The 56,719-nt window shown below is 67.7% G+C and carries 52 protein-coding genes (2 of these 52 cut by a window edge); 23 read left to right on the forward strand and 29 right to left on the reverse strand.

What is annotated here, in order from left to right; translation table 11 throughout:
* The 7 genes from AC1DOP_RS09990 to AC1DOP_RS10020 form a co-directional block, all read left to right on the forward strand.
* A protein-coding gene (locus tag AC1DOP_RS09990; protein WP_477250888.1) for an alpha/beta hydrolase family protein crosses the window boundary here: on the forward strand, positions 1–1,225 show its 3' portion. 728 nt of this gene lie to the left of the window's left edge; the window shows 1,225 of its 1,953 coding nt (coding positions 729–1,953); the start codon falls outside the window, past its left edge; it ends in the stop codon at positions 1,223–1,225.
* 157 nt (positions 1,226–1,382) lie between these two features.
* Positions 1,383–2,630: an efflux RND transporter periplasmic adaptor subunit gene (locus tag AC1DOP_RS09995; protein ID WP_477250889.1), complete on the forward strand. Its 1,248-nt coding sequence runs from the start codon at positions 1,383–1,385 to the stop codon at positions 2,628–2,630.
* Positions 2,631–2,653: 23 nt separating this feature from the next.
* Positions 2,654–3,337, forward strand: coding sequence for an ABC transporter ATP-binding protein (locus AC1DOP_RS10000; RefSeq protein WP_442123751.1), 684 nt, complete (start codon positions 2,654–2,656; stop codon positions 3,335–3,337).
* Positions 3,327–4,586 carry an ABC transporter permease gene (locus tag AC1DOP_RS10005; protein ID WP_442123752.1) on the forward strand — a complete coding sequence of 420 codons (1,260 nt, stop codon included), beginning with the start codon at positions 3,327–3,329 and terminating at the stop codon, positions 4,584–4,586. The genes AC1DOP_RS10000 and AC1DOP_RS10005 overlap by 11 nt, the downstream gene beginning before the upstream one ends.
* Entirely contained in the window at positions 4,583–5,779 is a 1,197-nt protein-coding gene (locus tag AC1DOP_RS10010) for an ABC transporter permease (RefSeq protein ID WP_477250890.1), read from the forward strand. The genes AC1DOP_RS10005 and AC1DOP_RS10010 overlap by 4 nt, the downstream gene beginning before the upstream one ends.
* A gap of 19 nt (positions 5,780–5,798) precedes the next feature.
* Positions 5,799–7,202, forward strand: coding sequence for a sigma-54-dependent transcriptional regulator (locus tag AC1DOP_RS10015; RefSeq protein ID WP_442123754.1), 1,404 nt, complete (start codon positions 5,799–5,801; stop codon positions 7,200–7,202).
* Positions 7,199–8,614 carry a sensor histidine kinase gene (locus AC1DOP_RS10020; protein WP_442123755.1) on the forward strand — a complete coding sequence of 472 codons (1,416 nt, stop codon included), beginning with the start codon at positions 7,199–7,201 and terminating at the stop codon, positions 8,612–8,614. Before AC1DOP_RS10015 ends, AC1DOP_RS10020 begins: the two co-directional genes overlap by 4 nt.
* A gap of 46 nt (positions 8,615–8,660) precedes the next feature.
* Here the strand turns inward: AC1DOP_RS10020 and AC1DOP_RS10025 are convergent, their stop codons facing one another.
* Positions 8,661–10,817, reverse strand: coding sequence for a S46 family peptidase (locus AC1DOP_RS10025; protein WP_477250891.1), 2,157 nt, complete (start codon positions 10,815–10,817; stop codon positions 8,661–8,663).
* A 205-nt stretch (positions 10,818–11,022) separates the two neighbouring features.
* On the opposite strand from AC1DOP_RS10025, the gene AC1DOP_RS10030 reads away from it, so the two are divergent.
* Entirely contained in the window at positions 11,023–12,024 is a 1,002-nt protein-coding gene (locus AC1DOP_RS10030; protein WP_477250892.1) for a bile acid:sodium symporter family protein, read from the forward strand.
* On the opposite strand, the gene AC1DOP_RS10035 is transcribed toward AC1DOP_RS10030, so the two are convergent.
* The 11 genes from AC1DOP_RS10035 to AC1DOP_RS10085 form a co-directional block, all read right to left on the reverse strand.
* Positions 12,021–12,497, reverse strand: a complete 477-nt coding sequence (locus AC1DOP_RS10035; RefSeq protein ID WP_442123758.1) for a hypothetical protein — start codon at positions 12,495–12,497, stop codon at positions 12,021–12,023. The two genes, AC1DOP_RS10030 and AC1DOP_RS10035, sit on opposite strands and share 4 nt — an antisense overlap.
* A 199-nt stretch (positions 12,498–12,696) precedes the next feature.
* Entirely contained in the window at positions 12,697–14,169 is a 1,473-nt protein-coding gene (locus AC1DOP_RS10040; RefSeq protein ID WP_442123759.1) for an efflux transporter outer membrane subunit, read from the reverse strand.
* A gap of 8 nt (positions 14,170–14,177) precedes the next feature.
* Positions 14,178–17,492: an efflux RND transporter permease subunit gene (locus AC1DOP_RS10045; protein WP_477250893.1), complete on the reverse strand. Its 3,315-nt coding sequence runs from the start codon at positions 17,490–17,492 to the stop codon at positions 14,178–14,180.
* Complete coding sequence (locus AC1DOP_RS10050; RefSeq protein ID WP_442123761.1) at positions 17,489–20,704, reverse strand: efflux RND transporter permease subunit; 3,216 nt, start codon at positions 20,702–20,704, stop codon at positions 17,489–17,491. The genes AC1DOP_RS10045 and AC1DOP_RS10050 overlap by 4 nt, the downstream gene beginning before the upstream one ends.
* A gap of 139 nt (positions 20,705–20,843) precedes the next feature.
* On the reverse strand, positions 20,844–22,229 hold the full coding sequence (locus tag AC1DOP_RS10055; protein WP_477250894.1) for an efflux RND transporter periplasmic adaptor subunit: 1,386 nt from the start codon (positions 22,227–22,229) through the stop codon (positions 20,844–20,846).
* A 195-nt stretch (positions 22,230–22,424) separates the two neighbouring features.
* Complete coding sequence (gene sppA / locus AC1DOP_RS10060; protein ID WP_477250895.1) at positions 22,425–24,296, reverse strand: signal peptide peptidase SppA; 1,872 nt, start codon at positions 24,294–24,296, stop codon at positions 22,425–22,427.
* A gap of 21 nt (positions 24,297–24,317) precedes the next feature.
* A complete protein-coding gene (locus AC1DOP_RS10065; protein ID WP_477250896.1) occupies positions 24,318–25,787 on the reverse strand; it encodes a sodium:solute symporter in 1,470 nt (489 codons plus the stop codon).
* Positions 25,788–25,896: 109 nt separating this feature from the next.
* Positions 25,897–26,337: a hypothetical protein gene (locus tag AC1DOP_RS10070; protein WP_442121747.1), complete on the reverse strand. Its 441-nt coding sequence runs from the start codon at positions 26,335–26,337 to the stop codon at positions 25,897–25,899.
* Between the two features lie 91 nt (positions 26,338–26,428).
* Positions 26,429–28,000 carry an NYN domain-containing protein gene (locus AC1DOP_RS10075; RefSeq protein ID WP_477250898.1) on the reverse strand — a complete coding sequence of 524 codons (1,572 nt, stop codon included), beginning with the start codon at positions 27,998–28,000 and terminating at the stop codon, positions 26,429–26,431.
* 70 nt (positions 28,001–28,070) lie between these two features.
* Complete coding sequence (locus tag AC1DOP_RS10080; protein ID WP_442121749.1) at positions 28,071–28,655, reverse strand: cysteine dioxygenase family protein; 585 nt, start codon at positions 28,653–28,655, stop codon at positions 28,071–28,073.
* Positions 28,652–29,074, reverse strand: a complete 423-nt coding sequence (locus AC1DOP_RS10085) for a DUF1810 domain-containing protein (RefSeq protein WP_442121750.1) — start codon at positions 29,072–29,074, stop codon at positions 28,652–28,654. Before AC1DOP_RS10085 ends, AC1DOP_RS10080 begins: the two co-directional genes overlap by 4 nt.
* Before the next feature lie 43 nt (positions 29,075–29,117).
* Here AC1DOP_RS10085 and AC1DOP_RS10090 point away from each other — a divergent pair, with 43 nt between their 5' ends.
* The 9 genes from AC1DOP_RS10090 (at position 29,118) to AC1DOP_RS10130 (ending at position 38,517) form a co-directional block, all read left to right on the forward strand.
* Positions 29,118–29,327, forward strand: coding sequence for a DUF3820 family protein (locus AC1DOP_RS10090; RefSeq protein ID WP_477250901.1), 210 nt, complete (start codon positions 29,118–29,120; stop codon positions 29,325–29,327).
* A 102-nt stretch (positions 29,328–29,429) separates the two neighbouring features.
* Positions 29,430–30,131 (forward strand): pirin family protein, encoded by a 702-nt coding sequence (locus AC1DOP_RS10095; RefSeq protein WP_477250903.1) that lies wholly within the window; start codon positions 29,430–29,432, stop codon positions 30,129–30,131.
* A gap of 141 nt (positions 30,132–30,272) precedes the next feature.
* Positions 30,273–30,656, forward strand: coding sequence for a response regulator transcription factor (locus AC1DOP_RS10100; protein ID WP_442121753.1), 384 nt, complete (start codon positions 30,273–30,275; stop codon positions 30,654–30,656).
* A 26-nt stretch (positions 30,657–30,682) separates the two neighbouring features.
* A complete protein-coding gene (locus AC1DOP_RS10105; protein ID WP_442121754.1) occupies positions 30,683–31,807 on the forward strand; it encodes a HEAT repeat domain-containing protein in 1,125 nt (374 codons plus the stop codon).
* Positions 31,804–33,216, forward strand: a complete 1,413-nt coding sequence (locus tag AC1DOP_RS10110; protein ID WP_477250905.1) for a glycosyltransferase family 2 protein — start codon at positions 31,804–31,806, stop codon at positions 33,214–33,216. Before AC1DOP_RS10105 ends, AC1DOP_RS10110 begins: the two co-directional genes overlap by 4 nt.
* Positions 33,213–34,937 (forward strand): hypothetical protein, encoded by a 1,725-nt coding sequence (locus AC1DOP_RS10115; protein ID WP_477250907.1) that lies wholly within the window; start codon positions 33,213–33,215, stop codon positions 34,935–34,937. Before AC1DOP_RS10110 ends, AC1DOP_RS10115 begins: the two co-directional genes overlap by 4 nt.
* A gap of 136 nt (positions 34,938–35,073) precedes the next feature.
* Entirely contained in the window at positions 35,074–35,529 is a 456-nt protein-coding gene (locus tag AC1DOP_RS10120) for a nuclear transport factor 2 family protein (protein ID WP_442121757.1), read from the forward strand.
* Positions 35,530–35,537: 8 nt separating this feature from the next.
* Positions 35,538–36,188 carry a methylamine utilization protein gene (locus tag AC1DOP_RS10125; RefSeq protein WP_442121758.1) on the forward strand — a complete coding sequence of 217 codons (651 nt, stop codon included), beginning with the start codon at positions 35,538–35,540 and terminating at the stop codon, positions 36,186–36,188.
* A 19-nt stretch (positions 36,189–36,207) separates the two neighbouring features.
* Entirely contained in the window at positions 36,208–38,517 is a 2,310-nt protein-coding gene (locus AC1DOP_RS10130) for a putative bifunctional diguanylate cyclase/phosphodiesterase (protein ID WP_477250911.1), read from the forward strand.
* Positions 38,518–38,527: 10 nt separating this feature from the next.
* Here the strand turns inward: AC1DOP_RS10130 and AC1DOP_RS10135 are convergent, their stop codons facing one another.
* Positions 38,528–38,698: an ATP-dependent Clp protease proteolytic subunit gene (locus AC1DOP_RS10135; RefSeq protein ID WP_477250913.1), complete on the reverse strand. Its 171-nt coding sequence runs from the start codon at positions 38,696–38,698 to the stop codon at positions 38,528–38,530.
* Between AC1DOP_RS10135 and AC1DOP_RS10140 the strand changes: the two genes are divergently transcribed.
* Positions 38,652–39,302, forward strand: a complete 651-nt coding sequence (locus AC1DOP_RS10140; RefSeq protein WP_477250915.1) for an NUDIX hydrolase — start codon at positions 38,652–38,654, stop codon at positions 39,300–39,302. The genes AC1DOP_RS10135 and AC1DOP_RS10140 overlap by 47 nt on opposite strands.
* Here the strand turns inward: AC1DOP_RS10140 and AC1DOP_RS10145 are convergent.
* From AC1DOP_RS10145 to AC1DOP_RS10155, 3 genes are all read right to left on the reverse strand, one after another.
* Positions 39,279–39,854 (reverse strand): putative glycolipid-binding domain-containing protein, encoded by a 576-nt coding sequence (locus tag AC1DOP_RS10145; protein ID WP_477250917.1) that lies wholly within the window; start codon positions 39,852–39,854, stop codon positions 39,279–39,281. The genes AC1DOP_RS10140 and AC1DOP_RS10145 overlap by 24 nt on opposite strands.
* Complete coding sequence (locus AC1DOP_RS10150) at positions 39,841–39,981, reverse strand: hypothetical protein (protein ID WP_442121763.1); 141 nt, start codon at positions 39,979–39,981, stop codon at positions 39,841–39,843. Before AC1DOP_RS10150 ends, AC1DOP_RS10145 begins: the two co-directional genes overlap by 14 nt.
* A gap of 62 nt (positions 39,982–40,043) precedes the next feature.
* Positions 40,044–42,335: a sensor histidine kinase gene (locus AC1DOP_RS10155; RefSeq protein ID WP_477250920.1), complete on the reverse strand. Its 2,292-nt coding sequence runs from the start codon at positions 42,333–42,335 to the stop codon at positions 40,044–40,046.
* A 177-nt stretch (positions 42,336–42,512) separates the two neighbouring features.
* Between AC1DOP_RS10155 and ribA the strand changes: the two genes are divergently transcribed.
* From ribA to AC1DOP_RS10180, 5 genes are all read left to right on the forward strand, one after another.
* On the forward strand, positions 42,513–43,160 hold the full coding sequence (gene ribA, locus AC1DOP_RS10160) for a GTP cyclohydrolase II (protein ID WP_442121765.1): 648 nt from the start codon (positions 42,513–42,515) through the stop codon (positions 43,158–43,160).
* A 110-nt stretch (positions 43,161–43,270) separates the two neighbouring features.
* On the forward strand, positions 43,271–44,704 hold the full coding sequence (locus AC1DOP_RS10165; protein ID WP_442121766.1) for a S1 family peptidase: 1,434 nt from the start codon (positions 43,271–43,273) through the stop codon (positions 44,702–44,704).
* Positions 44,701–45,669 carry an FHA domain-containing protein gene (locus AC1DOP_RS10170; protein WP_477250923.1) on the forward strand — a complete coding sequence of 323 codons (969 nt, stop codon included), beginning with the start codon at positions 44,701–44,703 and terminating at the stop codon, positions 45,667–45,669. Before AC1DOP_RS10165 ends, AC1DOP_RS10170 begins: the two co-directional genes overlap by 4 nt.
* Before the next feature lie 52 nt (positions 45,670–45,721).
* The gene (locus AC1DOP_RS10175; RefSeq protein WP_442121768.1) at positions 45,722–46,777 is read left to right on the forward strand and encodes a sensor histidine kinase; all 1,056 of its coding nucleotides are present in this window, start codon (positions 45,722–45,724) and stop codon (positions 46,775–46,777) included.
* 7 nt (positions 46,778–46,784) lie between these two features.
* Positions 46,785–47,519, forward strand: a complete 735-nt coding sequence (locus AC1DOP_RS10180) for a LytR/AlgR family response regulator transcription factor (RefSeq protein WP_477250925.1) — start codon at positions 46,785–46,787, stop codon at positions 47,517–47,519.
* Positions 47,520–47,525: 6 nt separating this feature from the next.
* Here AC1DOP_RS10180 and AC1DOP_RS10185 read toward each other — a convergent pair whose 3' ends face one another.
* The 13 genes from AC1DOP_RS10185 to nuoN form a co-directional block, all read right to left on the reverse strand.
* Entirely contained in the window at positions 47,526–48,125 is a 600-nt protein-coding gene (locus tag AC1DOP_RS10185; RefSeq protein WP_442121770.1) for a phasin family protein, read from the reverse strand.
* Positions 48,126–48,279: 154 nt separating this feature from the next.
* On the reverse strand, positions 48,280–49,119 hold the full coding sequence (locus tag AC1DOP_RS10190; protein WP_442121968.1) for an ion transporter: 840 nt from the start codon (positions 49,117–49,119) through the stop codon (positions 48,280–48,282).
* An 83-nt stretch (positions 49,120–49,202) separates the two neighbouring features.
* Positions 49,203–49,637, reverse strand: a complete 435-nt coding sequence (locus AC1DOP_RS10195) for a VOC family protein (protein ID WP_477250928.1) — start codon at positions 49,635–49,637, stop codon at positions 49,203–49,205.
* Positions 49,627–50,181, reverse strand: a complete 555-nt coding sequence (locus AC1DOP_RS10200; RefSeq protein WP_442121771.1) for an NADPH-dependent FMN reductase — start codon at positions 50,179–50,181, stop codon at positions 49,627–49,629. Before AC1DOP_RS10200 ends, AC1DOP_RS10195 begins: the two co-directional genes overlap by 11 nt.
* A 384-nt stretch (positions 50,182–50,565) precedes the next feature.
* Positions 50,566–50,967 (reverse strand): tellurite resistance TerB family protein, encoded by a 402-nt coding sequence (locus tag AC1DOP_RS10205; RefSeq protein WP_442121773.1) that lies wholly within the window; start codon positions 50,965–50,967, stop codon positions 50,566–50,568.
* A 96-nt stretch (positions 50,968–51,063) separates the two neighbouring features.
* Positions 51,064–51,372 carry a hypothetical protein gene (locus AC1DOP_RS10210; RefSeq protein WP_442121774.1) on the reverse strand — a complete coding sequence of 103 codons (309 nt, stop codon included), beginning with the start codon at positions 51,370–51,372 and terminating at the stop codon, positions 51,064–51,066.
* A gap of 1 nt (position 51,373) precedes the next feature.
* Positions 51,374–52,615 carry an MFS transporter gene (locus tag AC1DOP_RS10215; protein ID WP_442121775.1) on the reverse strand — a complete coding sequence of 414 codons (1,242 nt, stop codon included), beginning with the start codon at positions 52,613–52,615 and terminating at the stop codon, positions 51,374–51,376.
* Positions 52,616–52,803: 188 nt separating this feature from the next.
* Positions 52,804–53,310: a 2-C-methyl-D-erythritol 2,4-cyclodiphosphate synthase gene (gene ispF, locus AC1DOP_RS10220; RefSeq protein WP_442121776.1), complete on the reverse strand. Its 507-nt coding sequence runs from the start codon at positions 53,308–53,310 to the stop codon at positions 52,804–52,806.
* Positions 53,311–53,315: 5 nt separating this feature from the next.
* Positions 53,316–54,020 carry a 2-C-methyl-D-erythritol 4-phosphate cytidylyltransferase gene (ispD, locus tag AC1DOP_RS10225; RefSeq protein ID WP_442121777.1) on the reverse strand — a complete coding sequence of 235 codons (705 nt, stop codon included), beginning with the start codon at positions 54,018–54,020 and terminating at the stop codon, positions 53,316–53,318.
* A complete protein-coding gene (locus tag AC1DOP_RS10230; protein WP_442121778.1) occupies positions 54,021–54,761 on the reverse strand; it encodes a hypothetical protein in 741 nt (246 codons plus the stop codon).
* A gap of 1 nt (position 54,762) precedes the next feature.
* Complete coding sequence (locus AC1DOP_RS10235) at positions 54,763–55,320, reverse strand: NUDIX domain-containing protein (protein WP_442121779.1); 558 nt, start codon at positions 55,318–55,320, stop codon at positions 54,763–54,765.
* A gap of 59 nt (positions 55,321–55,379) precedes the next feature.
* On the reverse strand, positions 55,380–55,700 hold the full coding sequence (locus AC1DOP_RS10240) for a DUF2818 family protein (RefSeq protein ID WP_442121780.1): 321 nt from the start codon (positions 55,698–55,700) through the stop codon (positions 55,380–55,382).
* 6 nt (positions 55,701–55,706) lie between these two features.
* Positions 55,707–56,719, reverse strand: the 3' portion of a protein-coding gene (nuoN, locus tag AC1DOP_RS10245) for an NADH-quinone oxidoreductase subunit NuoN (protein WP_442121781.1). 514 nt of this gene lie beyond the right edge of the window; the window shows 1,013 of its 1,527 coding nt (coding positions 515–1,527); its start codon lies beyond the right edge, outside the window; its stop codon occupies positions 55,707–55,709.

Consider the following 56,719-nt stretch of genomic DNA (forward strand, 5'->3'; position numbering starts at 1 on the left):
GCGGCGCTACGCTCCGATGGGCTTCAACGCCGACGACAGCGCCCTCTACGTCAGCTACTCGGCCGACGGCGGCCCGTATGAACTGATCCGCGAGCAGGTCGCCGACGGCAAACGGACGACGCTGTTCAAGGACGGGACCGGCAGCGTCACCAGCGTGATGTACGGCGCCAAGCTGGGCGAACCCTTCGGCGCCTCGACCTCGATCGGCCGGCCGCGCGCCGTCTACTTCGACGAGAACAGCGCGGAAGCCCGCCTGCACAGGGACTTGAGCGCCCAGTTCCCCGACCATCGGGTCAGCTTCGTCGATTTCAGCGACGACGGCACGGTCCTGCTGTTCGGCGTGTCGAGCGACCGCGACCCCGGCTCCTTCTATCTGCTCGACCGCAAGACCATGAAGGCCAGCCTGCTGTTCTCCTCCCTCGAGACCATCGACCCCGACAAGATGGCGCCGCGCCGCCCGATCAGCTTCCAGGCGCGCGACGGTCTCGAACTGCACGGCTACCTGACCATGCCGGCGCACGCGCAAGGAAGCAAGGTGCCGCTGGTGCTGATGCCGCACGGCGGCCCGTTCGGCATCGCCGACACCTGGCGCTACGATAACGACGCCCAGTTCCTGGCCAGCCGCGGCTATGCGGTCCTGCAGGTCAACTTCCGCGGCTCCGGCGGGCGCGGGGACGGATTCATGGAAGCCGGCTACCGCGAATGGAGCGGCAAGATCCAGGACGACCTGGTCGACGGCGTGCGCTGGGCGGTGGCGCAGGGCGAGGTCGACGGACGGCGCATGTGCGTGTACGGCGCCAGCTTCGGCGGCTATTCGGCACTGATGCTGGCGGCGCGCGAACCGGCGCTGTTCAAGTGCGCGGTCGGCTACATCGGCGTGTACGACCTGACCCTGCTGGCCAAGCCCGAGAACAACCGCAAGGACGCCTACCGCGCCGCCTACATCGGCAAGACCGTGGGCGCCGACAGGGCCGCGCTGGAGAAGGCGTCACCGGTGACGCTGGCGGCGAACATCACGGCGCCGGTGCTGCTGGTCCACGGCGGCAAGGACAAGCGGGCGCCGGTCGAACACGCGGAAGCGATGCGCGCGGCCCTCGTCAAGGCGGGTCATACGCCCGAGTGGTTCCTTGCTCCCAACGAAGGCCACGGCTTCTACGACACGAAGAACGTGACCGAGTTCTACCAGCGGCTCGAGACCTTCCTGGCCAAACATCTCGGCCAGTAGGCGCCCTTGCGACGCTCGCCACTGCCCGGATCCGGACACCCTTGCCCGCGCACGGGCAGGACCCGGCGCCTGATGGCGGCTTCCGCCCAGTGAAGCGGTGCTGGCACGATGCTTGCAATAAAGGATGCATCTTCACTCCTTCATCGCAAGCATCGTCATGGACCAAGCCATCGGCATCGATCTGCTCCGCCGCCGCCGCCACTTCCGGTTCGCTACCGGCCTCCTGCTGTGCGCCGGCTTCCTCGGCGCCGCCTGGGGCATCAACCGCGTCGTGCGGCCGGGCGTTTCCGCCGCCGACATCGTGGTGGCGGAGGTGCGGCCCGGCAGCGTCGACAACACCATCAACGCCGCCGGCGTGGTCATTCCCGTACACGAGGAGGTCGTGTCCAGCCCCGGCGCCAGCCGCATCGCCAAGGTCCACGCCAAGCCGGGCCAGCAGGTCAGGCAGGGCGAGCTGCTGCTGGAACTGGACGACCGCGAGATCCGCCTGGCGCTGGAAGCCCTGAAGGAGCAGCTGGCGCAGCAGGAAAACAGGGTCGTCGTGCTCAAGCTGGAGATGGACCAGAAGCTCAAGCAGACCAGGTCCGCCATCGAACTGCTGGAGATCGACCTCCAGTCCAGCCGCGCGCTGCGCGAACGCAACCGCAAGCTGCGCGAAAGCGGCCTGGTATCGGGCCAGGACCTGCTGACCTCGGAACTCAACGTGCAGCGCAACGAAGTCCAGCTGCGCCAGCAGCACGAGCTGATCGAGGACACCCGGCGCGCCACCGCCAGCGCCATCGCCGCCGCGAATCTGCAAAAGGAGATCCTGCAGAAGCAGATCGCCCGCCAGGACGGCCTGCTGCAGCAAACCAGGGTGACCGCGCCCTTCTCCGGCATGCTGACTTCGGTGGTCGAGGAAGAAGGCGCCAGCGTCGCCGCCGGCCAGCTGGTGGCGCGCGTGTCGGAGCTGAACAACTACCGCGTCGAAGCGTCCCTGTCCGACTTCCACGCCCGCCAGCTGGCCGCCGGCCAGCCTGTGCGCGTCGAGCAGAACGGCGAAATCCTGGCCGGCCGCGTGCACACCATCCTGCCCGAAATCCAGAACGGCACCATCAAGCTGCTGGTCGACCTCGAACAGCCGCACAACCCGCACCTGCGCAACAAGATGCGGGTCGACGTCAACGTCGTCACCGCCAGCCGCGCGAACGTGCTGGTGATCGACAACGGCGCCGCCTTCAACGGCAAGGGCCGCCAGCCGGCTTTTGCCGTGCACGAAGGCGCCGCCAGCAAGACCTGGATCGAGCTCGGCTCGAGCGACGGCAAGCTGGTCGAAGTCGTGAACGGCGCCCGTGCCGGCGACCGCTTCATCGTGTCCGACACCAGTACTTTCAAGGATCTGGACAGCATCCGCATTTCGAATTGACTGAGAAAACGAGGGGAACAACAATGATCAGACTGAACAAGGTCAGCAAGACCTACCGCACCGACAAGGTCGAAACCCTGGCCCTGAAAGACATCGACCTGCACGTCAGGGAAGGCGAATTCGTCGCCATGATGGGACCGAGCGGCTGCGGCAAGAGCACGCTGCTGAACATCATCGGCCTGCTCGACCGGCCCGGCAAGGGCAGCGTGGAAGTCGGCGGCACTTCGGTTGCCCGCTACGGCGACCGCCAGCTGGCCGGCATGCGCAACCGCACCTTCGGCTTCATCTTTCAGAGCTTCCACCTGATCCCGGACCTGCGCGTGATCGACAATGTCGAACTGCCTCTGCTCTACCGCAGCGGCAGCGGCAGCGAGCGGCGCCGGTTGGCGCGCGAGGCCCTCGAAAAGGTGGGCCTGGGTGCACGCATGGACCACTACCCGAACCAGCTGTCGGGCGGCCAGCAGCAGCGCGTGGCGATCGCGCGCGCCATCGTCGGCCAGCCGAAAGTGCTGCTGGCCGACGAACCGACCGGTAACCTGGACAGCAAGATGGGCGAGGAAGTCATGGACATCCTGCTCAAGCTGAACGCCGAGGGCACCACCGTGGTGATGGTCACCCACGACGAGCGCGAAGCGCGCCGCACCCACCGTATCGTGCGCCTGTTCGACGGCCAGCTGGTCACGCCGGAGCACCTCCATGCTGCGTAACTACCTGCTCACCGCCTGGAAGGTCTTCATGCGCCGCAAGCTGTTCACGGCGATCAACCTGGCCTGCATCGTGCTCACCCTGGTGGTGCTGATGGTGATCAGCGCCCTGCTGGAAACCACCTTCTGGCCGACCGGCGTCGAAGGGAAGAGCGAGCGCTTCCTGCAGATCTACACCATGCGCAGCATGAGCGCCGACCACAGCACCATCCGCACCGGCACGCTGGGCTTCAAGACCATCGACAAATACCTCAAGCCCATGCCGGGGGTCGAGCGGGTGTCCGCCTTCACCACGCCGGACGCGGTATCGGTCTACCAGGGCGACCGCGTCAGCGAGCTGCAGATGAGGCGCGTGGACGCCGACTACTGGAAGATCCTCGACTTCAAGGTGCTGGCGGGGCGCCTGCCGAACGAGGACGATGAAGCCGGCGGCCGCCTGGTGGCCGTGATCAACGCCTCGACCGCCCGCAGGCTGTTCGGCGGCGCGCCGCAACAAGCGGTCGGCCAGACCATCAGCGCAGGCGGCCAGCTGTTCCGCGTGATCGGCGTGGTCGACGATGTCATCCACTTCAATGCCTATGCCGACATGTGGGCGCCGCTCTCCACCTTCCCGTCGAGCGACTACCAGAACCAGCTCACCGGCTCCTTCGCCGCCATGCTGCTGGCCAGGGACAAGGCCGACCTGCCGCGTATCCAGCAGGAAGTCGCGCGCATCGCCAAGGGCTATGTGGCGGAAGACCCGAAGACCTTCGCCACCACGACCTTCTGGGCCGACAGCAAGCTCGACCTTTTCGCCCGCAACCTGCTCGGCGGCGAGATCAACCGGGACGAGGGCCAGGATTCCGGCGCCCGCAAGCTGCTGGCGTATATCGCCGGCGGCATGCTGGTGTTCATGCTGCTGCCGGCCCTGAACCTGGTCAACCTGAACATGGGGCGCATCCTCGAACGCAGCGCCGAGATCGGGGTACGCAAGGCCTTCGGCGCCACCAGCATGCAGCTGGCCGGACAGCTGGTGGTCGAGAACATCCTGCTGTGCCTGGCCGGCGGCCTGCTCGGCCTGGCCGCCACACAGGGGGTGCTGTGGTGGCTGGAGCAATCGCAGCTGATTCCCTACCTGCAGGTGAGCGTCAACCTGCCGGTGTTTGGTTGCGGCATGCTGCTGTCCTTCGTCTTCGGCCTGCTGTCCGGGCTGATCCCGGCCTGGAAGATGTCGCGTCTCGATCCCGTCCACGCCCTGAAAGGAGCCGCATGATGCTGCGCCACCTGTTGAAGCTGACCTGGAAGCGCAAATCCAGGAACCTGTTACTGAGCCTCGAAATCCTGCTCGCCTTCGCCATCGTGTTCGGCGTGGCCGCCTTCGCGCTACGCTACTGGCAGTTGTATCGCGAACCGATCGGCTTCGACGGCAGCGACACCTGGGCGGTCACGATCCGCACCGGCGAGGACACCGCGAAGATCCCGGCCGATACCTACGACACCCTGCGCCGCGGCCTGCAGGCGCTGCCGGAGGTGCGCACGGTCGGCTTCGCCGCCTACGCGCCGTACCGGATGTCGACCTGGCACACCTCCTTCAAGTCGCCGCAGACCGGCGCCGACGTCAACACCAACATCCTCGAGGCCGACGAGGGTTTCGCCGACGCGATCGGCATGAAGATGGTGCGCGGACGCTGGTTCGACGCCAGCGACAAAGGCGCGGCGGTACAGCCGGTGGTCATGGACCGGCGCATGGCGGCGGCCATGTTCCCCGGGAAGGATGCCCTGGGCCAGCAGCTGACCCATACCGAGAACAAGGTCGCGCAGACGCTGAAGGTGGTCGGCATCATCGACACCTACCGCAACAAGGGGCCGCTGATTGCGCCCGCCAACTTCATCATGACACGCTTCGCGCCGCAGGCCGGCACCTCGCGCCTGAACGTCATCATGCTGAAGGTGGCGCCCGGTACGCCGCGCGCCTTCGAGGCGAAGCTGAACCGCCAGCTCAAGCTGATCCGTAACGACTGGTCCTATGAGATCGCGCCGCTGACGGCGATGCGCGCCTCGCTGCTGAAGGAACACCTGGTGCCGCTGGCCGTCCTCAGCGTGATCGCCGCCTTCATGCTGACCATGGTGGCCTTCGGACTGTTCGGCGTACTGTGGCAGAACACCACGCGGCGCATCCCGGAGATCGGCCTGCGCCGCGCCATCGGCGCCCGCGCCGCCGACATCTACCGCCAGATCGTCGCCGAACAGCTGCTTGTCAGCTCTTTCGCGATGGTGCTCGGACTGGTGTTGCTGGTGCAGCTGCCGCTCACCGGGGCCATCGGCGAGAACCTGGACTGGCAAGTCTTCATCGGCGCCGCCGGGCTGTCGATGGCCGTGATCTATCTGCTATCCTTGCTCTGCTCGCTCTACCCGGGCTGGCGCGCCAGCCGCCTGAGTCCGACCGAAGCGCTGCACTACGAATAAAAAGGTTCGCATTAAAAATATGGAAGCAACACGCAAGCGGCGCATCCTGATCGTCGACGACGACAGCGCAGTCCAGGTCTCGCTGGCCCTGCTGCTCAAGCAGTCCGGCTTCGAGGCGGTCTGCGCCGACGGTCCGCAGCAGGCGCTGGAGCAGCTGCAGGCCGGCCCGGTCGACCCGCAGTTCGACCTGGTTTTACAGGACATGAACTTCTCCCTGCAGACCAGCGGCGAGGAAGGACTGGACCTGCTGGCCCGCATCAAGCAGCTGCAGCCGGCGCTGCCGGTGCTCCTGATGACGGCCTGGGGTTCGATTTCGCTGGCGGTGCGCGGCGTGAAGGCCGGCGCCGCCAACTTCTTCACCAAGCCCTGGGACAACGCCCAGCTGGTGGCGCTGGTCGAGGCCACGCTGGAGCTGGCAAGGCCGGCGCGTACGCCCGCCCTCACCCGCCGCGCGCTCGACGCGCAATGCGACTTTTCCGGCATCGTCGGCGAGCATCCGAAGCTGCTGAAGGTGCTGGAAACCATCGCCCAGGTGGCGCACACCCGCGCGCCGGTGCTGATCCTCGGCGAGAGCGGCACCGGCAAGGAGCTGATCGCCGACGCCATCCACCGCAACAGCCCGCGCGCCGCTCATCCCATCGTCAAGATCAATATGGGTGCGATCACGCCGACCTTGTTCGAGAGCGAGATGTTCGGCCATGTACGCGGGGCCTTCACCGATGCGCGCAGCGACCGCAAGGGCCACATCGCCAGCGCCGACAAGGGCACGCTCTTCCTCGACGAGATCGGCGAGCTGCAGCGCGGCGACCAGGTCAAGCTGCTGCGCGTGCTGCAGGACCAGCGCTACCAGGCGGTCGGCGCCAGCTCCACGACCCAGGCCGACCTGCGCGTGGTGTCGGCCACCAACCGCGAGCTGGCAGAGCTGGTGGCGAGCGGCGAATTCCGCGAAGACCTGTTCTACCGCCTGAACCTGATCACGATCCGCCTGCCGCCGCTGCGCGAGCGGCGCAGCGACATCCCGCTGCTGGCGCGCCACATCGCCGCCGGCGTCGCCGAGGGCTACGGCCTGGGCGAGGTCGTGCTGGCGCCCGGCGCGCTGGACTGGCTGTCGAACCAGCCCTGGCCGGGGAATATCCGCCAGCTCAAGCAGACCCTGGAGCGTGCCCTGCTCCTGGCCGGCAAGCAGCATCTCGGCCAGGCCGACTTCCTGGCCGCCAGCGCGGTCGACGAGGGCGTACCGGGGGCGCGCCTGGGCGTGGACGGGATGACGCTCGAGCAGGTGGAGCGTCACATGATCGAACAGGCGCTGCAGCAGCACGCGGGGAATATCTCGCGCATGGCCAAGGCGCTCGGCCTGTCGCGTACGGCCCTGTACCGCCGCCTCGAACGCCACGGCCTGGGCGCCGGCGTGCGCGAGGAATGAAGCTTCGAGCATTGAAGCTCCAGCCGCCCAGGCTCCAGACGCGGCTGGCCGTCTACCTCGCACTCCTGCACCTGGCGCTGGGGGGCTGCGCCGTCCTGCTGCTGCCTGAACGCCCGCTGCTGTTCGTCGGCGCCGAGCTGATGCTGGCGGCCAGCTTTGCGCTGGGCTGGTGGCTGATCCGCGGCGCTCTGGAACCGCTCGGCTACACGCGCCGCTTCCACGACCTGCTGCAGGACCAGCAATACGCCTCGCGGCTGGCGGCGCCCGGGGTGACGGAACTCGACGACCTGGTCGGCATGTTCAACGGCATGCTGACCGCGCTGCACCGCGAGCGCCTGGCGATCGGCGAGCAGCAGGGCTTCCTGGAACGGCTGCTGGAAGCCACGCCGAGCGCGGTGCTGGTGTTCGATTTCGACCATGCGATCAGCCTGGTGAACGCCAGCGCCACCGCCCTGCTGGGACTCGATGCGCCGCTCGGCAAGCCGCTGTCTGCCTGGACCGGCGATGACGCGGCCTTCGACCCGGCGCTCGACGAGCGCGGCCGCGCGCGCAGCCGCGACCTGGCGCGCCAGCTCGACGCCCTCGCCCTCGGCGACAGCCGCCTGCTGGTCGACACCGAGGGACGCCGCTATCGCGCCCAGCGCAGCCGCTTCTTCGACCGCGGCTTCGCACGCCACTTCCTGATCGTCGAGGAGCTGACCGCGGAACTCGAGGACTCCGAACGCGCCACCTATGCGCGCCTGATCCGCGTGCTGGCGCATGAGGTCAACAACACGGTGGCGGCCACCGGCTCGGTGCTCGACTCCCTGCTGACCTACCGCGGCCAGCTGGCGGAGCGCGACGCCGGCGACTTCGTGACCGCCATCGTCGCCGTCAAGCGCCGCAACGTCAGCTTGGGCGAATTCATCGACCGCTTCACGCGGGTGGTGAAAATGCCGGCGCCGGAGCCGCGCCCGACCCGCCTGCAGGACGTGGTCGACGACATCCTGTGGCTGAACCGGGAACAGTGCAATGCGCGCGGCATCCAGCTGGGCTGGAGCCGCTGCGATACGGTGGCGCCGATGCCGCTCGACGTGAACCTGATCGAACCGGCCCTGCTGAACATCGTCAAGAACGCGGTCGAAGCCATCGACGAGCGCAATGCGCGCGACGGTTCGAGCGGCGGCGCGATTCGTGTGGAACTGGAAGATCTGGGCGAGCGCGTTCGGCTGTCGGTGATCGACTCCGGCGGCCTGCTCGAGGACGGGCAGGCGCAGCGCCTGTTCACGCCCTTCTTCAGCACCAAGCGCGGAGGCCAGGGAATCGGCCTGATGTTCGTGCGGGAGGTGCTGCAGCGGCATGGGGCCGGTTGTGCGCTGGCGCCCGCGGGGGCGGGTGAGACGCGCTTCGATATCTGGTTTCCGGCTGCCTGAAAACATCGTCCCCGCGAAGGCGGGGACGATGGTGGGACTGATCCGCTTACTTCTTCGGATACTTGATCGTCATTTCCTTCAACAGGTTGTCGGCATGGTCGACTTCCTTCATCACCCACAGCATGTAGCGGATGTCGACGTGGATCGCGCGGGTGATCACCGGGTCGAAGTACCAGTCCTTGGTGATCGACTCGTAGGTCGAATCGAAGTTCAGGCCGACCAGTTCGCCGCGCTTGTTCATCACCGCGGAACCCGAGTTGCCGCCGGTGGTGTCGGCGCTCGACAGGAAGTCGACCGGCACGGTGCCCAGCACCGGATCCTTGAACACGCCGTAGCGCTTGTCGCGGATCGCCTGCAGCAGATTGTCCGGGGCGTTGAACGGCTCCTTGCCGGTGTTCTTCTCGAGGATGCCCTGCACGGTCGAAAACGGGCCCTTGACGACGCCGTCGCGCGCCTGGTACGAACCCACGGTGCCGTAGGTCACGCGCAGGGTCGAGTTGGCGTCCGGGTAGACCGGTTTGCCCTGCGACTTCTTCCAGGCGATCACGGCTTCCATGTACTGCGGGATCACACGTTCCAGGTTGCCGTCGACTTCCTTGCGGTGGTCTTCCAGCGCCATGCCGGTGTCGTGCAGGCGCACGGCCAGCTGGATGAAGGGATCGTTCGACTTGCGGAAGGCTTCCGGATCCTTGCCGATCCAGGCCAGGCGCTTGGCGGTGTCGGCCAGTTCGGTCGACTTGACCATCGCCGGGACCGCGTCGGCCTTCGGCAGCAGCGCGTCCAGGCCCTGCGGATGGTTTTTGGCGTCGATCCTGGCGTAGCGGTTCAGGGCCGCCTGCCAGCGGGCCTGGTCCACGCTCGGCACGAAGGACTGTTCGAGGCGGGTCAGGCGCGCCTTGATGAAGGACAGGTCACGCTCCTGGTAGCCGGCTTCGCGCTGGGCGTCCGGCTTCTGGCGCTCGAGTGACAGGCGGTACAGGGTGCGCGCGCTCTTCAGCAGGTCGCTGTGGGTGGCCTCAAGCCATGCCGCTTCCTGCTGCGAGCCGGCCATGTCGTTGCCGATCGCGGTGTCGAGGTCGGACAGCAGGCTGCCGCCTTTGCCATGCTGCTTGTACCAGCTGCGGAACTCGGCATCCTGCTTGTCCTTGATGGCGGCGATGTCGGTGCGCGCGAAGCCGTCCATCAGGCCCTGGGTCTTCTTCAGTACGTTGTTCAGGCTCTTCGCCACGCTGGCGTAGCGCACGTCCCAGTTCGGGTTGCCCATGGTGCTTGCTGCGATCACCGACAGGTCGGCGGTGATCGATGCGGCCTTGGCCGGGTAGTCGACGTCGCGCGCGAAGCGGACTTCGGACGGCAGCTTGTAGCGGCTGGTGCGACCCGGATAACCGGCCAGCAGGATCGGATCGCCGGCCTTCAGGCCTTCGGCCGACACCACCAGGAAGTCCTTCGATTTGTACGGCACGTTGTCCGGCGAAGGATCGGCTGGGCGGCCATCCTTGCCGACGTAGGCGCGCAGGAAGGAGAAGTCGCCGGCCTGGCGCGGGAACTCGTAGTTGTCGATGTCGCCGCCGAAGTTGCCGACGGAGTCCGCCGGCGCGTACACCAGGCGCACGTCGCGGATCATCAGCTGCTTGATGCGGTAGTACTCGCCGCCGCGGTGGAAGGCCGGCACCGAGCAACGGTAGGCTCCTTTGTCACTGCTTTCGCATTCGGCGATCAGGGCCTTGATGCGGCTCTCGACCTGCTCGTGGCGCTCCTTGCCCGACAGGCTGGGCGACAGGCCCTTGAGGACGCGGTCGGTCACGTTCTCGACCTTCTCGGTCACGTAGACCAGGGTGTTCGGGCCGCCCGGCAGTTCGGCGTCGCGGGTCTTGGCCAGGTAGCCGTTGACGATGTAGTTGTGCTCCGGGGTCGAGTTGCGCTGCACCGCACCGTAGGCGCAGTGGTGGTTGGTCACGACCAGGCCGTCCGGCGAGACGAAGGAGGCCGAGCAGCCGCCGAGCGAGACGATGGCGCTCATCGGGTGCTTGGACAGGTCGGCCAGCTTCTCGGCCGGGATGGTGATGCCGATGCGCTTGAGTTCGGACTTCAGCTGCGGCAGCTGGTGCGGCTGCCACTGGCCCTCGTCGGCGTGAGCGGAGGCGATGCCCCCCATGATTGCGACGGCAGGCAGAGCGAAGTTAAGAAGCGTGGATTTGAACACGGTAGACCCCAGGGTGAATAAAAAGCAAGCGCGAGTATATCGTCCTTGGTTATGACTGGAAATAACTTTCTCTCCGACAAACACCTTGTGCTTTCGCGGCGTAGTGACGGCCGTGGCGATCGGCGGCGCCTGGCGGCTGCCAGCGGCGGATGCTGCAACGCGATAGAATAGACGGTTGCTCCGTCGAGTTTGCGAATAGCCCCTCATGTCTGCCCTTGCCCGCCTCACCGCCGCCGTGCGCGGCCTGATTCCCGATTCCTTCACCGTCATGCTGCTCTGCACCGTGGCGCTGGCCAGCGTGCTGCCCTGCCAGGGCGAGACCGCGGTGGTGTTCGGCAAGGTCACCACCTTCGCGATCGGCCTGCTGTTCTTCCTGCACGGCGCCAAGCTGTCGCGCGAAGCCATGGTGTCGGGGCTGACCAACTGGCGCCTGCACTTGCTGGTACTGGCCTCGACCTTCGTGATGTTCCCGCTGCTGGGCCTGGCGATGAAGCCGCTGGCGACCAGCGTGCTGCCCCCGGACCTCTACATCGGTCTCCTGTTCCTGTGCACCCTGCCCTCGACCGTGCAATCGTCGATCGCCTTTACCTCGGTGGCGCGCGGGAACGTGGCGGCGGCCGTGTGCAGCGCCTCGGCCTCGAACTTCGTCGGCATCTTCGTCACGCCGCTGCTGGTGGGGGCCCTGATCGTGCAGGGCGCGTCGTCGGCGGGCGGATCCTCGCTGGACGCCATCGTCAGCATCGTCGAACAGCTGCTGCTGCCCTTCCTGGCCGGCCAGTTCCTGCGCCCCTGGATCGGCACCTGGGTCGACCGCCACAAGCCGATGCTGAAGATCGTCGACCAGGGCTCGATCCTGCTGGTGGTCTACACGGCTTTCAGCGAATCCGTCAACGAAGGCCTGTGGCACAAGCTGTCGCTGCCGACCCTGATCGGCCTGGGCGTGCTGTGCTGCGTGCTGCTGGCGCTCGCCCTCGGCCTGGCCACTTTCGCCAGCCGCCGCCTGGGTTTCTCGCGCGAGGACGAGATCACCATCGTCTTCTGCGGCTCGAAGAAGAGCCTGTCGAGCGGCGTGCCGATGGCCAAGGTCCTGTTCGCACCGGGTGCACTGGGCATGGTGATCCTGCCGGTGATGCTCTTCCACCAGATCCAGCTGATGGTCTGCGCGATCCTGGCCGCCCGCTGGGCGCAACGCCAGCAATCGACCTAGATCAAACCGTAATTCGGGGTCAGAGCACTTTTTTGGGCAAGTTCTTCAGGGGAAGCGTGGATGTGGACCAGGGCCGCGCCGCCCCACCACAGCTCGATCGACGACGGCAACAGCACCGCCGCCGCGCCGACCGCGGCAAAGATCCGGCGCTGGCGCGGCGTCATGCGCGGATGCTGCAGCATGGTGCGGGCGTCATGGGCAACGAAGCCGAGCAGGCCCAGCACGCCGAGGACGAACAGCAGCCGCAGCGGCAGATCGCCTAGGCCGGTGGCAATATCCGCATCCCAATAAGCCAGCGCTGGAATCGACAGGCTCACGCTGGCCAGCACATCCAGCACAGCAACACCCGCCGGCCGCCCGCCGCGCCTGAAATCGGCACGCCGCATCCACACCGTCAGCACGATGGTGCCAAGCAAATAAAGAGCCGCCCACGCGGGCGAGCCCGTTCTCAAAAATTCGGGGTCAGAGCGCATTTCTCGCAAAATTAGGGGTCAGAGCACATTTTGGGGCAAAAGCTTAACGGCATTTCTTGCGAAGGATAAGGACGGGCCTGAGTAGCGCGGCCCTGCACCCTAGCGCCAGAGTATTTCACCAAAGACCTTTCCAGAAAAAGTGCTCTGACCCCGAATTATCAGCAAAAAGTGCTCTGACCCCGAATTTTAAGTTGCTGGCTTACTCGGCGTGCCAGCCGCCGCCCAGGGCCTGGATCAGGGCCACGGCCGTGGTCTGGCGGGTGGATTGGGTCGTGACGAGAGAGCGGCGGGCGTTCAGGGCGGTGACCTGGGCCTGCACCACTTCGGAGTAGCTGACCTGGCCGGCCTTGTAGCGGTTCAGCACCTGCTGCTCGACCTTGTCGGCGGCTTCCGAGGCGCGGCGCTGGAGTTCCTGCTGCTGGCTCAGCACGCGGGTGGTGGACAGCTGGTCTTCGACGTCGGCGAAGGCGGTCAGCACGGTCTGGCGGTAGCGCGCCACCGCTTCCTCGTGGGCGGCGCGCGCGCTTTCCACGCGGGCGCGGGTGGCGCCGGCGTCGAACAGGGTCTGGGCGGCCGACAGGCCGAAGGACCATGCCGCGGCCGATGCGTTGAACAGCTCGCTCACCTTGCTGGCCGAGGTGCCGTAGGAGGCGCTCAAGCCGATGTTCGGGAAGTAGGCCGAGCGCGCGATGCCGATCTGCTCGTTGGCGGCGGCCACGCGGCGTTCGGCGCCGGCGATGTCCGGACGGCGCTGCAGCAGGGTCGAGGGCACGCCGATTGGCACCTCCGGCACGAAGAAGATGTACTGCGCCTGCCCCTGCGGCCGCGGCGCGATCGACAGGTCGGCCGGCGCCTTGCCGGCCAGGACCGCGATCGCATGCTCCAGCTGGGCGCGCTGGCGGGCCTGGCTCAGGTCGTCGCTCTGGGCGCTGGCGAGCTGGGTCTCGGCCTGGTAGACGTCCGAGTGCGGCGCGATGCCGGCGTCGTAGCGGTTGCGGGTGATCGTCAGCACCCGCTGGTAGCCTTCGATGGTGGTGGCCAGCAGCGCGCGCTGGGCGTCGATCGCGCGCAGCTGCAGGTAGTCGGCCGCCAGCTCGCCCTGGGCCGACAGGCGCGCCGCGGCGAGGTCGGCGGCGCTGGCCTGGGCGCTGGCGCTGGCGGCGGTCACGCCGGCGCGCAGGCGGCCCCACACGTCCGGTTCCCAGCTGGTGCCCAGCGACAGCCGGTAGGCGTTCCGCGCGCCGCCGCCCGCGCTGCCGCCGCCGATGATGTTGCCGTTGGCGTCGACGGTGGCATTGCCGCTGCCGCCGCCGCGCGTGCCCGAGCGCGTGCCCGAGCCGTTCAGGGTCACGCTCGGGAACAGCGAGGCGCGCTGTTCGGACACCAGGGCGCGCGCCTGGGCGTAGGCCGCCACCGCCGCCGCCACGTTCTGGTTCGAGACCTCGACGCTGGCCGCCAATTCGTTCAGCTGCGGGTCGTCGAACAGCGTCCACCACGGCCCGCGCTCCAGCGCATCGGCAGGCGCCGCCGGCACCCATCCCTGCAGCTCCTTGAAGGCCGCCGGCTCGGGCGCCGTCGGGCGCTGGTAGGCGGGGCCGACGGCGCAGGCGGAGACCAGCGCGGCAGCCAGCATGGCAAGGGTGATCGATCGCAGGGACGGGTTGGTACGCATGGTTCTTTTCATTGAGTGGTAACCGGAGACTCGTGTTCGTGGGGATGGCGCGCCAGCTCGCGCTCGTGCGGGCTGGCGCGGCGCAGCTTGTCGAGGTAGACGTAGACCACGGGCGTGGTCAGCAGCGTGAGCAGCTGGCTGGCGATCAGGCCGCCGATGATGGCGATGCCGAGCGGCTGGCGCAGCTCGGAGCCTTCGCCGAAGCCGATCGCCAGCGGCAGCGCGCCCAGGGCGGCAGCCAGGGTCGTCATCAGGATCGGCCGAAAGCGCAGCAGGCAGGCCTCGCGCACCGCCTCGGTGGCGGACAGGCCGCGCGCGCGCTCCGCCTCGAGCGCGAAGTCGATGATCAGGATCGCGTTCTTCTTGACGATGCCGATCAGTAGGAAGACGCCGATCAGCGCGATGATCGAGAACTCCATCTTGAACATCAGCAGGGCCAGCACCGCGCCCACGCCCGCCGACGGCAGGGTCGACAGCACGGTGATCGGGTGGATCAGGCTCTCGTACAGGATGCCCAGCACGATGTAGATCACGACGATGGCCGCCAGGATCAGCAGCGGCTGCTGCTGGTTCGATTCCTGCGCCTGCTTGGCCTGGCCCTGGAAGCTGCCGCGCACGTTGACCGGCATGCCGATCGCCGCCTCGGCGTCGCGCACCGCGGCTTGGCCGTCGGACAGCGAATAGCCCTGGTTCAGGTTGAAGGAGACGGTGGTGGCCAGCTCGCCGTCCTGGTGGTTCACCGAGCTCGGGGTCGAGCGCTCGGCGAATTTCGCGATCGCCGACAGCGGCACCATGGGGGTCGACCTGGTCGACAGCGCCGAGCCGCTGGACGGGTCGCGCGCCGCCGTCAGGTTGCTGGGCGCGGCCGGGGTGCCGGCGCTGGCGGTCGAACTGGTGGAGCTGGTGGAGCTGGTGGAGCTGCCGGACGTGGCGCCGACCGTGCCCGTGCCGGTACTGGAAGAAGTGGCCGACGACGCGCCGGCACTCTTCGCCGGCACGTAGACATCGTCCAGCGCCTGCGGCGACTGCGCATACTTCTGCGCCACGCCCATGATCACGTGGTACTGGTTCAGCTCATCGTAGATGTTGGCGACCTGGCGCTGGCCGAAGGCGTTGTACAGCGCATTGTCGACGTCCTTGGCGCTGATGCCCAGGCGCGCCGCGCTTTGCGTGTCGATGTCGACATAGGTCTCGACGCCGTTCTCGGCCTGATCGGTGTCGACGTCGATCAGCGCCTTCTGCTGTTTCATGGCGTCGGCCAGGCGCGTCGCCCACATCTTGAGGTCGGCCCGGTTGTCGCTCTTGAGCGTGTACTGGTAAGTCGAGTTGCTCTGGCGTCCGCCCATGCGCAGGTCCTGCACGGGGTTCAGGAACAGCTGCACGCCGGTGACCCGCGCCAGCTTGGGCCGCAGGCGGGCGATCACGGCCTGGCCGCTCTCCCCTTTCGCGCGCTCGCCCACCGGCTTCAGGTTCAGGAACATGAAGCCGCCGCCGGCGCGCGAACCGCCGGTGAAGCCGACCACGGTATCGACCGCCGGATCGCTCTTGATGATGTTGACCAGCTGGCGCAGCTTTTCCTGCATGGCCTGGAAGGAGATGCTCTGGTCGGCGCGGATGCCGCCGTTGATCTGGCCGGTGTCCTGCTGCGGGAAGAAGCCCTTCGGCGCGGCCGAGAACAGGAACACGTTCAGGCCCACCACGAAGGCCAGGATCAGCATCACCAGCAGCTTCATGTCCAGCGCCCAGTCGAGCGCGTGCTCGTAGCTCTTCAGGATGCGGTTGAAGCCGCGCTCCGCCCATTGCGCCAGCCTGCCCGGCTTGCGTTCCACGTGGCCGCCCTTGAGCAGTATCGCGCACAGCATCGGCGTGGTGGTCAGCGAGATCACCAGCGAGATCATCACCGCCGCCGACAGGGTCACCGCGAACTCGCGGAACAGCCGGCCCACCTGGCCGCCCATGAACAGCAGCGGGATGAACACCGCGACCAGCGAGAGGCTGATCGACAGCACCGTGAAGCCCACTTCCTGCGCGCCCAGCAGGGCCGCCTTCATGCGGTCCATGCCCTGCTCGACGTGGCGGCTGGTGTTCTCCAGCACCACGATGGCGTCGTCGACCACGAAGCCGGTAGCGACGGTGAGCGCCATCAGCGACAGGTTGTTCATCGAGAAGCCGAGCAGGTACATGACGCCGAAGGTGCCGAGCAGCGAGACCACGGTCGCCACCGCCGGCACGATGGTGGCGCGCGCGCTTCTCAGGAATACGCTGACCACGGCGACCACCAGCAGGATCGAGATCATCAGCGTCAGTTCGATCTCGTGCAGCGAGGCGCGGATCGAGTTGGTGCGGTCCGAGGCCACCTGCATGCTGACGTCGGCCGGCAGCTGGGCCTGCAGGGTCGGCAGCAATGCGCGCACGCCGTCGACGGTCTCGATGACGTTGGCGCCAGGCTGGCTGGTCACCAGCACGATCACCGCCGGCTGGCCGTTGAACAGGCCGAGGGTGTTGATGTTCTCGACGCCGTCGGTGACGTCGGCGATGTCCTGCAGGCGGATCGCGGCGCCGTCGCGCCAGGCCACCACCAGGCCGCGGTAGTCGGCCGCGGTGCGTCCGTTGGTCGGGGTATTCGCCTGCGAATAGATCTGCAGGCGCATGCCGCTGCCTTCCAGTGCGCCTTTCGGGCGGTTCGGATTGCTGGCCTGGATGGCCGCGCGCACGTCCTCGCTGGACAGGCCGTAGCGGTTCATCTGGAAGGGGTTCAGGTCGACCCGCACCGCCGGCAGCGAGCCGCCGCCGATCTCGACGTCGCCGACGCCGCGCACCTGGGCCAGCTTCTGCTGGACGGTGTTCGAGACCTCGTCGTAGATCTGGCCCGGGCTGCGCGTCTTCGAGGTCAGCGCCAGGATGATCACCGGCGCGTCGGAGGGATTGGCCTTGCGGTAGGTCGGGTTGCTGCGCAGGGTCGCCGGCAGGTCGGCGCGCGAGGCGTTGATCGCCGCCTGCACTTCGCGCGCGGCGGAATCGATCTGGCGGTTCAGGTCGAACTGCAGGTTGATGCGGGTCGAGCCGTTGCCGCTGCTGGAGGTGATCTCGTTGACGCCGGCGATGACGGCCAGCCTGCGTTCGAGCGGCGTGGCGACCGAGGACGCCATCGTGTCCGGGCTCGCGCCCGGCAGGTTGGCCGACACCGAGATCGCCGGGAAGTCCACCTGGGGCAGCGGCGAGACGGGCAGCACGAAGAAGGCGGCGATGCCCGCCAGGGCCAGGCCCAGAGTCAGGAGCACGGTCGCGATCGGGCGCCGCACGAACGGCTGCGACAGGTTCATGCGCCCGCTCCGTGCGGATCGTCGATCCGCTTCTGGCTTGCCGGCTGCGGCGTCAGCAGGGCCGGCTGCTGCGGTGCCGGCCAGGCTTGCGGATGCCCGCCGCCCGGACCGTCATCGGAACCCGGCCCGTGCGGCTTGGCCGGCGCTTCGCCGCCCCAGCGCCGCGCCAGGCGGTCGAAGGCCAGGTAGATCACCGGGGTGGTGAACAGGGTCAGCATCTGGCTGACGATCAGGCCGCCGAAGATGGCCAGGCCCAGCGGACGGCGCAGCTCGGCGCCCTCGCCCCAGCCGAACATCAGCGGGACCGCCGCGAACAGCGCTGCCAGGGTCGTCATGATGATGGGGCGGAAGCGCAGCATCGCGGCCTGGTGGATCGACGTGCGCGGGTCCTTGCCCTCGTCCCGTTCCGCCTCGATGGCGAAGTCGATCATCATGATCGCGTTCTTTTTCACGATGCCGATCAGCAGGATGATGCCGATGATGCCGATCACGCCCAGGCCCTGGCCGGTCACCATCAGCGCCAGCAGCGCGCCGACGCCGGCCGACGGCAGGGTCGACAGGATGGTCAGCGGGTGGATGTAGCTCTCGTACAGCACGCCCAGCACGATGTAGACGCAGACCACCGCCGCCAGGATCAGCCACAGCTGGTTCGACAGCGAGTTCTGGTAGGCCCCGGACGCGCCCAGGAAGGTCATGGTGACGGAAGCCGGCAGCTTGATCTCCTGCGCCGCTTCCTTGATCGCGCTGACCGCCGTGCCCAGCTTCACGCCGGACGCGGTGTCGAAGCCGATCGTGGTGGCCGGGTACTGGGCGACGTGGGTGATCTGCAGCGGCGCGGCCTGCTCGGTGATCGAGGCGATCGCGGACAGCGGCGTCGGCTGGCCGGAACCGGTGCGCAGCTGCAGGTTGGACAGGGCGTCGAGCGACATGTCCTGCGGCTGCTGGGCTTCCAGGATCACGCGGTACTGATTCGTCTCGGTGAAGATGGTCGAGACGATGCGCTGGCCGAAGGCGCTGTACAGGGCGTCGTCGATGTTCGAGGCCGTCACCGACAGGCGCGAGGCGCTGTCGCGGTCGATGTTGACGTAGGCGGCCGCGCCGGTCGCGCCGGCATCGGTGACGACGTTGCGCACTTCCTTGCGGCGGGCCATCGCGTCGGCCAGCTTGTTGGCCCACTCGGTCACGGTTTTGGTGTCCGCGCCCTCGATCGACAGCCGGTACTGGGTCGGGCCGTTCTCGGCATCGATGGTGAGGTCCTGGGTCGGCTGCAGGTAGAGCGTGACGCCGGCGACGTTATGGCTCACGCGGTCGCGCAGGCGGTTCATCAGCTCTTCCTGGTCGCCGTGTCCCTTCTTCAGGTTGATCAGCATGGTGCCGGTGTGGAGCATGGTGTTGTTGGCGGCGTCCACGCCGACGGTCGAGCTGAGCGAGGCGACGTCCGGGTCGGCCAGGATCTCGCGGGCGGCGGCCTGCTGGATCTCGCTCATGGCCTGGTAGGAGATCGCCTGGCGCGCCTCCACGCGCGCCTGCAGCTGGCCGGTGTCCTGGGTCGGGAACAGGCTCTTCGGAATGAAGATCCACAGCAGCGCCGTCAGCACCAGGGTCCCCAGCGCCACCAGCAGGGTCAGGCCCTGGCGCTCCAGCACCCAGTTCAGCGCGCGGTCGTAGTAGGCGATGGTGTCGTCGAAGGTCGCCTGGAAGCGGCGTGCGAAGCGGGAGTTGTGCGCCTCGTCGTTCTGGCGCAGCCAGCGCGCCGACATCATCGGCACCAGGGTCAGCGAGACCACCGCCGAGATCAGGATCGTGATCGCCAGCGACACCGCGAACTCGCGGAACAGGCGGCCGACCACGTCGCCCATGAACAGCAGCGGAATCAGGACCGCGATCAGCGAGACCGTCAGCGAGATGATGGTGAAGCCGATCTGGGTCGCGCCCTTGAGCGCGGCGGCCATCGGCTGCTCGCCTTCCTCGATGTAGCGCGAGATGTTCTCGATCATGACGATGGCGTCGTCGACCACGAAGCCGGTGGCGATCGTCAGCGCCATCAGCGACAGGTTGTTCAGGCTGTAGCCCAACAGGTACATGACGCCGAAGGTGCCGACCAGCGAAATGGGAACTGCGAGACTGGCGATCACGGTGGCGCGGACGCTGTGCAGGAAGGCGAAGATCACCAGCACCACCAGCAGCACGGCCAGCACCAGCTCGATCTGCACGTGCTCGACCGAGGCACGGATGCCGGTGGTGCGGTCGGACAGCACGTCCACGCGCAGCGACTGCGGCAGGCTGGCCTGCAGCTCGGGCAGGCGCTCCTTGATGGCGTCGACGGTGGCGATCACGTTGGCGCCCGGCTGGCGCTGCACGTTCAGGATGATGGCCGGCTTCATGTTGGCCCAGGCGCCCAGCTTGACGTTCTCGGCGCTGTCGACCACGCGGGCGACGTCGCCCAGGCGCACCGGCGCGCCGTTGCGGTAGGCGACGATCAGGTTCGTGTAGTCCGGCACCGTGACCAGCTGGTCGTTGGCGTTGATGGTGTAGGCGCGCGCCGGGCCGTCGAAGCTGCCCTTGGCGCTGTTGGCGTTGGCCGCGGTGATGGCGGAGCGCAGCGTGTCCAGGCCCAGGCCGTTGGCGGCCAGGGCCTCGGTATTCGCCTGGATCCGCACCGCCGGACGCTGGCCGCCCTGCAGGGTCACCAGGCCGACGCCGGTGACCTGGCTGATCTTCAGAGCGAGCCGGGTGTTGACCAGGTTCTGCACCTCGGTCAGCGGCACCGTGTCCGAGGTGATCGCCAGGGTCAACACCGGCGCATCGGCCGGATTCACCTTGGCGTAGACCGGCGGCGCCGGCAGGTCGGTCGGCAGCAGCGAGCCGCCGGCATTGATCGCGGCCTGCACTTCCTGCTCGGCCACGTCCAGGGTCTGGCCCAGGCTGAACTGCAGGGTGATGACGGACACGCCGGCGGCGCTGGTGGAGCTCATGCGCGACAGCCCGGCCATCTGGCCGAACTGGCGCTCCAGCGGCGCCGTCACGGTGCGCGCCATCACTTCCGGGCTCGCGCCCGGGTACAGGGTCTGCACCTGGATGGTCGGGAAGTCGACCTGGGGCAGCGCCGACAGCGGCAGGAATTTATAGCCGACCAGGCCGGCCAGCACGATCGCCAGCATCAGCAGCGAGGTGGCGACCGGGCGGCGGATGAAGGGGGCGGATGGGCTCATGCTGCCCCCTCGCTACGCCATGCACGCTGATCACCACGTCGCCCCCGCGAAGGCGGGGGTCCAAGTTCTGCCTGAGCGGTCGAAACGCAGGCAAACTTGGGTTCCCGCCTGCGCGGGAACGACGAGTATTCCATGCTCATCATTGCGCCGCCCCTCCCTGCTGCTGGCGGCGCTGACGGTGTTCGCCCGGCTGGCCCTGAGCGCCCTGCGCCCCGCCCTGTCCACCGCGGCCGCCCGCACCGGCACCGGCCGGACGATCCCCAGGCAAGGTCACCTTGGCCCCATCCTTCAGGCGGTCCGCGCCTTCGGTGATGACGGTCTCGCCGCCTTCCAGACCGCTGACGATCTCGACGCGCTCGGCATTCGCCTGGCCGCGCTTGACGGTGCGCAGCGCGACGGTCTTGTCCTGCGGGTTCAGCACGTAGACGTAGTCGCCGCTGGCGCCGTGGCGCAGGGCCGTCACCGGCACCGTGACCGCGTTCTTGATGGTGTTGATCTGCAGGCGCACGTTCACGAACTGGCTGGGGAAGAGCTTGCCGCTGTCATTGGTGAAGCGGGCCTTGGCGCGCACCGTGCCGGTCTGGGTGTCGACCTGGTTGTCCATCGCCATGAAGCGGCCCTCGGCCAGGCTCTGGGTGCGGGTGCGGTCCAGTGCGATGGCTGGCAGGACCGCGTTCTGGTTAATGCGCTGCTGCAGTTCCGGCAGGTGGTCCTGGGGCACCGCGAATTCGACGTCGATCGGCGACTGCTGGGTGATCACGGCGATGCCGTTGGCGTCGTTTGCGCTCACCAGGTTGCCGATGTCGACGTTGCGCAGGCCGACCCGGCCCGCGATCGGCGCGCGCACCTGGGTGTAGCCGAGGTTGATGCGGGCGATGCCTTCGGCCGCCTTGTCGGTGGTAACGGCACCTTCGAGCTGCTTGACCAGGGCCGCCTGGGTGTCGACGTCCTGGCGCGCGATCGAATCCTGTTCCAGCAGGGTGCGGTAGCGCTGCAGCAGCACGCGCGCGCTTTCCAGCTGGGCTTGGTCGCGCTGGCGCTGGCCGGTCGCCTGCAGCAGGCTCATTTGCGCGGGGCGGGCGTCGATGGTGGCCAGCACCTGGCCTTCCTTGACCAGCTGGCCTTCGGTGAAGGTGATCTTCTGCAGCACGCCGCCGACCTGGGGCCGCACGGTCGCCACCGCCGCCGGGGTCACGGTGCCCAGCGCTTCGAGGGTGATCGGGATATCGCTGCGCTCGGCCTTGCCGACGCCGACCGTGGTGGCCGCCATGCCGCCGCCGCGGCCTCCACGGCCGCCGCCGCCCGGACCGCCGGCGCCCGCGCCGCCCTGCCCCCTCGCGCCGGCGCCCGCACCCGGACCGGCGCCGGCGCCTGCGCCTGCTGGCTGGTGGGTCAGGTGCCAGGCCAGCCAGCCCAGGCCGGCCATCACGAGGATGGCGACGATGGCGCCGATCACGCGCGAACGGCGTGTGCGCTGGGGACGGATGGCTGGCTTTTCCTTATCTGGGGTAACGGTCGGGTTCATGCGAGTCCTTGGCGGCCGAGTGTTCAAATGCACAATAAAAATGACTCCCCGAATGTAGCATGGAGCGCCTTGCCTTTATGTTTCAGAACGTACAGAAGCAAAAACGAAAACGGGCGCGGATCGGCTCCGCGCCCGTGGTAACTGGCTTGCTCAGGCCTACAACTTGTTACAAAGGCTTAACGTTCGTTAAGAGCGTTAAGGAACTTCGCACAGGCAGTGCGTGACCGCCGCGAAAGGCTGGCGGCGCGAGGCCACCTGCGACAGCCAGCCGAGGTCCCTGGCCACCCCGGCGGCGGCGCCGGCCGGCAGCGCGTCCAGGGCCAGGTCGGCCGGCAGCAGGCCCAGCTTGACCTGGACGGTCAGGGTCTGGGCTTCGGACAGGCCCATGCGCTCCAGCAGGCGCGCGAACACGCTTTCCTCGCGCTCGGTGTAGGCGACGCGGAAGTTGCCCTCCAGGTGGGCGCGCTTGGCCGCCGACTGCAGGGCGTCGCCGTAGCTGCCGAGACGGTCGACCAGGCCGCGTTCCTTGGCCTGGCCGCCGGTCCACACGCGGCCCTGGCCGACGGCGTCGATCTTCTCGGGCGTGGTGCGGCGCGCGATCGCGGCCTTGGTGGTGAACTCGTCGTAGATGTGGTTGATGCTGGCCTGGACCACCTGGCCGAAGCGCGGGTCGAGCGGGCGCAGCGGATTGTAGGCGTCGGCCAGCCAGGTGGTGGTCACGCCGGCCGTGTGGATGCCCAGCTTGTCGACCACTTTATCGGCGGTCGGCAGGATCGCGAACACGCCGATCGAGCCGGTCACGGTGTTCGGGTCGGCGATGACTTCGTCGGCCGCCATCGAGATCCAGTAGCCGCCGGACGCCGCCACGTCGCCCATCGACACCACCACCGGCTTGCCGGCGTTGCGGGTCAGTTCCAGCTCGCGGCGGATCAGCTCCGAACCGTAGGCGCTGCCGCCCGGCGAATTGATGCGCAGGACCAGGGCCTTGACCTGCTTGTCTTCGCGCGCGGCGCGGATCATGTTGGCGGTCGTGATGCCGCCCACCATGCCGGGGCCGCCCGTGCCCTCGGTGATGTCGCCGGCGGCGACCACCACGGCCACCGCATCGCCCAGCAGCTTGGGCGGATTGCGCGACAGGTAGTCGTGGAAGGACACCTGGCGGAAGGTCTTGTTGGCCTCGTCCCAGGCGCCGCGCTTGACCATCAGGGCACGCACTTCATCGCGGGTCTTGAGGCCGTCGATCAGCTTGGCGTCCAGCGCCACCTTGCCGGCGTTGCCGTTGGCGGCCGTCATGCGCTGCGGCAGTTCTTCGATGCCCTTCGCGATGCTGCCGGCCGGCAGCCTGCGCGCCTTCTCGACTTCGTTCGTGTAGTTGGTCCACAGGGCGTTGTAGAGGAAGCTGTCGGCCTCCTGCGCCGCCGGCGACGGACCGTTGCCGATGAACGGCTCGGCAAAGCTCTTATAGGTGCCGACCTTCATCAGGTTGACCGTCACGCCGATCTTGTCGAGGGCGTCGCGGTAGTAGTTGCGGTGGCGCCCGAAGCCTTCGATCATCACCATGCCCATCGGGTGCAGGTAGACCTCGTTGGCATGCGAGGCGACCAGGTAGCGCTTCTGGTCGTAGGCCCCGCCCCAGGCCACCACGGTCTTGCCGGCCGCCTTCACGCGCTCGACGGCGGCGCCGATTTCGCGCAGCGAAGCCAGGCCGCCGCCGTCCATCTCGTCGAGCAGCAGCACCACGCTGTCGATATTGCCGTCCTTGGCGGCGGCGTCGAGCACGGTGAGGACGTCGCGCAGTTGAATCAGGCGGCGCGCATTGCCGGACAGGCCGGCCACCAGCGAGTCGCGCACGCTGCCGGCCTTTTCTTCGACCAGCTCGCCCTTCAGGTCCAGCACCAGGGCGGTCTTCGGCGCCAGCGGCTTGATGCCGCCGCCGAAGATCCCCCACAGCAGGAAGATCAGGATCAGCAGGAAGATCAGGTTCAGCACGAAGCGGCGGGTGGCATCGAGGCCGCGCCAGAGCGACCCGAGGCCGCGGCGCAGGGAGGTCATGGGCTTGAATGGCATCGGGAACTCCTTTGAAAGAGGTTAGGCAGCGACGGCAGCGGGCTTGATGGTCGCCCGGCGCGAGATCGCCAGCAAGCCCAGGAACACGAGTGCGCCGTTGACAATAAGCAACTCCAGGCCCAATCGGTAATGGCCCAGCAGATAGTGCTGGTTGTATTCGAGCAGGGCGCACAGGATCGGCGCGCCGATCGTCACCACCGGCACCAGGCGGTCGTTCAGCGTGCGCCTGGTCATCATGCCGAAGGCGAACAGGCCCAGCAGCGGTCCGTAGGTATAGCCGGCCAGCTTCAGGATCACGCCGATCATGCTGGGATTGTCGACCCATTTGAAGAACAGCACCATCAGCAGGAACAGCAGGGCGAATCCGAGGTGGACGTGGCGGCGCAGGCGCTGCTTGCCTTCTTCCGACAGGTCGTCGCGGCGCTTGATGCCGAGGATGTCGATGCAGAAGGTGGAGGTGAGCGCGGTGATGGCACCGTCGGCGCTGGGGAACAGGGCCGAGATCAGGGCGACCAGGAAGATGATCTGCACCGCGGCCGGCAGGTGGCCCATGACCACGGCGGCGAAGATCTTGTCGCCGGTGGCGGTGACGCCGGCGATCGGCGCGTACAGGTAGAGCAGGCCGCCCAGGAACAGGAAGGCGGACAGCACCACCACCAGCACCGCGGTCAGGCTCAGCAGGTTCTTCTGGGAGTCGCCCAGGGTCTTCACGGAGATCGTCTTCTGCATCATCTCCTGGTCCATGCCGGTCATGGTCACGACGATGAAGGCGCCGGCCACGATCTGCTTCAGCCAGAAATTCGGGCTGTCGGCGTCGAAGGTGAACACGCGCGACAGGCCGCGCTCGTGCATCTGCTGCAGGGCCTGCGGGACGGTGAGGTCGAGGTGGCCCAGCATGAACCAGACGCAGGCGAACAGGCCGCCCAGCATGCAGGTGGTCTGCAGGGTGTCGGTCCAGACGATGGTCTTGACACCGCCCTGGTAGGTGTAGAGCAGGATCATGCCGAGGATGACGAAGGTGGTCAGCCAGAACGGCACGCCCAGGCTGTCGAGGATGATGCTCTGCAGGACCGCCACCACCAGGTACAGGCGCGCGGTGGCGCCGAACAGGCGCGACAGGATGAAGAAGCCGGCCCCGCTCTGGTAGGCGCGGCGTCCGAGGCGGCCGTCGAGATAGGTGTAGATCGAGGTCAGCTTGAGCCGGTAGTACAGGGGCAGCAGCAGGTAGACCACGGCGATGTAGCCGAACACATAGCCGATCAGCACCTGGCCATAGCCGAAGGCGTCGATGCCGACCGCGCCCGGCACGCTGATGAAGGTGGCGCCGGACAGCGTGGTGCCGACCATGCCGAAGGCGACCAGCATCCAGTTGCTGCTCTTGTTACCGATGAAGAAGCTGTCGTTGTTGGCGTTGCGCGAAGTCGCCCAGGCGACGCCGAGCAGCAGTGCGAAATAAGCGATGAGGATGCAGAAGAGGAGTGCCGGGGACATCAGGGTTCCGATAATGACGATTGACTAATCGCCGAGCAATATACACCGAAGCTGGGCGATGGACTACCGTCAGCACCCGTCATGCCCGCTTTCGCGGAATGACGGCGGATCAGATCCCCTGCGCCGGCATCCGCTCGAAAGGTCCGATACAAGCCTCCATCGACTCTTCCCGGCACATCACGAAGCGCGCTCCCGACGGGTGAAAGCGCAGGTAGTTGGTGGCGCGGGTGCCGACCTGCATCACTTCGCCCGAGCAGTCCTGCTTGCCGTTGTCCTTGACGACGCGGTCTTCGAGCTTGTAGAAGCCCTTGGCGCTGGGTTTTTCGGCCACCGTGAACTCGCTCTCGGAGACTTCCTGGGCGCTCTTGACCAGCGTGGTGCCGTCGCCGCGGAAGTGGTAGGTCTCGGAGCAGCCGAGCTGGGGGATGCTGAGGACCCAGATCCCGAGCAGCGGATGGGAGGCCGACGGTGCGGCGGCGAACGCAGACGGCGCCGCGAGCGCGGCGGCCAGGGTGGCGGCGGAAACGAGCAGTCCGGTGAGCGGTCGCATGATGTCGGTCCTTTGCGCAAACGGGCAAGCTTGAGAGTGCGTTGTCATTATCACACATCCCCGAGCCTGCCCGGCGCGCGTATGGCCCGGATCAGGCGCCTTCCGGCGTCTTCGGCTTGGCCGGACGGCGGGCGCGCGTGGCCGGCTTGCGCGACGCCTTGTGGGCCGGGCGGGACGACTTCTTGCGCGCCGGCTTGTCGCCCTGGGCCTCCCCCTGTTCTTCGGCCGGCGCCGGATCGGACGGGTCGGCGTCGGTCACGCCGTCGGTGCCGGCTTCGGCGCCGCCATCGATACCGGCCACGGCCTTGTCCAGCGCCACCACGGCGTCAGTGGCGACCGCCGCATTGTCGGCTCCGGCCTCGGGCGCCGCGGCGGCCGTCGCAGCCTGTGCCGCCGCGGATTTGCGCGTGGACGGCTTGCGCGGCGCGCGGCGGCGTTCCTTCACCGGCGCGGCCGGCTGCTCGGCTGCGGTCTCGGCTGCGGCTTCCGGCTGCACCTCCACCGGCGCGGCCGCGGTATCGTCCGCTTCCTCCACCAGATCCGGCGTCGGCGCCGGCCAGGTGGGCATGCCGAGGTCTTCCTGCACGTCTTCCGGCGCAGCCCGGGTATCCGCCACCGGGGCCGCTGCCTGCTCGGCCGCCTGGTCGCGCCCTTTGCGGCCACGACCGCCACGGCGGCGCGACTCGCGTGCCGGTGCAGCAATCGCCGGAATTTCGCTCGGCTGCTCGCCCTGCGTCTCCTCGGCCACGTCGCCGCCGCGCTCCTGCGTCGCGCCATCCAGGGCCGCCATTTCCGGCAGCGGCTCCGCTTCCGGCACGGCGCCGAGTACCTCGATGGGCTGGGCGCTGCGGTAGACATAGGTGCCCGACTTCTCGTCGCGGCCGAATTCGAACAGGCCGCGGGTCTGGGCCTCTTCGAGCAGGTTGCCGAAGGTGCGGAAGCCGTAATAGGTTTCCGAGAAATCCGGACGGCGGCGCTTCAGGGTGTCCTTCAGCAGCGATGCCCAGATCTTGCCGGTGTCGCCGCGCTCGGAGACCAGGGCGTCGAAGGTCTCGACCACCATCTCCAGGGCCTGCAGCTTGCGCGCCTCCATCTCTTCCTTCTTGCGATTGTTCTCGTCGGAAGGACGGCGGCCCTGCTGCGGCTGGCTCTTGCGCTCGTCGCGCTTGGCGGCGGCGCGGCGCACTTCGCGCACCAGGTCGTCGTAGAAGATGAATTCGTCGCAGTTGGCGACCAGCAGGTCGGAGGTCGAATTCTTGACGCCGACGCCGATCACGCGCTTGGCGTTTTCGCGCAGCTTGGAGACCAGCGGCGAGAAGTCGGAGTCGCCCGAGATAATCACGAAGGTATCGACGTGGGCCTTGGTGTAGCACAGGTCGAGGGCGTCCACCACCATGCGGATGTCCGCCGAATTCTTGCCCGACTGGCGCACGTGCGGAATTTCGATCAGCTCGAAGTTCGCTTCATGCATCGTGGCCTTGAAGCCCTTGTAACGGTCCCAGTCGCAATAGGCTTTCTTGACCACGATGCTGCCCTTGAGCAGCAGGCGTTCGAGGACGGGCTTGATGTCGAATTTTTCGTAATTCGCATCGCGCACGCCGAGTGCGACGTTCTCGAAGTCGCAGAACACCGCCATGCTGATGTTTTCTGAAGATGAAGCCATGTGTTGTTAGTGAGAATGTGTTGTTGGGCAAGCTATTCGGCGGATTATACGCAACAACGGGAAATCCACCTCAGCTCGCACGACTGGGCAGCAGGCAGGAGGCGTAGGGACTGACGAAAGGCGTGACCCGACCATCCGTTTCCCAGCGCGAGCGGGTGATGGCGGCAATGTCGGCCCCGTAGACGTGAATGCTGACCGAGGTGCCGCCGGCAAGCGCATTCGATACGCGATGTATATCACCGACGCTGGGTGATACGAAATCGATATCACCGGGTTCCAGCTCATGCACGTGGCCGGGAACCAGCGACCCGCCCGGCCGGGCTGGAAGGCCGAACTCCTCGCAGCGCTCCCTCCCCCTCAGCACACCGACCATGCCCCACACCGTGTGGTCATGGATGGGCGTGCCCTGACCCGGCCCCCACACCATGGCCGACACCGAGAAGCGTCCCGCCGGATCGCGGTGCAGCAGGTGGATGCGGTAGTTGGCCGGGTCGGGCTCGGTGAGCGCAGCGGGCAGCCAATCGTCGTGCGCGATCAGGCCGGCCAGCAAGGCGCGGCCGTCGCGGAAGATCGTGGCTTCGTCGGCGCCGCCGTCGACCAGCCCCGTCAGGCCGTCCACGAAAATCGCCAGGGGATCCGGAATTCTCGCGTTCATGCCAGCCTCTCGACGGTGGCGTGATCGGGCTCGCCGCCGAAGAAGCGGTCGAGGCAGGTCTGGAAGATCGCCTCGTCCGGGGCGACGTCGGCGAACAGGGTCATACTGGAGTGGAATTTCATGTTGTCGGGATCGCCGAAGATCTCGTCGACATTGCGATCCTGGTGCATCGCGACCGCGGAGGCGCACTCGCGCAGGCGCTTGCCCAGCACCGGGTGGGCCAGGTAGGCCGCGGCCTCGTCGGCGGAGCGGATCGCGTAGCGCTGCGCCATCCCGCTGCGTCCCAACCCTTCCAGCTGCGGGAAGACGAACCACATCCAGTGGCTGCGCTTGCGCCCGGCGCGCAGTTCGGCGAGCGCGGTGGCGTAGACGTCGTGCTGGGCGTCCACGAAGCGTTGCAGGTCGTAGTCGGTGTCCATGCTGCTTTCCTCCTCGCGGTCATGCTACTACACTGGCGGCACCATGAAACCCGAACACCTGCAACTCCTCCTCATCCGCGAAATGCCCTTCGGTAAATACCAGGGCAAGAAGATCGCGGACCTTCCCGGCCACTACCTCGCCTGGTTCGCGCGCGAAGGCTTTCCCCGTGGCGAGCTGGGCGAGCTGCTCGAACTGATGTACGAGATCGATCACAACGCCCTGCGCGGGCTGCTGGATCCGTTAAAACGTTAATAATCGATTTTTTCGATCATAGCCCGCAAAACTACTCGTTTTTCTTCCCGGTGCGGCCTCGCTATACTGGCTTCCATCGAGAACACACACAGGGAGCAAATCATGATCGAAATTCGCAAAAGTGAAGACCGCGGCGACGCCAACCACGGCTGGCTGAAATCGAAACACAGCTTTTCCTTCGCCGACTACTACGATCCGCGCCACGTCGGCTTCGGCCCGCTGCGCGTGATCAACGAAGACCGTGTCGCCGCAGGCGCCGGCTTCGGCACCCACGGCCACCGCGACATGGAGATCATCTCCTACGTGCTGGACGGCGCGCTGGAGCACAAGGACAGCATGGGCACCGGTTCGGTCCTGCACTACGGCGACGTCCAGCGCATGAGCGCCGGCAGCGGCGTGCGGCACAGCGAGTTCAACGGTTCGCAGACCGAGCCGGTGCACTTCCTGCAGATCTGGATCCAGCCGAGCGTGCAGGGCATCCCGCCGAGCTACGAAGAGAAGCACTTCGACAGGGATGAGAAACTGGGCAGGCTGCGCCTGATCGCTTCCAGCGACGGCCGCGAAGGCTCGGTGCTGATCCACCAGGACGCCTCGCTGTACGCGGCGATCCTGAACGGCGAGGACAAGCTGGAGCACGCCCTGCAGCGCGGACGCCTCGGCTATGCGCACGTGATCCGCGGCCAGGTCGAGGTGAATGGCGTCGCCTTGAAAGGCGGCGACGCCGTCAAGATCGGCGACGAGGAAAGCATCAGCTTCGCGAACGCCGACGCCGCCGAACTGCTGTTGTTCGACCTGCCGCGTTAATCCCTGCTCGGCAGGCTGGCCACCCTGGTGGTCGGCCTGCCAAGGGTAGTCGCATGCAGGCCACACAGCGGCGTCCGGAAAGGGCTTGTTGTCCCGGCTCGGTATAGAATCAGGCCTCAGAGCAACTTTTCCGCCCTTTTCATGAGCGCACAACCCACCGTCCTCGTCGTCGAGGACGACGCCCACATCGCCCACGTCCTCACCTTCATGCTGGAACGCCAAGGCTACCTGGTGACCCACGTCGCCGACGGCCGCGCCGCGACCGCGCACGTGCTCGGCAATCCGGCGCCGGACCTGGTGCTGCTGGACGTGATGCTGCCCTATGTGGACGGGTTCGAGATCGTGGGCCTGATCCGCGCCCAGGCCGGCTGGCAGGAAACCCCGGTCATCATGCTGACCGCCAAGAACACCGAACGCGACACCGTGCGCGCGCTCGATGCCGGCGCCGACGATTTCATCATCAAGCCCTTCCAGCCCCAGGAATTGCTGGCGCGCCTGCGCCGCTTCCTCAAGACCGCGGCCTGACGGCGCGGCCTCTCCGCGCTCTGTCCGTGAGGTTTCCCACGCTTGCGACCGCGCCCGGCTTCGGCGCGCCCTCCGATCCGATCCTGGCGGCGGCCTTCTGGACCGGCATCGCCGCCCTGCTGCTGACCCTCCTGCTCGGCCTGCAGATCGTGCGCCTGCGCATCTCGCTGCGCGCGCGCGAACGGCGCCGCGCACGCACCTTGGCGCGCTGGCGGCCGTTGCTGAACGCCGCCATCGTCGGCGACGGCCCGCAGGAACTGCCACGCCTGCTCGCCTCCGAACGCCTGCACTTCATCAAGCTGTGGGTGCACCTGCAGTCCTCGCTGCGCGGCGAGGCCGGCGCCGCCCTCAACGCCATCGCGCGCCGCATGGGCCTCGACGCCGAAGCGCGCGCCATGCTGGGCCGGCGCGCCCGCACCGAGCGCCTGCTGGCGGCCCTGATGCTGGGCCACCTGGGCGACCGCGAAGCCTGGCCCCAACTGCTGCGCCTGGCCGGCCTGGACGACCCGACCCTGTCGCTGACCGCGCTGTGGGCGCTGGTGCGGATCGATCCCGAGGCCGCGGCCGAATACCTGACCCCGCTCTTCGTCGAACGCGAGGACTGGGCCATGTCGCACGTGGCCGGCATCCTGCAACAAGCCGGCACGCCGGTGGCGGCGGTGCTGGCCGGGATGCTGCCGCGCCTGAATCCCGATCGCCTGCCGCGCGCCCTGCGCATCGCCGAGGCCCTGCGCGTCGAGCTGCCGGCCGCGACCCTGGCCGGCGCGCTGGCCAACGACGCCGTCGCCGTGGTCACCGCCGCCCTGCGCATCGTGAACACGCCGCTGCTGCAGGGCCAGGTGCGCGCCCTGCTGGCGCACGCGGACTGGCAGGTGCGGGTGCAGGCCGCCAAGGCCCTGGGCCGCATCGGCGACCGCGGCGACGTCGAGCGCCTGGCGGACCTGCTGGCCGACCGCGAATGGTGGGTGCGCTACCGCGCCGCCCAGGCGCTGGCCGCGCTGCCCTGGCTGAAGCGCGCCGACCTCGACGCCCTGCACGCCTCGCTGGAAGACCGCTACGCGGCCGACATGCTGGCCCAGGTGGTGGCCGAGCAGGACGCCGCCAATGCGAAGCAAGAGACGCCGGCCGGCCCGGCAATGGAGGGCGCATGAACACCCACCACCTGCTGGTCCAGTTCGTCACCTGGTTCGTGCTGTGCTACTTCATCCTGCTGAACGGCGGCTACCTGCTCCTCAACCTGCTGTCGCTGCGCACCCTGCACCGCAAGGGCCAGGAAGAGATGCTGGACGACCTGCCGCGCGCCTATTCCGGCCTCGAGCCGCCGGTCAGCATCCTGGTGCCGGCGTATAACGAGGAAGCGAGCATCGCCGCTTCGGTGCGCTCGATGCTGCAGCTGACCTATTCCGAATACGAGGTCGTGGTGGTCAACGACGGCTCGAAGGACGGCACGCTGGAGGTGCTGAAGCGCGAATTCGGCCTGCTGCCTTTCCCGGAAGCCTACCGCCGTCAGATTCCCACCAGGGAGATCCGCGCGATCTACCGCTCGACGCGCTTCCCGAACCTGCGCGTGATCGACAAGTTCAACGGCGGCAAGGCCGACTCGCTGAATGCCGGCATCAATGCCGCGCGCTATCCGCTGTTCTGCGGCGTCGACGCCGACTCGGTCCTGCAGCGCGACAGCCTGGAACGCGTGACCCAGCCTTTCCTGCGCGACCCGACCGTGGTCGCCACCGGCGGCACCATCCGCATCGCCAACGGCTGCGAAGTCAGCGGCGGCTTCCTGACCCGGGTGGGCCTGCCGCGCAATCCCTGGGCCCTGCTCCAGGTGGTCGAATACCTGCGCGCCTTCCTGTTCGGCCGCCTCGGCTGGTCTGCCGTGAACGGCATGCTGATCATCTCTGGTGCCTTCGGCGTGTTCCGCAAGGATGCCGTGGTCAGCGTCGGCGGCTACCGCCCCGACACCATCGGCGAGGACATGGAACTGATCGTGCGCCTGCACCGCCTGCTGCGCGCGCGGCGCCAGCCCTACCGCATCGAATTCGTGCCCGATCCCGTGTGCTGGACCGAGGCGCCGGAAGACTTCAAGACCCTGAAGAACCAGCGGATCCGCTGGCAGCGCGGCCTGGCCGAGAGCCTGAACGCCAACTGGGGCCTGATGTTCTCGCGCAACGGCGGCGTGCCCGGCTGGCTGGCCTTCCCGTTCATGCTGCTGTTCGAGTGGCTGGGACCCCTGGTCGAAGTGGGCGGCTACCTGTTCATGATCGTCTCCTTCCTGACCGGCGACATCTCCTGGCAGGCCTTCTCGACCTTCATGTTCGTGGCGATCGGGCTGGGCATCCTGCTGTCCGCCTCCGGCCTGCTGCTGGAAGAGATGTCCTTCCACATCTACCCGCGCGGCAAGCAGCTGCTGGCCCTGGGCGTGGTGGTGCTGGTCGAGAACCTCGGCTACCGCCAGCTGAACACCTGGTGGCGCCTGGTCGGCCTGTTCCGCTGGGCGATGCAAAAGGAAGCGACCTGGGGCACCATGGCGCGCAAGGGCAGCTTCGCGGACAAGCCGTGATCGCGCGCGCCCTGATGCTGTCCCTGTTCGCGATGAGCGCTCCCGCCCATGCCGCCTGGTTGCACCTGTGCCCGCAAAGCGCCGCAGCGGCTGCCGCGCCGTCGGCCACGCCGTTTGGCGATACTGTCGGCGCCGACGGCGCGCGCCTGCGCTGGCAGGCCGACAGCCAGGCCGCACACCCCGGCTGCACCAGCATCGCCCTGCCGGCCGGCGCCCGGGTCGAGACCCTGTTCCCGCTCGGCCCCACCGAAGCCATCGAGCACACCATCCTGCTGCACGGCCGCGTGCGCGAAGGCCGCTTTGCGGTCAGCGAGCACCTGCTGCCCTCTTCGCGCCCCGGCGTCCAGAAGCCCGGCATCATGCCGCTGCGCGCCAACCTGCTGGAGCGCATGCAGGCGCGCGCCTTCGGGGTGGAGGAGCGGGTCAATCTCAAGCTCGAGGGCGGCCGGCTGACCGTCGACTGCGGCGCCGGCACCCGGTCGGCCGGGGTGCTGCTCGGCGGCCCCTGGTTCCTGCCGCGCGCGCGCCTGCGCCTGGCGGCCTCGTATGCGGGCGGCGCCGGCTTCTCGCTGCAGGCCGCCGACGGCGTCCGCGCCGCGCGCGAAACCGCATTGGATCTGGGCGAACTGCCCGCGCATCCGGCCGCCGCCTCGCCGCAGATCTTCACGCCGGCGCTGCCGGACACCCTGGACCGCGCAAGCTGGAAGCACTTCGTCCTGCAATGCCCGGCCCAGCCAGCCAGCCTGGCGCTGGACTATCTGGCCATCGAACCCGATCCCTCACCGACCGCCCGGCCGGCGGCCCGCTCGACCTGGGTCTGGAAGGCAGCCGACTGGAGCGAGCATGGCGCCGCGCTGCTGGACTGGGCCGCGGCGCAGCGGGTGCGCGAGCTGTTCGTCAGCGTGCCGTTCAGGAACGAGGCGGTCCGGGAACCGGCGCGCCTGGCCGCCTTCGTCCGGCGTGCGAACGCGCGCGACATCCGCGTGCTGAGCGTGGACGGCGACCCGCATATGGTGCTGCCCGAGCAGCAGCCGGCGCTGGCGCGCATGGTGCGCGCCTACCTGAACTACAACGCCGGCGTCGAACCGGCCGCGCGCCTGGCCGGCCTGCAGTTCGACGTCGAACCCTACCTGCTACCCGATTATCAGCTTTTGGAGCGCGGCGCCGGCAAGGTCGACTGGGACGCGCGCTACCTGGCGATGGCGCACACCCTGCGCGAGGCGGCCGGCAGCCTGCACCTGGAGCTGGTGGTGCCCTTCTGGTGGGATGGCAAGACCGCCCTGCTGGACGGCCTGGCACCGCTGGTCGATACCCTCGCCGTGATGGATTACCGCACCGATCCGGCCCAGGTGAGCGAATTCGCCATGCCCTTCCTCGATTGGGGCGCGCGCCATGGCAGGCAGGTGCGCATCGCGCTGGAAGCCGGCGGGATCGCCGCCGAAACCCAGCGCCGCTACGTGCGCGCCCAGGCGGGCGAAGCGGCCGGCCTGCTGCGCCTGAAGGTCGGCGGCCAGCAGGTGCTGGCCCTGCTGCGCGAACCCGTGGCCGCGGCGGCGGACGCCGAGGCGTTCCGCCTGCAATCGACCCGCGAGATCGACGGCAGCGCCACCAGCTTCCACCGGGATAAACAATCCCTGCTGCGCCTTCTCCCGGCACTGGAATCCGACTTCAGCGCCTGGGATGACGCCTTCGGCGGCATCGCCCTGCATGAGCTGCGTTGATGCCGCGTCAAACCATCGCGCGAGTATTTACGGCCTGAAAACAACGCTTCCCATCGTGTATAGAACACCATCTTCTTTCCGTGTATTATTAATTTCCGGTAATAAATACAAACCAGATCACGCCAAGGAGAGGCTCATGACGTTCCGGAAACTCAAGCAAGGCTGCATGACGCTGGCCCTGGTCCTGGCCTGCCTGCCGGCCACGCAGGCGGTCGCGGGTCCGCTGGACGAAGCCAAGGCGCGCGCCCACCTCGACGCCGTCGCCGCCGGCGACCTCGAGGCCCTGATGAAGGACTATCCCGAGGATGCCTATATGGAATGGGTCGGCGGCCCGCTCGACGGCCGCTACCGCGGCAAGGAAGCGATCCGCGCCGTCTGGCAGAAATTCATCGCGGTCAACGAGGGCAAGCCCCGTCCCGCCACCTTCGGCAAGCTGAGCGCCTTCGCCAATCCGAAGGGCGCCTCGGTGCAGCAGCGCGCCGACTACGGCGGCAAGCTGCCGCTCAAGGTCCTGCACGTCCTGACCTACCGCGACGGCGAACTCACCACCGAACTCTGGCAGATCGCTCCTGCCATGCAGCTCGACCAATAAGGACGCCGATGTTCCTGCGCGCGTCCCTGCCGGCCCTGCTGGTCGTCCTCGGCTTGCCGCTGGCATCAAGCGCGGCCGGCGCCACCCTGGACGCGCGGGTGGCGACGCCGGCCGGCAAGCCGGTGCCCGGCGCCGTCGTGGTGCTCGAACCGCTCGCGGGCGCCGTACCGGCGGCAAAGAACCGCCCGCATGCCGTGATCGAGCAGCGCGGCGCCGAATTTTCTCCCTGGGTGACGGTCGTGCAGACCGGCACCGCGGTCGACTTCCCGAACAACGACACGGTCCGCCACCACGTCTACTCCTTCTCCCAGCCCAAGCGCTTCGAGATCAAGCTCTATGCCGGCAAGCCGGGCCAGCCCATCACTTTCGACAAGCCGGGCGAGGTCGTCATCGGCTGCAATATCCACGACTGGATGGAAGCCTATGTGCTGGTGGTGGAGTCGCCGTATTTCGGCAAGACCGGGCCGGACGGCCAGGTCCGCATCGCCAACCTGCCGGCCGGGCGCTACCGCCTGCAGCTCTGGCATCCGCTGCAGAAGGCGCAGGCGGCGGCCAGTGAGATCGAACTCGCGGCCGCCCCGGCCAGGCTGAACCTGGTACTGGACGCGCGGGCGCGCGAGCCCAAGCCGCACACGGCGATCGACCAGGACAGTTACTGAAACAAAGGAAGCATCGTTCATGGGTCTCACCTCGCTCCAGCGCCGCATCGTCCTCGTGTTCGTGGGCCTGCTGGTGCTCGTCATGGGCCTGGTGCTGACCCTGGTGCGCGAGAGCAGCGCGCGCATCGTCGGCAGCGAAGGCAGCAACGGCCTGGTGGTGGGTGCCAAGGTGTTCCAGCGCCTGCTCGACCAGAACCAGCGCCAGCTGGAGACGGCGGCCGGCGTGCTGTCCGCCGACTTCGCCTTCCGCGAAGCGATCGCGACCCAGGACCAGCCCACCATGCGCTCGGTGATCCGCAACCACGGCCAGCGCATCCACGCCCAGGTCATGATGGTGGCCGACACCAGCGGCGCCCTGATCGCCAGCTCCCAGCGCGAAACCGCCGCCGGCGACGCCTTCCCCTTCCCCGACCTGCTGCTCGAGGCCGAATCCAGCGGACGCAGCGCCGGTTTCCGCCAGATGCGCAATGGCCAGCTCTACCAGGTGGTGCTGGTGCCGATCATGGCGCCGCGCCGCATCGCCTGGGTGGCGATGGCCTTCCGGGTCGACGACGGCTGGGCGCGCGACATGGCCGAGGTGACCGGACTGGCCGTGCACGTGGTGCGCTTCGGCGCGCGCGGCCCGGTCCTGCTGGCCTCGTCCTTCGATGCGAAGCAGCGCGCCGCGCTGAGCCTGGGCGGCCTGCCGGCGGCCGGCCGGCAGGCCCTGCTCGACGCCGGCGGCGAAACCTGGCGCACCATGCGCCTGCCGCTGGACGGCGCCATGCAGGCCGTGCTGCAGCTGCCGGTTTCGACGGTGGAGGCGCCGTTCAGCCAGTTGCTGCAGCGCCTGCTGTGGGTGGTCGGCATCGCGATCCTGGTGTTCGCGCTGGGCAGCATCACGCTGGCGCGGCGCATCGTCAAGCCGCTCGAAGAACTGTCGGCGGCCGCGCACCGCATCGCCCAGGGCGACTACGGCCAGGCGCTGCCGGCCCTGCCCCAGGACGAGATCGGCCGGCTGGCCACCAGCTTCGCCCACATGCGCGACGGCATCGCCAGCCGCGAGGAACGCATCGTGCGCCTGGCCTACGTGGACGGCCTGACGGACCTGCCGAACCGCACCCGCTTCCTCGAGACCTTCGCGCGCCTGCCGGCCGGCATCTCGCGTGCGGTGGCGGTGCTCAACATCGACCGCTTCGCGATGATCAACAATGCGCTCGGCTACCAGGTCGGCGACCGCCTGCTGCGCGAAGTCGGCGAACGCATCTCCAGGCTGGAACGGCCGCCGCTGATGGTGGCGCGGCTGTGGGGCGACCACTTCGCCTTCCTGCTCGAGATCGAGACCGAGGATTGCGCACGCGGCTTTGCCCGTGCGGTGCTGGAGCAGCTGCACGATCCGATCACGCTGGACGGGCAGCGACTCGACATCGGCGGCAGCATCGGCATCGCCCTGTATCCGCAGGATGGTACGGACGCCGGCACCCTGCTGCGGCGCGCCGAACTGGCGCTGGCGGCGGCCAAGCGGCGCCGCTCGGGCCTGGCCTTCGCCCACGAGGCGGGCGCGGAGCCGGCGCCGGAGCAGCTGTACCTGATCGGCGACATGCGCGCCGCGATGGCGAACGGCGAATTCCTGCTGGCCTACCAGCCCAAGCTGGACCTGGTGAGCGGCCGCGTCAATGCCGCCGAAGCGCTGCTGCGCTGGCGCCGTCCGGGCAGCGGCATGGTCGCGCCGGGAAGCTTCATCCCCTTCGCCGAGCAGACCGGCTTCATCCGCGAGATCACGCCCTGGGTGCTGGACGCCGCCATCCGCCAGCTGGCGCAATGGCAGGCGCAGGGCCTGGACATCGCGGTCTCGGCCAACCTGTCGACCCTTGACCTGCTGGATCCGGAACTGCCGCGGCGCGTGAAGGCCCTGCTCGAGTTCCACCGCGTACCGCCGGCGCGCCTGTGCCTGGAGATCACCGAGAGCGCCCTGATGGACGAGCCGGCGCTGGCCCTGTCCCACCTGAACGCGCTGGCGGCGCTCGGGGTGAAACTCTCGATCGACGACTACGGCGTCGGCCAGGCCTCGCTGGCCTACCTGAAAAGCCTGCCGGTGAATGAACTGAAACTGGACCGCAGCTTCGTCACCGCGATCGCCGACTCGCCGCGCAACGCCGCCATCGTGAAATCGACCATCATGCTCAGCCACGCGCTGGGGCTGTCGGTGGTGGCGGAAGGCGTCGAGACCGCCGAGGAACTGGACTGGCTGCGCGCCAACGGCTGCGACGTCGGCCAGGGCTACCGCATCTCGAAGCCCATCATGGCCGCGGAGCTCGCGGACTGGATGGCCTGCAACGCCGCCATTTGAATCGAACGACTCAGGCGCGGCAATTGAGTACGCGGTCGATCAGTCCATATGCCACGCCCTGGCTGGTCGCCATGTAATTGTCGCGGTCGGAGTCCGTTTCGATCCGCTCGAACGGCCGGCCTGCCGAGGACGTCGTGCAGCACCAGTCGATCGACCGCCCGCGGCGCCGCTTCCAGGCCACGATCAACGGCCGGGATCTGCCGGCGATGGCGAGCCTGCTGGCGGCGGAGCAGCCGGTGTCCGTGCGCGAAGCGCCTGCCAACGACACCTCCTATGCGCAGGCGCTGGCGGCCTGGGTCCCCGACAGCGGCGTCCATTACAATATGCGGCCGCTTACATCCGCCGAAACCGCCATGACCAGACGCCTCCACATTGCCGCCGCCCTGCTCCTGAACGCCGAAGGAAAAACGCTCTTGGTGCGCAAGCGCGGCACCGCCGCCTTCATGCAGCCCGGCGGGAAGATCGAAGCGGATGAGCGTCCCGAAGACGCGCTCGGCAGGGAGTTGAAGGAAGAGCTGGATATCGATGCCGATATCGCACGGGCGCGCTTTCTTGGCCGGTTCAGCGCGCCGGCCGCGAACGAGCCGGGCTTCGAGGTGTGCTGCGAGCTGTATGAGATCCGGGTGGATCCTCCGGTCATGCCCGCGGCCGAGATCGAAGAGGCGGTCTGGGTCGATGCCGATTCCGCGACGGCTCTCGAACTCGCCCCGCTGACCCGCGATCACGTGCTGCCCCTGTACCGGCGAAGGCTCGGCGGTCGCCTAGGCCTCGATACGGTCGAATAGGCCGGGATAGCGCAGGACGAGATCGTCCTCGTCCACATCCAGTTCGGCCTGGAAGTCGCTGCCGATTCCTTCGTACAGGACACGGCCCGGCGCGATGCGGGTATAGGCCTGCCGCGCCGGCGCACAGTCCAGCGTGGGAATATGCACATACGCCACCTCGATGACCGTGCGCCCGGCCAGCGCCCTGCCGAGGCGGCGCAAGGGCAAGGTATTGGTGAAGCAGCTGGCGGTCAGGTCGACATCGATGGCGCCGTCGAGTGCTTCAAGCGGCTGGCCGGCGCCATCGGTCCAGCGGCCCTGCCCGTCGCCCAGCAGGACCAGTCCGCCGCCGTCGATGCTGTCCACGCTCAGCCTGCGCACGCGCCAAGCGGCATCGCAGAGGATGCTGTAGCGCACGGCGTAGGGTTCGCCGAAACGCCCGCCGAAGCGCTCGCCAATGATCATGCCATCCGCGCTCACACCGCGCTCGTCCGCGCGCAGCAGCAGGTGTTCCAGGCCGTGGCCCTCGACGGCCTTCCAGCGGACTACCCGGGGCGGCTCAGGCGAGCGCATAGGCGAGGGTCACCGCCACCACCAGCACGCTTGCGGCGATGAGCGAGCTGCGCACGGCCCTGCTGCGCCGCGCGGCGACGTTCAGCGCGACTTCGGCACCTGCCTGGAAGAGAAGGTCGAGGATCATGGCGTCGGATTCGTCGATAATGGAATGGATGACAACTTAACACGAACGCAAGGCTCGAACACTTAAGCCGTCGTTAAAGCCGGCAGCTCGACAAAGAAACTGGTCCCCTCGCCTTCCACGCTCTCGAAGCGGATGCGCCCGCCGTGTTCCTCGACGATGGTCTTGCAGATGTTCAGCCCCAGCCCGGTGCCGCCCTTCCGGCGCGAGTCGGCCGAATCGGCCTGGGCGAAGCGCTGGAAGATGCGCTCGCGGAAGGCTTCCGGAATGCCGGCCCCATGGTCGATCACGGCGATCTTCAGCATCCCGCCAACGCGTTCCAGGCGGGTCAGCACCTCGCCGCCCGGCGCGGAAAACTTGATCGCATTGGACAGCAGATTGGTCAGCACCTGGGTGATGCGGTCGCGGTCGACCCTCGCGCGCAGGTCTTGCGCATCGCCCGCCGCCTCGACGGCCAGCCGCACCCCGGCCTGGGACGCGAAGCTGTCCATTGCCGCCACCGCGCCCTCCACCACGGGCGCCACCTGCTGCGCTTCGAAGCGGTAGTCCATCTGCCCCGCTTCCATCTTCTGGATGTCGAGCACGTCGCCGATCAGGCGCACCAGGCGCTCGGAGCTGGCGCAGGCGACGCCGACCAGGCCTTGCGCATCCGCCGGCAGCTCGCCCGCGATGCCGTCCTTCAGCAGCGACAGCGAGGCGCTGATCGCGGTCAGCGGCGTGCGCAGCTCGTGCGAGACGGTGGAGATGAACTCGTTTTTCATGCGCTCGATCTGCTTGCGCTCCGAGACGTCGTGCAGGAACACGCTGAAGAACACGCCCTCGCCGGTGCCGACCAGGCCGACCGTCATCTCGGCCGTGATCTCGGCGCCGTCGCGCCGCACCAGGTTGCGCTCGACGCGATGGCCGAGCAGCGCGAGCTCGCCGGTCTCGCGGAAATGCTGGAGGGCCCGCAGGGCGCTGGCGCGATGGCGTTCCGGAATCGCCAGGTCGACCAGCATCCGGCCGACGGCTTCCTGGCGGGTCCGGCCCAGCATGTCCCTGGCGGCGGAGTTCCAGTCGGTGATGCGGCCGTCGAGATCGACGCTGATGAAGGCGTCCTGGGCGGTCTCGATGATGTTCACGATGCGCTGCTGGCTGGCGCGCACCGTGTTCAGGGCCTGCTCAAGTTCTCGGGTGCGCTGCTCGACCCGCAGTTCGAGGGTGGCGTTCAGGTCCTCCAGCTCGCCGCGCCGCCGGACCAGGTCGGCCACCAGCGCGTTCAGGGTGCCGGACAGGGTCTCGACTTCCTCGTAGCCGCCGCGGCCCGGGCTGATGGTCACCGGCTCGCCCTCGCGGATGCCGCGCGCCGAACGCGCCAGTTCGTCCAGCGGGCGGGTGATGCGGCGCGCCACCAGCACGCCGGCGATCGAGCACAGGCCCGCCAGCAGGATGCCGGCGGTGAGGCCGTATTCGCTCAGCCGGCGTACCGGCGCGTAGGCGTCGTCGACGTTCTGGCGCACCAGCACGGTCCAGCCGAGGCCGGGATATTCGGCATAGCCGTGGCCGCGCGCGAAGCCGACCAGGTAGGAGACGCCGTCCGGCCACTTCTCGACCAGGTAGCCGTCCTCCTTCTGCGTCTGCGCCGACTTCAGGCTGGCCAGCGACAGGGTCTTGCCCTGCAAGCCCGCGGGGCCGAGCAGGACCACGCCCTTGGCGTCGACGATCAGGGCCTCGACCTGGCGCCGCGCGGCGATCGGCGCGATCACCGAGCGCTCGACGTCGCGCGCCCATTGCCAGGACAGGTGCACGCCCAGCACGCCCTCGGCGCGGCCGGCATCGTCCCGTACCGGGAAGGCGACGTCGACGAAGCGCCAGGGTTCCTGCTGCTGCGGCAGGAACTTGGCCAGCAGCACCGCCTCGTGCACGTCGCCGGCGTGCACGCCCTTCAGGGCGCTGCCGAACCACGGGCGCTTTGACACGTCCGCGCCTTCCAGCAGGCCCCTGGCCGCCACCTGTACCCTGCCGTCCATGCCGGCCACGCCGATCCAGCTGTAGTAGCCGTAGCTGCCCTGCAACTGGTCGAGGGTTTCGCGGCGCCGCTTCACCGGGGTCTCCGGACGCAGGCCGCGGCGCTGCGCCATCAGGTGCACTTCGCGATAGCGTTCGTACATGCCGCGCTCGAGCTTGTCGGAGGTCTGCAGCGCCAGCTCGGCCAGGCTGTGGCCGATGTTGGACTTGACCTGTTCGGTATTCCTGCGCTCGATGACGGTGACGAGCAGCACGGACAGGGCAACGGTCAGCAGGGTGAAGGCGAGCGCCAGCCAGGCACCCAGGCGGCGCGGCAGCAGATTGCGGGGAAAGGAGCGTGAGGACGGCATCGGGATCATCGAGGAAAAGGCCGCCGCCAGCGTAGCACACGATGATGCCCTGCGGACACAGTGTGAACGTGGGTAAACACCCGGCACCACACGGCCATGTCGGATTTCCGGTAAACTTCAGGTTTACTGTTGCAGAAAACTTCGCAGAAATCATTGCCTACGTCTCAGGAACCAGTCATGCAAGACAACGCCGCCGCTTCGTCCAACCTCGTCGACTACGTCACGTCGTGCACCCTGCCGACGCCGTGGGCACAGTTCACGCTGCACGCCTTCGTCGAGCATGCCACCGGCAAGGAACACCTGGCGATGACGCTGGGCGACCTGTCCACGAATGAGGCGCCGCTGATGCGCATCCACTCGGAGTGCCTGACCGGCGACGTGATGTTCTCGCAGCGCTGCGACTGCGGCGCCCAGCTCGAAGGCGCGCTGAAGAAGATCGCCGCCGAAGGCCGCGGCATCCTGCTCTACCTGCGCCAGGAAGGCCGCGGCATCGGCCTGGTGAACAAGATCCGCGCCTACCGCCTGCAGGAAGCCGGCGCCGACACCGTCGAAGCCAACCTGCAGCTGGGCTTCCACGCCGACGCCCGCAACTACGAGCTGGTGCAGCCGATGCTGGCCCACTTCGGCATCGGGTCGGTGCGCCTGATGACCAACAACCCGCGCAAGATCGACGCCCTGACCAAGCTCGGCTTCGACGTCGCCGAACGCGTGCCGCTGCTGGTGAACCGTAACGCTTTCAATAACAACTACCTGAATACCAAGCAGGCGAAGCTGGGGCATATGATGACGCCTGCGGCCGAGCCGGTGCTGGACGGCGAGCTGTAAGTATTTGACGTCGTCCCCGCCTTCGCGGGGATGGCGTTGCACCATCGAGCGCTACCCTCCTGCATCTTCTGGCAAGATGAACTCCAGTCATCTTTCCAGCGACGAATGGAATGCGCCCGCTCCCGCTTGTCACCCTCTTGTGCCTGCTCTGCGCCATCGCCGGCGCCGCGCCTGTCGCACAGAAGAGCGCTTCGACGGGCGCCGGCGGCAAGCAGGCGCCGCAGCCGCCGCTGGTGATCCCTCCCGCCACGCCGCCCGCCACCACGCCGCCCGCTCCCCTCCCCGGCGAAACCGACGAAACCGCGGCCCTGCCGCCGCCCTCCACCGCCGCCCAGGACCTGTACTCGGCCGCCAAGTCCGACCTGCTGCAGATCCGCATGCTGCTGAAGAACGGCCGCAGCCAGTCCTCGGTCGGCTCGGGCTTCCTGGTCGGCACCGGCAGGCTGGTGCTGACGAATTACCACGTGGTGTCGCAGATGGCGCTCGACCCCGACGTCTACATCGGCGAATACGTCGACACCGACGGCAGGACCGGCCCGGTCGAGCTGATGGCGGTCGACGTGCTGCACGACCTCGCGGTGGTGCGCGTGAACCGCGAAGGCACCGGTTTCTTCCAGGTGCCCGACCGTCCGGTCAGGCTGACCCAGGGCCAGTACCTGTACTCGCTGGGGAATCCTCTCGACCTCGGCTTCGCGATCTCGGAAGGCGCCTATAACGGTGTGGTCACGCGCAGCTTCTACGACCAGCTGATCTTCACGGGGCCGATCAACTCCGGCATGAGCGGCGGTCCCAGCGTGACGGCGTCCGGCACCGTGGCCGGGATCAACGTCTCGAAGCGCCGCGACGGCGAGTCGGTCAGCTTCCTGGTGCCGGTACGCTTCGCCCAGGAACTGCTGCGCAAGGTTGCCGCGCAGCCGCACCCGCCGAAAGACTTCAATCCGCTGATCGCCCAGCAGCTGCTGGCCCACCAGCGCGAAATGATCGACCGCCTGCTGGCCGAGCCGCTGTCGATCAAGACCATGGGGCCCTATCACGTGCCGGTGCGCGAATCGCAGCAGCTGCGCTGCTGGGGGCGCACCAACTTCCGCCTCGAAGCCGAGTTCACCGGCGATTCCGTCAGCTGCGCGATGGAGGTGGCGGTGTACGTCTCCGATTCCCAGCAGACCGGGCATGTGTCGATGTCCCACCTCTACCTGCGTTCGGCCGGCATGCATCCGCTGCAGTTCGCGGCACTGGCCAGCGCCCGCTTCCGGGTCGACCGCATCGGCGCCTCGCGCGACGTGCGCCTGACCCGCCCGTCCTGCACCGAGCAGTTCGTGCACACGGCCAGCCTGCCGCTGCGCGCCGTCACCTGCGTGCGCGCCTACCGCAAGTTTGCCGGCCTGTACAACTTCACCCTGCTCACCGCCAGCACCGACGACGGCCATGCCAGCCTGCAGAGCCGTCTCGACCTGGCCGGCGTCTCCTACGAGAACGGCCTGCGCGCCACCCGCGCCTTCCTGTCCTCGCTGGGACGGACCCAGCCCCGGAGGCTGGCGCGATGAGCGGCCCCTGGTATATCGAGACCCTGGCGCGCAACGGCGACGTGCTGCAGCGCCACTGCGTGGACGCCCTGCCGATCCGGATCGGCCGCGGCTACGATAACGAGCTGATTCTCGACGACGACTATGTGGCCGCCAGCCACGCGCGCATCGAGCTGGACAATGCCGGACGCCTGGTGTTGCGCGACCTCGGCAGCAGGAACGGCCTGAATCATCGCGGCAAGCGGCTGCAGGAAGTGGTGCTGTCCGGGGATACCGTGGTGCGCATCGGCCATACCTCGCTGCGGGTGCGGGCGGCGAGTTTTCCGGTGGCGCCGGAGCTCGAGGACCGCACCTTCCACCGCTGGGAAGGCGCGCTGCCCGGCACGGCCGGCGTCCTGCTGGTCGGCGCCTGCGCCCTGTTTGCGCGCTGGCTCAGCGACACGCAGTATTTCGAGTTCGTGCGCTATTTCGAGGCCCTGGCATGGGGCGTCGGCGCGGCCCTGCTGTGGGCCGGCGTGTGGTCCTTCGCCAACCGCCTGTTCGGACGCCATGCGCGCCTGGGCCGCCACCTGTTCGTGTTCGGCTGCGGGCTGGCTGCGCTGAGCCTGGTGGCGATGCTGTGCGCCACCGCCGCCTATGCCTTCTCGGTCGAGTTCTTCACCCGCTATGCCTCGCACGCGGCGACGCTGCTGGTGGCCGGCATGCTCTATTTCCACCTCTGCACCGTCAGGCCGCAGAACCGCCTGCGCTACCGCTGGATCGCCGCCGGCCTGGCGGTGCTGGGCTCCGGCCTGATCCTGGCCTTCAACCTGCAGCGCACCGGACGCCTGGCGGACGAGCTCTACATGGCGGTGCTGATGCCGCCCGGTCTGCGGGTCAGCCGCGACCACGGCATCGACGAATTCATGCGCGAGGTCGAGGGCATGAAGGAGCCGCTCGACCGCAGCCGCGGGCGCAAGCCGGGCGAGGATGAACTGGAAAACTGATTCCAGTATTCTGGATTTTGACAATCAGGCAAGGATGGCAGATGATTTCGCCATGCAGATTCCTCGCCGCAATCTCGTCTTCATCCTGGTATGGGTCCTGTTCTGGACCCTGATGGTGCTGGTGGCCGTCCAGGACTTCCAGCGCAACGAACACAGCCCCGAGCTGTGGAAGCCGGTGTTATGGGAGGGTTCGTCGGCACTGGTGGCGACCGTGCTGGTACTCGCGCAGCTGCGCTTCAGCCGCCGCGACGACGCGCTGCTCGGCAGTCCCGGTCGCTGGTTCGCGCGCCAGGCGCTGTGGCTGCCGGTGTGGTGGATCGTCTTCACGCCGCTCGCCTTCGGCATCCGCCACGCCGTGTATGCGCTGATGGGCGCTACCTACTACCATGATTCATGGCCGCACCTGTTCGTCTACGAGTCGATGAAGATCTCGATCTTCGCCGGCCTGTTCACGGCGGTCCGCTTCGGCATCAAGTCCTACCTGGCCCTGGTCGAAGCCGAGCTGCGCGCGCAGCGGGCGATCGCCCTCCAGCAGCAGGCCCAGCTGCAGCGCCTGGCCCAGCAGATGCAACCCCACTTCCTGTTCAATGCGCTGAACACGGTGTCCTCGCTGATGCACGTCGACGTCGACAAGGCCGACGCCACCCTCCAGCAACTGGCCGAGATGCTGCGCGCCACCCTCGCCCTGGGGGAGGCGCACGAGGCGCCGCTGCGGGCCGAGCTGGCGATCGCGCAAAGCTATGCCGGCGTGATGGCGGAGCGCTTTGCCGGCCGGGTCGAGATCGGCTGGCGCATCGACGATGCCCTGCTGGCCCAGCCGCTGCCCGTGATGAGCCTGCAGCCGCTGCTGGAAAACGTGTTCAAGCACACGGTCGAAAAGCGCCGCGGCCTGACCCGCATCGAGGTCTCGGCCCAGCGCGAACAGGATGCGATGGTGCTGCGGGTGGACGACGACGGCCGTCTCGGCGCCACGGCCGGCGCGGGCGGCGGCATCGGCCTGTCAAACCTGCGGGCCCGCCTGGCGGCGCTGTACGGCACGCGCGCCTCGCTGGACCTGGCCGCCCGCGACGGTGGCGGCGTGCGCGCCGAGCTGAGGGTGCCATGCTGAGGTTCACATGCGTATTCTGATCGTCGACGACGAAAAGCCCGCGCGCGACAAGCTGCGCCGCCTGCTGGCGCAGGAAACGGGCGTCGCCGCGATCGAGGAAGCGCCGGACGGCATCGACGCGCTGGAACGCATCGAAGCCTCCAGGCCGGACGCCCTGTTCCTCGACATCGCCATGCCCGAGCTGTCCGGCATCGAGCTGGCAGCCTCGCTGCCGGAACCGGCGCCGGCCATCGTCTTCGTGACCGCTTACGACGAGTATGCACTGCGCGCCTTCGACGCCGGCGCCATCGACTACCTGCTCAAGCCCTACGATGCGGCCCGCCTGGCGCGCGCCGTACAGCGCCTGCGGGAGCGCATCGCCGCACCCGGGGCCCAGGCCTTGCCGGCCCTGCCCGTGCAACAGCTGCTGGTTTCCGAACGCGGCGCCACGCGCGTGGTGCCGGTGGCCGAGATCGGCTGGATCGAGAGCGCGGACAACTACGTGGCCCTGCACACGCCGTCCGGCAGCCCACTGCTGCGCCAGACCCTGGCCGGACTGGCGGAACGGCTGGAACCGGCCTTCCTGCGCTGCCACCGGCGCGCCGCCGTGCAGCTGGCGTGGATCGAGCGGGTGGTCCCGCTCGACAAGGGGGATTGCGAACTGGTGCTGCGCGGCGGCGCCCGCGTGCCCTGCAGCCGCCAGTACCGCGCTGCCGTGATGGAAAGGCTGGGCGCGGTCACTGGGGCTTGCACCGGAAGGTAATGCCGCTCAGTGCGTCGTTGCGCCGCGCTGGCTCTGGCTGCCGCCCTGGCCGCCGGACTGCGTCTGCTGCGGGCTGCCCTGGGCATTGGCCGCACCGCTCTGCGTGCCCGCGCCGGCGCTCGATTGCGACGAGGAAGCGGCGCCGTTGCCCACGTGCGCGAAGGGATCGGAGAACTGGCGCACGGTTTCCTGCTGGGCGCGCAGGCCGCGCTCGGTCTGCTCGGTGGCGTCGCGCGCCACCTCGTCGGCCAGGGCCCGTGCGGTACGGGTGGTATTCTGGACGTGCTGCTCGGTCACTCTTGCCAGGTCCACCTGGGCGTCGGCCGCCAGGCGGGTGATGTGCTGCTGGTAGGCGCGCAGCTTGTCGCTGGCCGGCTGGGCGCGCGCGGCGGCGGCGCTCAGCAGCTCGGTCTGGCGGTCGGCGCTGAGCATGTGCTTGCCGGCCAGCGTGGTTTCCTCGATCATGGTCTGCATCAGCTGGATGTTCAGGTCGCACATCTGCTGGAAGGAGCGGAACAGCGACTTCGACATGTCGTTCAGGAATGCGGTCTGGGCGTCGACGTGGGTCTTCACTGCCGGGGCGACGGTTTGCGGAAATGGATACATGCCTTGCCTCGCTTTCAGGATAAATGATTGGAAAAATCTGAAAGGCCACGGCGGCGGTTTTGCTGCACCGCCGCATGTCCGTGGCATGAAGCTAGAAGACTAAAGACGCGGCTGTACACGAGTTTGATCTAGATTAAACGTGCCGGACTTGAATTCAGGAGGACGAACCCGGCCCCGCCTGGGGCTTGGACGCCGGCAACTCCCTGCCGCAATCCTTGCAGAAACGGGCGCCCGCTTCGTGGCCACGACTGCCGCAGGCCTCGCATTTGCGCGTCGCCAGCAGACGTGCCGGCCCGACCCTGCGGTCGCCGCGTCGCGCCGAGATTTCGGCCGTCACGATGCCGGTCGGCACCGCCAGGATGCCCCAGCCCAGCAGCATCATGAAGGAAGCGATCGCCTTGCCCAGTTGGGTATGCGGCGTGATGTCGCCGTAGCCGACCGTGGTCATGGTCACGGTGGCCCAGTACATCGCGACCGGGATGCTGGTATAGCCGTTCTTCGGCCCCTCGACCACGTACATGACGGTGCCGAGGATCAGGATGGCCATCAGCACCACCGACAGGAAGACCAGGATCTTGCGGCGGCTGGCGGACAGCGCCTCGCCCAGGCGCGTGTACTCCTCGATGTAGAGCGTCAGCTTGAAGATGCGGAAGACGCGCAGCAGGCGCAGGATGCGGATGTCGAGGAAGAGATTGCTGCCCGGCAGCAGCAGCGAGAAATAGGTCGGCAGCACGGCCAACAGGTCGATCACGCCGTAGAACCCGGCCGCATAGCGCCAGGGCCGCTGCACGCAGGCGAGGCGCGCCAGGTATTCGACGCTGAACAGCAGGGTGAAGGTCCACTCGACCACGTTCAGCGTTTCGCCGTACTCGCGGTGCAGGCCGGGCACGCTGTCCAGCACCACGACCAGGATGCTGAGCATGATCGCGAAGACCAGTCCGATGTCGAAGCGGCGCCCGGCCGGGGTGTCGGCCTCGAAGATGACGTCGAACATGCGCCGCCGCAGGCCGGACGGCGGCTTGCCGTAGGAGTCCGGAACCTGCGAAACGTAGGGCTTGTCGGCGCGCGGTTCCGGCGTCACTTTGTGGCCGGCCCCTTCAGCTCGATCATGTTCCCTTCCGGGTCTTGCAGGTAGATCGAGGGCCCTTCGCCCTCGGCGCCGAAGCGCGATTCGACGGGGCCGGCCTCGACCCCGTGCGCCGCCAGGTGGGCGCGGATCGCGGCTTCGTCGAAGGGCTCGACGCGGAAGCAGATGTGGTCGACGTTGCGCCCTTCGCGCCCCGGCGCGGCGCCGCCCATGCGGCCCAGCTTGCCGTCCACCGGGACCAGGTCCAGCATGGCGCTGCCGGCGCGCAGCTGCACCAGGCCGATATCAATCTGGCGCCGCACTTCCCGGCAGCCGAGCACCTCGCCGTAGAAGCGCTGCATGCGCGCCAGGTCGACCACGCGCAGCACCACGTGGTCGATCTCGCGGATCCTGACCGCGCCGCAGGTCCCCATGTCAGTCGGCATGGCGTTCGACCCAGGTGGCGAAGCATTCCATGAACTGCTGCAGGAAGCCGTGCAGCGATTCGTCGGTGAGCTTGTCGCCGTCGAACTTGTTGCCGATGCCGCCGATATAGGCCTCCGGCTGCTGCATGCAGGGCATGTTGAGGAAGACCAGGGACTGGCGCAAGGCGTGGTTGGCGCCGAAGCCGCCCATTGCGCCCGGCGAATTGCTGACCACGGCGCAGGGCTTGCCGTTCCAGGCCGCCTTGCCGTAGGGGCGCGAGCCGACGTCGATGGCGTTCTTGAGCACCCCGGGCAGCGAACGGTTGTACTCGGGCGTGCAGAACAGCACGCCGTCGGCCTCGCGGATGCGGTCGCGGAACTCGGTCCAGCGCGGCGGCGGCGTGTCGGTCTCGTCATCCTGGTTGTACATCGGAAGCTGGGCGATGTTGACGATTTCCAGCTCCAGCGTGGGCGGGGCTACCAGCATCAGGCTTTTGGCGAGCTTGCGGGTGAACGATTCCTTGCGCAGGCTGCCGACGAGAACTGCGATCTTACGCGTTGCCATGAAATTCCTTTCGAGGTTGCGGGATGGATGTCAGTACTTCAAGTGTAGCGATTTTTCATCGGGGCGGTCACGTCGTTGGCGGTTACTGGAAAGACCGTGGGCTTGCCGAGGAGCGCCGACCCGCCAATTTCAACGAATTCCAGATCTAGGGATTGAATGCCTGTGCGCTCCAGGGCACGCTCGACCAGATGGATGCGCTCCAGCAGCTTCAGAAAGCCGAGAAGCTTCCCGGTGAGCTGGCATTAGGGGACAGCGTTTATCAATTATCGCAGGGCAGCACTTCCGACCGGTGTGTCGAACGGATCCGCATACTGCTCAAGTCCTGTCCTTATGCCCTTTCGAATAATGCAAAAGGAAAATTGCTTGCCCTTCGCGGTAACTAGCTTACGCGGCATGCAGGCGCGGCACCGACCACACCTTGAACGCGCGCTCGATCAGCAAGGTCTCGCGGGTATCCAGCACGCTGTCCGCATGGACGATGTCGAGCATGGCCTTCATGACCGCCATGCGCAAGGTCGTGTCCTGGAGTTCGCCCAGCAGGGCATCGAGCAGGTGGACGTCGATCTCGACTTCCTGGCTGCAGCGCCGGGCGGCGGTCGCGAGCAGGTCTTCGCAGAGGTCGCGCACCACGTCGTCGAAATCGTCCTCGGCGATGCCCACCTGCTGCAGGATGCCCGAGCGGTGCATGGCCTTCAGTTCCGAGGGCGCCAGGTGGCCGTCGACGATCATGGTCAGCGCCAGCAGCCTGGAAATTGCCTTGGGACTGTCGGTGGGATAGGAACGCATTGTGAAACTCCTCGAATAGTGGAGACAACAGACTACTGCCTTCCACCCAAAACTAAAACCGAAGAAATCTTGAGATATATTCAGGTTTTTTCGAAGTCAAATCCGCCGGCGGCGATATTCGTCAAGGAAGGACTCGGTTTCGCGCGCCGTCAGCACCTTCACCGGATCGCCATGGTGGGCGTACAGGTAAGGCGCCCCGCCCATCCGGTCGGTCAGCTTGGCGCGGATCAGGAAGCGGGTCCCGAGCGGGTACAGTTCCGGGTCGCGCAGCGCGCGCGAGCAATGCACGCGCATCGAGGTCGCGTAGGCCTGTCCCGCCATCGGCCGGATGTGCGGCATCCCGGTGCGCGGGTCCATCACCGATTCGACCGCAACCTCGCGGTAGGCCCAGGGATCGCGCGCCATCTCAGGCTTTCGCCGCCGCCGCTGCGGCGGCGCTGTGCACGGCCGCCTCGCGGATCGGCAGGTTGACCAGGGCGGCGGCCAGCGCCAGCAGGATGTCGGCGTACCACATCCAGGAATAATCGCCGAACTTCACGAAGGCCAGTCCGCCCAGCCACGCGCCGAAGAAGCCGCCGATCTGGTGCGACAGCAGGGTCAGGCCGAACAGGGTCGACAGGTAGCGCATGCCGAACAACTTGCCGACCAGGCCGGCCGTCGGCGGCACCGTCGCCAGCCACGAGAAGCCGAGCGCCGCCGCGAACAGGTAGAAGGTCAGCGCGGTCTTCGGCGCCAGCAGGTAGAGGCCGATGATGACGGCACGTCCGCCATAGATCGCGGCCAGCAGCCACTTCATGCGGTAGCGCTGGCCGAGCGCCCCGGCAACCAGCGAGCCGGCGATGTTGAACAGGCCGATCAGACCCAGCGCGGTGGCGGACACGCCGGCCGGCAGGCCGCACAGGGCGACCTCGCCCGGCAGGTGGGTGACCAGGAAGGCGATGTGGAAGCCGCAGGTGAAGAAGCCGGCGTGCAGGCAGAGGTAGCTCTTGTCGCGCATGGCTTCGCGCACCTGGCGGCCCAGCGAATACTCGTCGACGGCGGCGCCGGCTTTTGCGCCCGGCGCCGGCGCGCGCCCGCGTACGAGGGCGGCCAGCGGGATGGTCAGCAAGGTGGTGGCGGCCAGCGCGAACATCGCCACGACCCATCCGCTGGCCTGGATCACGAGCTGCACCAGCGGCGAGAACACGAACTGGCCGAAGGAGCCGCCCGCATTGATGAAGCCGGCGGCGAAGGGCCGGCGCTCGGGCGGCAGGCGCTGGGCGGTGGCGCCGATCAGGATCGAGAAACTGCCGGCCCCCGCCCCGGCCGCCGACAGCACGCCCAGGGTCAGCATCAATCCCCACTGCGATGACACGAAAGGCGTGGCGGCCAGGCCCGCGGCCAGCATCACGCCGCCCAGCACGATCACGCGCGCCGGGCCCCACTTGTCGGCCACGGCGCCGAAGATCGGCTGCGAAGCGCCCCACATGAACTGGCCGACCGCCATCGCCAGGCTGATCGAGGCGACGCCGAGGCCGGTGGAGGTGTTGATCGGGGAAAGGAAGAGACCGGTGGTCAGGCGCGCCGCCATCGTGATCATCAGGATCGCACTGGCGGACAGGATGAGCAGCCACGCGGCGCGTGGCGTCATCGGGGTCTGGCTGGTCATCTTGGCTCCCTTGTTGTCGTTTGTGTTCGACAGTGTCGCATGGAGTGCGGGAAGCTGCAGAGGGATGCCCCAAAACCGTCGCCCCCGCGAAGGCGGGGGGCCCATGTTCTGCTTGAGCTATCGAAACGCCGGCAAACTTGGGTCCCCGCCTGCGCGGGGACGACGCAGGGGTGCGCGAAAGCGACGAGTCAGACCTTGACCAACAAAGCCGTAGCCTGCGCCGCCATCCCCTCTTCCCGCCCCAGGAAGCCGAGCTTCTCGTTGGTCTTGGCCTTGATGTTGACCTGCTGCGGCGAAACGCCCAGGTCCTCGGCGATGCGCGAGACCATCTGCGGGATGTGCGGCGCCATCTTCGGCTGCTGGGCGATGATGGTGGCGTCGATGTTGCCGATGGTATAGCCGGTGGCGAGCACGCGCGAGGCCACTTCGCGCAGCAGGGTGCGCGAGTCGGCGCCGGCGAACATCGGATCGGTGTCCGGGAAGTGCTTGCCGATGTCGCCGAGGGCGGCGGCGCCCAGCAGGGAATCGATGATGGCGTGCAGCAGCACGTCGGCATCCGAATGGCCCAGCAGGCCAAGGCGATGCGGGATGGTGACGCCGCCGACGATCAGCTTGCGCCCCTCGACCAGGGCGTGGCAGTCATAGCCGGTCCCGATACGGAACGGCGGAGTTGGGTTATACGATGCAAGAGCCATGGTGTTCACACGAGTTCAGGTTGGGACACTGCCAGGTACAGCTCGGCAATCCGGATATCGTCCGGCAGCGTCACTTTCAGGTTGCGGGGATGCCCTTCGACCAACTTGGGGGTCAATCCCAGCGCTTCAACCGCACTGGCGTCATCGGTAATCGTATTCGGGTCGGTAGCCGCCGTCAGCGCTTCGCGCAGCAGCTGGAAACGGAACATCTGCGGGGTCTGCGCCAGCCACAGGCCGTTGCGCGGAATGGTGCCGCAGGCTTCGCCTTCGATGCAGCGCTTGACGGTGTCGACCACCGGCAGGCCCAGCAGGCCGCCGACCGGGTGGTCGCCGGTAGCCGTGATCAGCTTCTCGATCAGCTCGGCGGTCAGTCCCGGGCGGGCGGCGTCATGCACCAGCACCCAGTCGGTCGGCGCCAGGGTGTTGGCCAGCACGGCCAGCCCGTTGCGCACCGATTCCATGCGGCTCGCGCCGCCGCAGCGCAGGACGGTCACGCCATGGCTCGGGGCCACCGCGTCGATGCAGGGGTCGTCCGGGCTCACCACGACGAAGGTGTGGGCGATCAGGTCGCTCGACAGGAAGGCGTCGAGGGTATGCCGCAGCATCGGCTTGCCACCGATCTTGATGTACTGCTTGGGGCTGCCCGCGCCCATGCGGGCACCGACGCCCGCGGCAGGAATTAAGGCAAAGTAACGTGGTGCTTGATTCATTTATGAGCTTGTTGATGAAGGCGATCGTCTTGTCGATCCAATAAGAGACTGTACCTCACCTTGGCAAACTTTGCTGAGACGCGCGTACTCGCGCGGACTGTCGATACCTGCCTGCAGCGCCCTGGCCTTGCCCATTTCGCGCTTGATGAAGGGCATCCAGCGCCCGTCCAGTTCGGCCTGCACGCGGGCCAGGGCCTGGCCGTGCAAGGCATACACGGGACGGCCGTCGAAACGCCGCCCCAGCGCCTCGCGCACCCTGCTTTCCACTTTCGGCAGGTAATCGACGTAGGCCTTGAGATGGCGCATCTCGTGCGCAAGTATCTCGCGATATGCACAAGTGCCCGGGGCGAACTCGCTGCCCACATAGATCACGATCGGCAGATAGGACAGGCTCACGCCGACCTGGGGCAGCAGGCATTCCTCGCCGGTATCCGGGTCGCTGACGATGGCGCCCTCGACGCTGATCGCCACCCGCGACTCGGCGCGGGTCAGGCCCAGCACGTAGTCGCCCACGCGTTCCGGCTTGATCCGGGTGAGGCTGCGGTAGGACAGGCTGCTGTCGACGCGGTAGCCGTTGTCGTGGGCCTCGACGCTGACGCCGGGGCGCCGCACTTCGCTGTCCAGCCCCAGTTGCCGGGCTTCGCAGCGCGCCTCGAAAGGCGTGCGCGCCGCCGCGTCGGCGGCCGCGAACAGGATCAGCAACGGCAGGCACAGCGGCAGGCACGGCGCCAGTCTCGCCATCTCAGGAAGGTGTCCAGGTGCCGGCGGCGTACTTCTCCAGCCAGAAGGTACCGATGATGGTTTTCACGTCCGTGATCTCGCCCTTGCGCACCATCTCGAGCAGCTCGGGAATGGTGGCGGTGAAGAGTTCGAGGAATTCGCCCTCGTCCAGCTTGGCCTCGCCCGCGCTCAGGCCGCGCGCCAGGAAGATCTCGAGGTGCTCGTCGGAATAGGCGATCGCGTTGTGGATGGTGCAGACGAAGTTCCACTCGGTGGCCGTGTAACCGGTCTCTTCTTCGAGTTCGCGCCTGGCGGTGGCCAGAGGAAGTTCGCCCGGGTCGATCTTCCCGGCCGGGAATTCGATGAAGACGCGGTCGTTCGGGTAGCGGTACTGGCGCTCCAGCAGCACGCGGCCGTCGGCCAGCAACGGCAGGATCACGACGGCGCCGGGATGGCGGATGAACTCGCGCTTGCTTTCCGAGCCGTCGGGCAGCCTGATGCGGTCGCGGGAGACTTTGAGGAAGTGGCCATCGTAGGCGAGCTCGCCATCGATGCGGGTTTCTCTCAGGTGGGAATCCATGGTTGATGCTCCGGTGATGCGTAGGTTTTCAACAGCACCGGCGCCATGGACGCGGGTGCTCAATGCCGGCGCTTGCGCAGGTATCTCAGCACGAAACCCGGAAACGCCAGCACGACGAACATGCAGGCCGAGATTGCATAGAATTCCCAGGTTTGCGGAAAGGTATTGCCGATCCGGGATTCCAGCACATGGGCGAGTCCGCCGACGACGAAGTATAAGACAAACAACTCGAGAAGGCGCACGACGAAGAACTTCGTGTGCGCCCTGCCCTGCGCGGGCTTCAGGGGAATGAAGCCGAACACGCTCTCGTTCAGGAAAGGCAGGTTGGCGAACGCGATCGCGACCGCGATCACCAACCAGGTTGCCAGGGACAGGTCCACAGGCGCTTACGAACCCAGGGTCTGGGTCATGGCGTTGAGGCAGGCGCTCAGCAGGCCGTTCGGCATCACGCCCAGCAGCACCACCAGCACGCCGTTCAGCGACAGGGCCACGCGCATGTCGAGCGGGGTCGAGATCGGCGAAGCATCCACCACCTCGTCGAACCAGATGGTCTTGACGACGCGCAGGTAGTAGAAGGCGCCGATCAGCGAGAACATCACCGCGACGATCGCCAGCCAGTACTGGCCCGTGGCCACGACCGACTGCAGGACTGCCCACTTGGCCATGAAGCCCATCATCGGCGGCACGCCGGCCAGCGAGAACATCAGCAGGGTCATGATGACGGCGTACCACGGGCTGCGCTTGGCCAGGCCCTTGAAGTCGGCGATTTCTTCCGCTTCGAAGCCCGAGCGCGCCAGCATCATCACCAGGCCGAAGCTGCCCAGGGTGGTCAGCACGTAGGTGATGCTGTAGTACATGGCGGCGCTGTAGGCCGGGGCCGCGTTGGCGGCGTTGACCGCATCCTTGCCGCCGGTGACGCCGGCCATCATGGCCAGCAGCACGAAGCCGAGCTGGGCGATGGTCGAGTAGGCCAGCATGCGCTTGATGTTGGTCTGGGCGATCGCGGTCAGGTTACCCACGGCCAGCGACAGCACGGCCAGCACCAGCAGCATCTGCTGCCAGTCGACCGCCATCGGCAGCAGGCCTTCGACCAGGATACGGATCATCATCGCGAACGAGGCCAGCTTCGGCGCGGCGCCCAGCAGCAGGGTCACGGCGGTCGGCGAGCCCTGGTAGACGTCCGGCACCCACATGTGGAAGGGAACGGCGCCCAGCTTGAAGGCCATGCCGGCAACGATGAAGACCAGGCCGAACACCAGGATGGTGTGGTTGGCGGCGCCGGCGGCGGTCAGCTTGGCGATGGTGGTGATGTCCAGCGAACCGGTGGCACCGTAGACCATCGAGATACCGTAGAGCATGAAGCCCGAGGCCAGCGAACCCAGGATGAAGTACTTCATCG

It is taken from the genome of Massilia sp. 01N410 (assembly GCF_056399665.1).

Coding starts and splice junctions, on each gene's coding strand:
- AC1DOP_RS10010 (WP_477250890.1), top strand. CDS start 4,583: ATGATGCTGCGCCACCTGTTGAAGCTGACCTGGAAGCGCAAATCCAGG.
- ispD (WP_442121777.1), bottom strand. CDS start 54,020: ATGAATCAAGCACCACGTTACTTTGCCTTAATTCCTGCCGCGGGCGTC.
- ispF (WP_442121776.1), bottom strand. CDS start 53,310: ATGGCTCTTGCATCGTATAACCCAACTCCGCCGTTCCGTATCGGGACC.
- AC1DOP_RS10045 (WP_477250893.1), bottom strand. CDS start 17,492: ATGAACCTGTCGCAGCCGTTCGTGCGGCGCCCGATCGCGACCGTGCTC.
- AC1DOP_RS10090 (WP_477250901.1), top strand. CDS start 29,118: ATGAAACCCGAACACCTGCAACTCCTCCTCATCCGCGAAATGCCCTTC.
- AC1DOP_RS10020 (WP_442123755.1), top strand. CDS start 7,199: ATGAAGCTTCGAGCATTGAAGCTCCAGCCGCCCAGGCTCCAGACGCGG.
- AC1DOP_RS10230 (WP_442121778.1), bottom strand. CDS start 54,761: ATGGCGAGACTGGCGCCGTGCCTGCCGCTGTGCCTGCCGTTGCTGATC.
- AC1DOP_RS10110 (WP_477250905.1), top strand. CDS start 31,804: ATGAACACCCACCACCTGCTGGTCCAGTTCGTCACCTGGTTCGTGCTG.
- AC1DOP_RS10125 (WP_442121758.1), top strand. CDS start 35,538: ATGTTCCTGCGCGCGTCCCTGCCGGCCCTGCTGGTCGTCCTCGGCTTG.
- AC1DOP_RS10100 (WP_442121753.1), top strand. CDS start 30,273: ATGAGCGCACAACCCACCGTCCTCGTCGTCGAGGACGACGCCCACATC.
- AC1DOP_RS10000 (WP_442123751.1), top strand. CDS start 2,654: ATGATCAGACTGAACAAGGTCAGCAAGACCTACCGCACCGACAAGGTC.
- AC1DOP_RS10170 (WP_477250923.1), top strand. CDS start 44,701: ATGAGCGGCCCCTGGTATATCGAGACCCTGGCGCGCAACGGCGACGTG.
- AC1DOP_RS10035 (WP_442123758.1), bottom strand. CDS start 12,497: ATGCGCTCTGACCCCGAATTTTTGAGAACGGGCTCGCCCGCGTGGGCG.
- AC1DOP_RS09995 (WP_477250889.1), top strand. CDS start 1,383: ATGGACCAAGCCATCGGCATCGATCTGCTCCGCCGCCGCCGCCACTTC.
- AC1DOP_RS10050 (WP_442123761.1), bottom strand. CDS start 20,704: ATGAGCCCATCCGCCCCCTTCATCCGCCGCCCGGTCGCCACCTCGCTG.
- AC1DOP_RS10155 (WP_477250920.1), bottom strand. CDS start 42,335: ATGCCGTCCTCACGCTCCTTTCCCCGCAATCTGCTGCCGCGCCGCCTG.
- AC1DOP_RS10180 (WP_477250925.1), top strand. CDS start 46,785: ATGCGTATTCTGATCGTCGACGACGAAAAGCCCGCGCGCGACAAGCTG.
- AC1DOP_RS10215 (WP_442121775.1), bottom strand. CDS start 52,615: ATGACCAGCCAGACCCCGATGACGCCACGCGCCGCGTGGCTGCTCATC.
- AC1DOP_RS10015 (WP_442123754.1), top strand. CDS start 5,799: ATGGAAGCAACACGCAAGCGGCGCATCCTGATCGTCGACGACGACAGC.
- AC1DOP_RS10075 (WP_477250898.1), bottom strand. CDS start 28,000: ATGGCTTCATCTTCAGAAAACATCAGCATGGCGGTGTTCTGCGACTTC.
- AC1DOP_RS10095 (WP_477250903.1), top strand. CDS start 29,430: ATGATCGAAATTCGCAAAAGTGAAGACCGCGGCGACGCCAACCACGGC.
- AC1DOP_RS10235 (WP_442121779.1), bottom strand. CDS start 55,320: ATGGATTCCCACCTGAGAGAAACCCGCATCGATGGCGAGCTCGCCTAC.
- AC1DOP_RS10200 (WP_442121771.1), bottom strand. CDS start 50,181: ATGGCAACGCGTAAGATCGCAGTTCTCGTCGGCAGCCTGCGCAAGGAA.
- AC1DOP_RS10065 (WP_477250896.1), bottom strand. CDS start 25,787: ATGTCCCCGGCACTCCTCTTCTGCATCCTCATCGCTTATTTCGCACTG.
- AC1DOP_RS10130 (WP_477250911.1), top strand. CDS start 36,208: ATGGGTCTCACCTCGCTCCAGCGCCGCATCGTCCTCGTGTTCGTGGGC.
- AC1DOP_RS10070 (WP_442121747.1), bottom strand. CDS start 26,337: ATGCGACCGCTCACCGGACTGCTCGTTTCCGCCGCCACCCTGGCCGCC.
- AC1DOP_RS10080 (WP_442121749.1), bottom strand. CDS start 28,655: ATGAACGCGAGAATTCCGGATCCCCTGGCGATTTTCGTGGACGGCCTG.
- AC1DOP_RS10030 (WP_477250892.1), top strand. CDS start 11,023: ATGTCTGCCCTTGCCCGCCTCACCGCCGCCGTGCGCGGCCTGATTCCC.
- AC1DOP_RS10145 (WP_477250917.1), bottom strand. CDS start 39,854: ATGCGCTCGCCTGAGCCGCCCCGGGTAGTCCGCTGGAAGGCCGTCGAG.
- AC1DOP_RS10165 (WP_442121766.1), top strand. CDS start 43,271: ATGCGCCCGCTCCCGCTTGTCACCCTCTTGTGCCTGCTCTGCGCCATC.
- AC1DOP_RS10005 (WP_442123752.1), top strand. CDS start 3,327: ATGCTGCGTAACTACCTGCTCACCGCCTGGAAGGTCTTCATGCGCCGC.
- AC1DOP_RS10085 (WP_442121750.1), bottom strand. CDS start 29,074: ATGGACACCGACTACGACCTGCAACGCTTCGTGGACGCCCAGCACGAC.
- AC1DOP_RS10055 (WP_477250894.1), bottom strand. CDS start 22,229: ATGAACCCGACCGTTACCCCAGATAAGGAAAAGCCAGCCATCCGTCCC.
- AC1DOP_RS10205 (WP_442121773.1), bottom strand. CDS start 50,967: ATGCGTTCCTATCCCACCGACAGTCCCAAGGCAATTTCCAGGCTGCTG.
- sppA (WP_477250895.1), bottom strand. CDS start 24,296: ATGCCATTCAAGCCCATGACCTCCCTGCGCCGCGGCCTCGGGTCGCTC.
- ribA (WP_442121765.1), top strand. CDS start 42,513: ATGCAAGACAACGCCGCCGCTTCGTCCAACCTCGTCGACTACGTCACG.
- AC1DOP_RS10210 (WP_442121774.1), bottom strand. CDS start 51,372: ATGGCGCGCGATCCCTGGGCCTACCGCGAGGTTGCGGTCGAATCGGTG.
- AC1DOP_RS10185 (WP_442121770.1), bottom strand. CDS start 48,125: ATGTATCCATTTCCGCAAACCGTCGCCCCGGCAGTGAAGACCCACGTC.
- AC1DOP_RS10120 (WP_442121757.1), top strand. CDS start 35,074: ATGACGTTCCGGAAACTCAAGCAAGGCTGCATGACGCTGGCCCTGGTC.
- AC1DOP_RS10175 (WP_442121768.1), top strand. CDS start 45,722: ATGCAGATTCCTCGCCGCAATCTCGTCTTCATCCTGGTATGGGTCCTG.
- AC1DOP_RS10190 (WP_442121968.1), bottom strand. CDS start 49,119: ATGTTCGACGTCATCTTCGAGGCCGACACCCCGGCCGGGCGCCGCTTC.
- AC1DOP_RS10195 (WP_477250928.1), bottom strand. CDS start 49,637: ATGCCGACTGACATGGGGACCTGCGGCGCGGTCAGGATCCGCGAGATC.
- AC1DOP_RS10040 (WP_442123759.1), bottom strand. CDS start 14,169: ATGCGTACCAACCCGTCCCTGCGATCGATCACCCTTGCCATGCTGGCT.
- AC1DOP_RS10150 (WP_442121763.1), bottom strand. CDS start 39,981: ATGATCCTCGACCTTCTCTTCCAGGCAGGTGCCGAAGTCGCGCTGAAC.